54 protein-coding genes and 3 pseudogenes (2 of these 57 only partly in view) are annotated in these 55,213 nt (G+C 72.9%); 25 read left to right on the top strand and 32 right to left on the bottom strand.

The genetic code is table 11. The annotated features are described in order from the left end of the window. The 4 genes and pseudogenes from ACFYUS_RS25280 to ACFYUS_RS25265 all read right to left on the bottom strand — a co-directional run. Window positions 1–650, bottom strand: partial view of a hypothetical protein gene (locus ACFYUS_RS25280; RefSeq protein ID WP_388856287.1) — the 5' portion only. Its footprint begins 178 nt before the window's first position; the window shows 650 of its 828 coding nt (coding positions 1–650); the start codon lies at window positions 648–650; its stop codon lies beyond the left edge, outside the window. Continuing rightward, window positions 650–1,924 (bottom strand): VWA domain-containing protein, encoded by a 1,275-nt coding sequence (locus ACFYUS_RS25275; protein WP_388856283.1) that lies wholly within the window; start codon window positions 1,922–1,924, stop codon window positions 650–652. The genes ACFYUS_RS25280 and ACFYUS_RS25275 overlap by 1 nt, the downstream gene beginning before the upstream one ends. 37 nt (window positions 1,925–1,961) lie before the next feature. Further along, on the bottom strand, window positions 1,962–2,498 hold the full coding sequence (locus ACFYUS_RS25270; protein WP_388856280.1) for a hypothetical protein: 537 nt from the start codon (window positions 2,496–2,498) through the stop codon (window positions 1,962–1,964). Window positions 2,499–2,611: 113 nt separating this feature from the next. Further along, window positions 2,612–3,052: pseudogene (locus ACFYUS_RS25265) on the bottom strand (flavodoxin family protein); the annotation flags it as partial. 189 nt (window positions 3,053–3,241) lie between these two features. Here ACFYUS_RS25265 and ACFYUS_RS25260 point away from each other — a divergent pair. Beyond that, window positions 3,242–3,466 carry a hypothetical protein gene (locus tag ACFYUS_RS25260; protein ID WP_388856277.1) on the top strand — a complete coding sequence of 75 codons (225 nt, stop codon included), beginning with the start codon at window positions 3,242–3,244 and terminating at the stop codon, window positions 3,464–3,466. 349 nt (window positions 3,467–3,815) lie between these two features. Here ACFYUS_RS25260 and ACFYUS_RS25255 read toward each other — a convergent pair whose 3' ends face one another. Both ACFYUS_RS25255 and ACFYUS_RS25250 read right to left on the bottom strand, forming a co-directional pair. After that, window positions 3,816–4,145 (bottom strand): nucleotide pyrophosphohydrolase, encoded by a 330-nt coding sequence (locus ACFYUS_RS25255; protein ID WP_388856274.1) that lies wholly within the window; start codon window positions 4,143–4,145, stop codon window positions 3,816–3,818. A 166-nt stretch (window positions 4,146–4,311) separates the two neighbouring features. Then, window positions 4,312–4,629 carry a hypothetical protein gene (locus ACFYUS_RS25250; RefSeq protein ID WP_388856271.1) on the bottom strand — a complete coding sequence of 106 codons (318 nt, stop codon included), beginning with the start codon at window positions 4,627–4,629 and terminating at the stop codon, window positions 4,312–4,314. Window positions 4,630–5,376: 747 nt separating this feature from the next. Between ACFYUS_RS25250 and ACFYUS_RS25245 the strand changes: the two genes are divergently transcribed. From ACFYUS_RS25245 to ACFYUS_RS25230, 4 genes are all read left to right on the top strand, one after another. Beyond that, complete coding sequence (locus ACFYUS_RS25245; RefSeq protein ID WP_388856268.1) at window positions 5,377–5,811, top strand: hypothetical protein; 435 nt, start codon at window positions 5,377–5,379, stop codon at window positions 5,809–5,811. Beyond that, window positions 5,808–6,281, top strand: coding sequence for a hypothetical protein (locus ACFYUS_RS25240; protein WP_388856265.1), 474 nt, complete (start codon window positions 5,808–5,810; stop codon window positions 6,279–6,281). The genes ACFYUS_RS25245 and ACFYUS_RS25240 overlap by 4 nt, the downstream gene beginning before the upstream one ends. Before the next feature lie 476 nt (window positions 6,282–6,757). Beyond that, window positions 6,758–7,096, top strand: coding sequence for a hypothetical protein (locus ACFYUS_RS25235; protein ID WP_388856262.1), 339 nt, complete (start codon window positions 6,758–6,760; stop codon window positions 7,094–7,096). After that, complete coding sequence (locus ACFYUS_RS25230; RefSeq protein WP_388856259.1) at window positions 7,093–8,001, top strand: hypothetical protein; 909 nt, start codon at window positions 7,093–7,095, stop codon at window positions 7,999–8,001. Before ACFYUS_RS25235 ends, ACFYUS_RS25230 begins: the two co-directional genes overlap by 4 nt. A gap of 101 nt (window positions 8,002–8,102) precedes the next feature. On the opposite strand, the gene ACFYUS_RS25225 is transcribed toward ACFYUS_RS25230, so the two are convergent. From ACFYUS_RS25225 to ACFYUS_RS25200, 6 genes and pseudogenes are all read right to left on the bottom strand, one after another. Then, window positions 8,103–8,348: a DUF6461 domain-containing protein gene (locus ACFYUS_RS25225; RefSeq protein WP_388856256.1), complete on the bottom strand. Its 246-nt coding sequence runs from the start codon at window positions 8,346–8,348 to the stop codon at window positions 8,103–8,105. A gap of 303 nt (window positions 8,349–8,651) precedes the next feature. After that, window positions 8,652–8,738 (bottom strand): annotated as a pseudogene (locus tag ACFYUS_RS25220) (cold-shock protein); the annotation flags it as partial. 65 nt (window positions 8,739–8,803) lie between these two features. Beyond that, a complete protein-coding gene (locus ACFYUS_RS25215; RefSeq protein WP_388856253.1) occupies window positions 8,804–9,520 on the bottom strand; it encodes a flavodoxin family protein in 717 nt (238 codons plus the stop codon). 210 nt (window positions 9,521–9,730) lie between these two features. Further along, window positions 9,731–10,021 (bottom strand): annotated as a pseudogene (locus tag ACFYUS_RS25210) (NAD(P)H-dependent oxidoreductase); the annotation flags it as partial. Window positions 10,022–10,123: 102 nt separating this feature from the next. Further along, the gene (locus ACFYUS_RS25205) at window positions 10,124–10,372 is read right to left on the bottom strand and encodes a DUF6296 family protein (protein ID WP_388856250.1); all 249 of its coding nucleotides are present in this window, start codon (window positions 10,370–10,372) and stop codon (window positions 10,124–10,126) included. Window positions 10,373–10,382: 10 nt separating this feature from the next. Beyond that, window positions 10,383–11,204, bottom strand: coding sequence for an N-formylglutamate amidohydrolase (locus ACFYUS_RS25200; RefSeq protein ID WP_388856247.1), 822 nt, complete (start codon window positions 11,202–11,204; stop codon window positions 10,383–10,385). Between the two features lie 176 nt (window positions 11,205–11,380). Between ACFYUS_RS25200 and ACFYUS_RS25195 the strand changes: the two genes are divergently transcribed. Both ACFYUS_RS25195 and ACFYUS_RS25190 read left to right on the top strand, forming a co-directional pair. Further along, the gene (locus ACFYUS_RS25195) at window positions 11,381–11,929 is read left to right on the top strand and encodes an HPP family protein (protein ID WP_388856244.1); all 549 of its coding nucleotides are present in this window, start codon (window positions 11,381–11,383) and stop codon (window positions 11,927–11,929) included. A 233-nt stretch (window positions 11,930–12,162) separates the two neighbouring features. Next, entirely contained in the window at window positions 12,163–13,656 is a 1,494-nt protein-coding gene (locus ACFYUS_RS25190) for a SulP family inorganic anion transporter (protein ID WP_388856241.1), read from the top strand. A gap of 74 nt (window positions 13,657–13,730) precedes the next feature. Here the strand turns inward: ACFYUS_RS25190 and ACFYUS_RS25185 are convergent, their stop codons facing one another. Both ACFYUS_RS25185 and ACFYUS_RS25180 read right to left on the bottom strand, forming a co-directional pair. Next, entirely contained in the window at window positions 13,731–14,534 is an 804-nt protein-coding gene (locus ACFYUS_RS25185) for an endonuclease I family protein (protein ID WP_388856238.1), read from the bottom strand. A gap of 175 nt (window positions 14,535–14,709) precedes the next feature. Further along, on the bottom strand, window positions 14,710–15,174 hold the full coding sequence (locus ACFYUS_RS25180) for an Lrp/AsnC family transcriptional regulator (protein WP_041127603.1): 465 nt from the start codon (window positions 15,172–15,174) through the stop codon (window positions 14,710–14,712). Between the two features lie 118 nt (window positions 15,175–15,292). Between ACFYUS_RS25180 and ACFYUS_RS25175 the strand changes: the two genes are divergently transcribed. The 3 genes from ACFYUS_RS25175 (at window position 15,293) to ACFYUS_RS25165 (ending at window position 19,786) form a co-directional block, all read left to right on the top strand. Continuing rightward, the gene (locus ACFYUS_RS25175) at window positions 15,293–16,414 is read left to right on the top strand and encodes an asparaginase (RefSeq protein ID WP_388856235.1); all 1,122 of its coding nucleotides are present in this window, start codon (window positions 15,293–15,295) and stop codon (window positions 16,412–16,414) included. A gap of 173 nt (window positions 16,415–16,587) precedes the next feature. Beyond that, window positions 16,588–18,021 carry an aspartate ammonia-lyase gene (gene aspA / locus ACFYUS_RS25170; RefSeq protein ID WP_388856233.1) on the top strand — a complete coding sequence of 478 codons (1,434 nt, stop codon included), beginning with the start codon at window positions 16,588–16,590 and terminating at the stop codon, window positions 18,019–18,021. A 115-nt stretch (window positions 18,022–18,136) separates the two neighbouring features. Further along, window positions 18,137–19,786 carry a GMC oxidoreductase gene (locus ACFYUS_RS25165; protein WP_388856230.1) on the top strand — a complete coding sequence of 550 codons (1,650 nt, stop codon included), beginning with the start codon at window positions 18,137–18,139 and terminating at the stop codon, window positions 19,784–19,786. A 67-nt stretch (window positions 19,787–19,853) separates the two neighbouring features. Here the strand turns inward: ACFYUS_RS25165 and ACFYUS_RS25160 are convergent, their stop codons facing one another. From ACFYUS_RS25160 to ACFYUS_RS25150, 3 genes are all read right to left on the bottom strand, one after another. Further along, window positions 19,854–20,342, bottom strand: coding sequence for a carboxymuconolactone decarboxylase family protein (locus ACFYUS_RS25160; RefSeq protein ID WP_388856227.1), 489 nt, complete (start codon window positions 20,340–20,342; stop codon window positions 19,854–19,856). Beyond that, the gene (locus ACFYUS_RS25155; RefSeq protein WP_388856225.1) at window positions 20,339–21,418 is read right to left on the bottom strand and encodes a dihydrodipicolinate reductase; all 1,080 of its coding nucleotides are present in this window, start codon (window positions 21,416–21,418) and stop codon (window positions 20,339–20,341) included. The genes ACFYUS_RS25160 and ACFYUS_RS25155 overlap by 4 nt, the downstream gene beginning before the upstream one ends. An 81-nt stretch (window positions 21,419–21,499) precedes the next feature. After that, window positions 21,500–21,940, bottom strand: coding sequence for a GNAT family N-acetyltransferase (locus ACFYUS_RS25150; RefSeq protein ID WP_388856222.1), 441 nt, complete (start codon window positions 21,938–21,940; stop codon window positions 21,500–21,502). A 182-nt stretch (window positions 21,941–22,122) separates the two neighbouring features. Between ACFYUS_RS25150 and ACFYUS_RS25145 the strand changes: the two genes are divergently transcribed. Next, a complete protein-coding gene (locus tag ACFYUS_RS25145; protein ID WP_388856220.1) occupies window positions 22,123–22,917 on the top strand; it encodes a hypothetical protein in 795 nt (264 codons plus the stop codon). 42 nt (window positions 22,918–22,959) lie between these two features. On the opposite strand, the gene ACFYUS_RS25140 is transcribed toward ACFYUS_RS25145, so the two are convergent. Then, entirely contained in the window at window positions 22,960–24,342 is a 1,383-nt protein-coding gene (locus ACFYUS_RS25140; protein WP_388856218.1) for an NAD(P)/FAD-dependent oxidoreductase, read from the bottom strand. Window positions 24,343–24,465: 123 nt separating this feature from the next. Between ACFYUS_RS25140 and ACFYUS_RS25135 the strand changes: the two genes are divergently transcribed. Then, the gene (locus ACFYUS_RS25135; RefSeq protein WP_388856215.1) at window positions 24,466–25,038 is read left to right on the top strand and encodes an NADPH-dependent FMN reductase; all 573 of its coding nucleotides are present in this window, start codon (window positions 24,466–24,468) and stop codon (window positions 25,036–25,038) included. A 14-nt stretch (window positions 25,039–25,052) separates the two neighbouring features. Here ACFYUS_RS25135 and ACFYUS_RS25130 read toward each other — a convergent pair whose 3' ends face one another. From ACFYUS_RS25130 to ACFYUS_RS25120, 3 genes are all read right to left on the bottom strand, one after another. After that, on the bottom strand, window positions 25,053–26,231 hold the full coding sequence (locus ACFYUS_RS25130) for a hypothetical protein (protein WP_388856212.1): 1,179 nt from the start codon (window positions 26,229–26,231) through the stop codon (window positions 25,053–25,055). A 163-nt stretch (window positions 26,232–26,394) separates the two neighbouring features. Further along, window positions 26,395–26,976 carry a dienelactone hydrolase family protein gene (locus tag ACFYUS_RS25125; RefSeq protein WP_388856209.1) on the bottom strand — a complete coding sequence of 194 codons (582 nt, stop codon included), beginning with the start codon at window positions 26,974–26,976 and terminating at the stop codon, window positions 26,395–26,397. A gap of 81 nt (window positions 26,977–27,057) precedes the next feature. Then, a complete protein-coding gene (locus ACFYUS_RS25120; protein WP_388856206.1) occupies window positions 27,058–27,366 on the bottom strand; it encodes a hypothetical protein in 309 nt (102 codons plus the stop codon). Between the two features lie 192 nt (window positions 27,367–27,558). Here ACFYUS_RS25120 and ACFYUS_RS25115 point away from each other — a divergent pair, with 192 nt between their 5' ends. The 6 genes from ACFYUS_RS25115 (at window position 27,559) to ACFYUS_RS25090 (ending at window position 33,667) form a co-directional block, all read left to right on the top strand. Then, window positions 27,559–28,791, top strand: a complete 1,233-nt coding sequence (locus tag ACFYUS_RS25115) for an RNA ligase (protein ID WP_388856203.1) — start codon at window positions 27,559–27,561, stop codon at window positions 28,789–28,791. Further along, complete coding sequence (locus ACFYUS_RS25110; RefSeq protein WP_388856200.1) at window positions 28,770–29,687, top strand: AAA family ATPase; 918 nt, start codon at window positions 28,770–28,772, stop codon at window positions 29,685–29,687. The genes ACFYUS_RS25115 and ACFYUS_RS25110 overlap by 22 nt, the downstream gene beginning before the upstream one ends. A 67-nt stretch (window positions 29,688–29,754) precedes the next feature. After that, a complete protein-coding gene (locus ACFYUS_RS25105; protein ID WP_388856197.1) occupies window positions 29,755–30,456 on the top strand; it encodes a ribonuclease H in 702 nt (233 codons plus the stop codon). A 288-nt stretch (window positions 30,457–30,744) separates the two neighbouring features. Continuing rightward, window positions 30,745–31,428 carry a GNAT family N-acetyltransferase gene (locus tag ACFYUS_RS25100; protein ID WP_388856194.1) on the top strand — a complete coding sequence of 228 codons (684 nt, stop codon included), beginning with the start codon at window positions 30,745–30,747 and terminating at the stop codon, window positions 31,426–31,428. A gap of 254 nt (window positions 31,429–31,682) precedes the next feature. Continuing rightward, window positions 31,683–32,747, top strand: a complete 1,065-nt coding sequence (locus ACFYUS_RS25095) for an enoyl-CoA hydratase/isomerase family protein (protein WP_388856191.1) — start codon at window positions 31,683–31,685, stop codon at window positions 32,745–32,747. Continuing rightward, window positions 32,744–33,667, top strand: a complete 924-nt coding sequence (locus tag ACFYUS_RS25090; protein ID WP_388856188.1) for a glutaminase — start codon at window positions 32,744–32,746, stop codon at window positions 33,665–33,667. The genes ACFYUS_RS25095 and ACFYUS_RS25090 overlap by 4 nt, the downstream gene beginning before the upstream one ends. An 11-nt stretch (window positions 33,668–33,678) precedes the next feature. On the opposite strand, the gene ACFYUS_RS25085 is transcribed toward ACFYUS_RS25090, so the two are convergent. Beyond that, window positions 33,679–34,287 (bottom strand): TetR/AcrR family transcriptional regulator, encoded by a 609-nt coding sequence (locus ACFYUS_RS25085; RefSeq protein ID WP_388856185.1) that lies wholly within the window; start codon window positions 34,285–34,287, stop codon window positions 33,679–33,681. A 95-nt stretch (window positions 34,288–34,382) separates the two neighbouring features. Between ACFYUS_RS25085 and ACFYUS_RS25080 the strand changes: the two genes are divergently transcribed. Beyond that, window positions 34,383–34,778 carry a DUF4345 domain-containing protein gene (locus tag ACFYUS_RS25080; RefSeq protein ID WP_388856183.1) on the top strand — a complete coding sequence of 132 codons (396 nt, stop codon included), beginning with the start codon at window positions 34,383–34,385 and terminating at the stop codon, window positions 34,776–34,778. A 14-nt stretch (window positions 34,779–34,792) separates the two neighbouring features. On the opposite strand, the gene ACFYUS_RS25075 is transcribed toward ACFYUS_RS25080, so the two are convergent. After that, a complete protein-coding gene (locus ACFYUS_RS25075; protein ID WP_388856180.1) occupies window positions 34,793–35,473 on the bottom strand; it encodes a lysophospholipid acyltransferase family protein in 681 nt (226 codons plus the stop codon). A gap of 176 nt (window positions 35,474–35,649) precedes the next feature. On the opposite strand from ACFYUS_RS25075, the gene ACFYUS_RS25070 reads away from it, so the two are divergent. Both ACFYUS_RS25070 and secD read left to right on the top strand, forming a co-directional pair. Further along, window positions 35,650–36,063, top strand: a complete 414-nt coding sequence (locus ACFYUS_RS25070; protein WP_388856177.1) for a hypothetical protein — start codon at window positions 35,650–35,652, stop codon at window positions 36,061–36,063. Window positions 36,064–36,211: 148 nt separating this feature from the next. After that, window positions 36,212–38,500: a protein translocase subunit SecD gene (secD, locus tag ACFYUS_RS25065; RefSeq protein ID WP_388856174.1), complete on the top strand. Its 2,289-nt coding sequence runs from the start codon at window positions 36,212–36,214 to the stop codon at window positions 38,498–38,500. A 53-nt stretch (window positions 38,501–38,553) separates the two neighbouring features. Here secD and ACFYUS_RS25060 read toward each other — a convergent pair whose 3' ends face one another. Genes ACFYUS_RS25060 through ACFYUS_RS25050 form a run of 3 tightly spaced genes read right to left on the bottom strand, consistent with a single transcriptional unit; the run spans window position 38,554 to window position 41,398 of the window. After that, window positions 38,554–38,952, bottom strand: coding sequence for a DUF4440 domain-containing protein (locus ACFYUS_RS25060; RefSeq protein ID WP_388856171.1), 399 nt, complete (start codon window positions 38,950–38,952; stop codon window positions 38,554–38,556). After that, the gene (mgt, locus tag ACFYUS_RS25055) at window positions 38,933–40,192 is read right to left on the bottom strand and encodes a macrolide-inactivating glycosyltransferase (protein ID WP_388856168.1); all 1,260 of its coding nucleotides are present in this window, start codon (window positions 40,190–40,192) and stop codon (window positions 38,933–38,935) included. Before mgt ends, ACFYUS_RS25060 begins: the two co-directional genes overlap by 20 nt. A 33-nt stretch (window positions 40,193–40,225) precedes the next feature. Further along, window positions 40,226–41,398, bottom strand: coding sequence for an FAD-dependent monooxygenase (locus ACFYUS_RS25050; RefSeq protein WP_388856165.1), 1,173 nt, complete (start codon window positions 41,396–41,398; stop codon window positions 40,226–40,228). 77 nt (window positions 41,399–41,475) lie between these two features. Between ACFYUS_RS25050 and ACFYUS_RS25045 the strand changes: the two genes are divergently transcribed. The 4 genes from ACFYUS_RS25045 (at window position 41,476) to ACFYUS_RS25030 (ending at window position 46,251) form a co-directional block, all read left to right on the top strand. After that, window positions 41,476–42,045 carry a TetR/AcrR family transcriptional regulator gene (locus ACFYUS_RS25045; RefSeq protein WP_388856162.1) on the top strand — a complete coding sequence of 190 codons (570 nt, stop codon included), beginning with the start codon at window positions 41,476–41,478 and terminating at the stop codon, window positions 42,043–42,045. Window positions 42,046–42,128: 83 nt separating this feature from the next. Beyond that, entirely contained in the window at window positions 42,129–42,896 is a 768-nt protein-coding gene (locus ACFYUS_RS25040; protein WP_388856160.1) for an NPP1 family protein, read from the top strand. A gap of 161 nt (window positions 42,897–43,057) precedes the next feature. Next, complete coding sequence (locus ACFYUS_RS25035) at window positions 43,058–44,971, top strand: NAD-binding lipoprotein (RefSeq protein WP_388856481.1); 1,914 nt, start codon at window positions 43,058–43,060, stop codon at window positions 44,969–44,971. Between the two features lie 110 nt (window positions 44,972–45,081). Then, window positions 45,082–46,251, top strand: coding sequence for a lactate 2-monooxygenase (locus ACFYUS_RS25030; protein ID WP_388856157.1), 1,170 nt, complete (start codon window positions 45,082–45,084; stop codon window positions 46,249–46,251). A gap of 13 nt (window positions 46,252–46,264) precedes the next feature. Here ACFYUS_RS25030 and ACFYUS_RS25025 read toward each other — a convergent pair whose 3' ends face one another. From ACFYUS_RS25025 to ACFYUS_RS25000, 6 genes are all read right to left on the bottom strand, one after another. Then, complete coding sequence (locus ACFYUS_RS25025) at window positions 46,265–47,623, bottom strand: hypothetical protein (RefSeq protein ID WP_388856155.1); 1,359 nt, start codon at window positions 47,621–47,623, stop codon at window positions 46,265–46,267. A gap of 169 nt (window positions 47,624–47,792) precedes the next feature. Then, window positions 47,793–49,169: a sensor histidine kinase gene (locus ACFYUS_RS25020; RefSeq protein WP_388856153.1), complete on the bottom strand. Its 1,377-nt coding sequence runs from the start codon at window positions 49,167–49,169 to the stop codon at window positions 47,793–47,795. 6 nt (window positions 49,170–49,175) lie between these two features. Continuing rightward, window positions 49,176–49,853 carry a response regulator transcription factor gene (locus ACFYUS_RS25015; protein WP_388856150.1) on the bottom strand — a complete coding sequence of 226 codons (678 nt, stop codon included), beginning with the start codon at window positions 49,851–49,853 and terminating at the stop codon, window positions 49,176–49,178. A gap of 74 nt (window positions 49,854–49,927) precedes the next feature. Next, window positions 49,928–50,857, bottom strand: a complete 930-nt coding sequence (locus ACFYUS_RS25010; protein WP_388856148.1) for a hypothetical protein — start codon at window positions 50,855–50,857, stop codon at window positions 49,928–49,930. Window positions 50,858–50,925: 68 nt separating this feature from the next. Then, a complete protein-coding gene (locus ACFYUS_RS25005) occupies window positions 50,926–54,093 on the bottom strand; it encodes an efflux RND transporter permease subunit (RefSeq protein ID WP_388856145.1) in 3,168 nt (1,055 codons plus the stop codon). Continuing rightward, on the bottom strand, window positions 54,093–55,213 hold the end of the coding sequence (locus tag ACFYUS_RS25000) for an efflux RND transporter permease subunit (RefSeq protein ID WP_388856143.1). The gene runs 2,599 nt beyond the window's last position; 1,121 of the gene's 3,720 nt are visible here — the last part of the coding sequence; its start codon lies beyond the right edge, outside the window — the gene reads right to left on this strand; its stop codon occupies window positions 54,093–54,095. The genes ACFYUS_RS25005 and ACFYUS_RS25000 overlap by 1 nt, the downstream gene beginning before the upstream one ends.

Here is a 55,213-nt window from a genome sequence, read left to right as displayed (position 1 = left end):
GCGTCCTCGTCCGCCTTCGCCTGGTCGGCGGTGGTCGCCCCCGGGACGAGCGGCGCGGCGAGCGAGCCGTCGGTGGCGTAGGCGCCGCCCTCGTCGAGGACGTCTGCCCCGATCCGCGCGGTGAAGGGCTGGCCGAGGTCCTCGTCCGGACCGCCGGTGACGGTCAGCCGGACGTAGTAGCTGCCGGGCAGCGGGTCGTTGGCCCAGGCGTCGGCCGAGGCCCGGACCGGGCGCAGCACACAGGCCAGCTCCACGGTCGCGGCCTCCTTCGCCGCCGTACGGGACTGCATCCCGTACATGCACGGCTGACGCCGCCGCAGCCCGTCGTACACGTCGATCCGCCAGGTGGCGGGCCCGTGCCGCAGCGCCGCGTCGGGCAGCGTGACCGTGGCCTTCACGGTCGGCCGCTCCCCGGTGTCGGCCGGGAACACCCAGTACAGGTAGTCACCCGTGGCGGCCTGCGCCGTGGCCTGCTGCCCCGGCAGGAACCGGGCGGCCGTACGGAAGGTGGTGCCGGCCTCCGTGGGCCCGGCCTCCTCGGAGGGGGACGCCGAGGGGCTGGGCGAGTCGGCCAGGGCGGCCGGGGCCGCGAGACCGAGCAGGGCCGCGCCCGCGAGCGCGGCCGTGGCGAGCATGCGGACGGTACGCATCAGTTGGTCCTCCAGACAGCGACGCGCCAGCGGGACAGCCAGCCCCAGAGCAGACCGGCGAGGAAGCCGACGAGCACGAGGACGCCGAGCAGCCACCAGCCGCGGCCGAGACCGAACGAGGCGATGTCCGAGGCGGACGCGGGGCCGTCGACGACGTCCACCGTCAGCTCGACCGGCATGCCCGGCGTCGTCTTGACCGACGGGGGAGCGGAGAAGGAGTTGCTGACCTGGAGGCAGACCGTCTCGGCCGCCGGCTTCGCGTCCCCGGGGCCGTCGTCGGCCTCCGGCTTCGGGTAGCGCAGTCCGGTCGAGATCACGTCCGTGCGCCCGTCGCCCGCCTCGGAGCCGCGGACGATCTCCCGGCCGTGGAGCGTGACGGCGCGCAGCAGCACCCCGTAGTCGTTGTTGACGGCCCGGTCGGCCGACACGCTGACGGAGGCGCGCAGCTCCTGGCCGGGCAGCAGGTCCACCCGGTACCAGCGGTGCTCGCCGAAGGACTCGCGGTCCGTGTAGAGGCCGGGCTTCAGCTGCGGCGCCTTGTCGCACTTCGCCGCGCCCTCGGTGGCCACGGGGGTCACGACCGGGTCGGCCGCGCGGTCCACCAACTGCTTGACGCGGCGGGAGAGCTCCTCGGTGCGGTGGACCGAGGTGTACGTGCCTCCGGTGGCCTCCGCGATGCAGGTGAGCTGCTGCCGGGTCTTGGCGTCCGGCACGAGGCCCAGGGTGTCGATGACGAGGTGGATGCCCTTCGCCGCGATCTCCCGGGCCACCTGGCACGGGTCGAGCGGGGCGCAGGTGTCCTCGCCGTCCGTGATGAGCACGATCCGCTTGGTCGCTCCGTCCTCGCCGAGGTCGTCGGCCGCGCCGAGCAGCGCCGGGCCGATCGGCGTCCAGCCGGTCGGGGCGAGGGTGGCGACGGCGGTCTTGGCCTCGGTCCGGTCGAGCGGCCCGACCGGGTACAGCGAGCGGGTGTCCTTGCAGCCGCGCTTGCGGTCGTTGCCGGGGTAGTCGGCGCCGAGCGTGCGTATGCCGAGCCGGACCTCCTCCGGCACCGCGTCCAGGACCTCGTTGAAGGCCTGCTTGGCGGCGCTCATGCGGGACTTGCCGTCGATGTCCTTGGCCCGCATGGAGCCGCTGACGTCGAGGACCAGCTCGACCTTGGGGGATTCCTTCGCCACCGGCTCGTCGGCGGCCGCGCCCGTCGGCAGGAGCGCGACGCTCAGGGCGGCGAGCAGCGCGCAGGCCCCGGTCGCCAGCCGTTTTCTCGTGATCATCGCCGGATCGTATTGATGAACGTCCGACAAACCCAAATCAGGACTGACTGTTGAGGAAGCCGATGAGGCAGGCGCCCCACCAACCGGTCTGGCTGACGGCCGCGGCCAGGCCCGAGCGGACGAGCAGCCGGCGGGGGACGGCCGTCGAGCGGTGGGCCGCCAGGAGCTGGCCGAGCCGGTGCGCCCAGAGGCCGTTGAGGGTGACGGCGACGACGAGCCCCAGTTTGACCAGGGTCAGCGGGGAGTGGAGGTCGGGGCGGAGGAAGAGCCCGGAGACGACGAGCCCGCCGAGGCCGGCCCAGATCGGCGTCTGGAGGGCGACGGCCGTGTCGAGGACACCGGAGAGGGGCCGCTTCCCGGTCAGCCAGAGCACGGCGAACCAGTCGACGGCCAGGACCGCACCGAGTCCGACGACGAGGAAGGCGACGTGCAGGAACCGGGCCACGGTCAGCAGGGAGTCGTCCGGGTGGACGTGTCCGGCGGTCCAGCAGGCCGCCGCGATGCCGGCGGTGGCGACGAGCCCGAGGGCGGCGAGGAGCCAGGGCGGGGTGAGCTCCTGCGCGGTTCTGGACATGCGTTGATCTTCCGGACGTATGGACGAAATAAGTTAGGTAAGGCGAAGCTAAGTTCTCTCCCGTGTGCACGTCAAGCCGGTGTGGTGTGCGTCCCAGCCCTCGAAAGAGCCGCTCAGCGGTGCTCCGGGTGGGGGAACTCCGGCTTGCGCCCGGCGTCCCAGGCCGAACGCCGGTTGCCGTGGGCCGGGATGCCGCCCGCCCGCTTCAGGAGCCCGGCCGGATGCATCAGGTTCCAGGCCATGAAGCCGGTGTTCCGGTTGGTGAAGTCGTTCTCCGGCCCGCCCGAGCCCGGATCCAGGTACGAGGGCCCCGGACCGGCCTCCCCGATCCACCCCGCGTCCGCCTGCGGCGGCACCGCGTACCCCAGCTGCTGGAGGCCGTAGAGGACGTTCGTCGCGCAGTGCTTCCCCCCGTCCTTGTCGCCCGTGATCAGACAGCCCCCGGCCCGGCCGTAGTACGCGTACCGCCCGGCGTCGTTCAGCAGGCTGGGACAGGCGTAGAGCCGCTCGATCACCCGCTTCATCACGGAACTGTTGTCACCGGGCCGGATCGGCGGAACACTCTGGCACGCTATCCGGCCGGCAGTTCACCCATGAGATCGCCGACGCGACTTCCGCGTTGTGGTGGAACTTCGTGGGTCGCACGGACGAGGAGACCCTTAAGGCTCGCGAGACGGGACGGCAGGCAACCGCTTCGGCGAGGTGACGTGCTCCGACAGTGACCGCCTGGACGCCCGAAGGTCTTGGCGGCGCAGTTGAAGGCTCGGGGGGCGGGTGCGCTGTTCGGCTTCCTCGACACCATCCACAAGCGGGCCGCCGGCATTGTCGACACCCTCGCCCTGGGCACCCTGCATGAGGCGTGCGGGAGGGGCATCCCGACCGTGGTCCTGTCGTACGTGAGCGCCGCCATGACAGCCCACCCGGCGTACGGCCGAAGCCTGACCGGCTGCGGGCGATGGGCGCGCTGAGCGGGTCGTATGCGCCGCACCGGCCGAAGGCGGGGGAGCGAACCGCTCCCGGTGGGGCGAAGCGCCGGAGTCGATTGCGCAGTCGGTACGGCGCCGAGGTGTGCACCCTCAAAGGCCTTTTCCACCGGATGGTGCTCGCCGACGACGGATTTGTCGAGGCCGGCGGGGATGTGGAACATCCGGGGAACACGGTCGGGTGGAGGCGTCGGCCCATGAGTGACGGTTCGTCGCGGCGGACGAGTACGTGGACGTCGGCGCAGCGGGCGGCATGTGTCGCACCGGGCCGGGCGGCCTTCCGGGCACGGCGGTCAACCTGTCGCTGCGGTCGGTGTCACCAGGTGCCGGAGGATCATGTGCCGGGAGTATCACCCTGAGACAGCCGTGTATCGATCCTTTTGTCGAGTTCCGTCATGGTGCGGTGAAAGACGCGTTCGAGGTCCACGTTGTAGCGGTGAGTCGGAATGAGTACCGACCACAGGCAGTCGGCGAGCTCGTGTTCCAGCGCAGGCCGACCGCCCGGGTGCTCTCTCGCACCCTCCTCCGCGATGACGAGTGTGGCCAGGCCGCCGACGTCGCCCATGAAGCCGAGCACGAATTCGGTGCGTGTCCGGACCCGGCCGCGCTCACGACGGTTCAGCTCGTCGTAGCGGTCATGGATGCGTATCGCCTGCTGCTTCAATTCGTCGAAGTCCGCGGAGTCCGTCCCTTCGGGGTGAGTGGGCTGAGGAGCATGGTCCGTTTGCCGGTCCTTGCGTGACGAGGAGTCCTGGAGGCTAGCCCGTCGTGCCGAAACGAGCGGGAAGCATGTGACGACGGGGAAAGGAGCGCCGAACCAGGTGGCGGGTTCAGGTCGAGAAGTATCGGCCCAGGACCTGGTGCAGATAGTCCGTGCCCGGGCCGAGGCGGGCAGCCCGTTCGCCCGAGGGGACGAACGCGATCTCGTCGAGCACGGGTACCACCCCGCGCTCCGTCACCGACACCGCGAGCTCCGCACGTCGGCGCCGTACGAGTGCGCTGGGCACGGGCGGGGCGAGGAAGTGGAAGCCGAGGCTGCCGAATTGTGTTACCCGAGTGAGGCCCCACAGCCGCAACTCCTCGTCGGAGGCGGGTATGCCGAGCTCCTCGGCCAGTTCGCGGGCGGCATGCCGACGGAGTGACGCCATGTCCAGCGGGCGGGGCCTGCCGCAGGGGGTTCCGCCGAGCCGCCGGGGAAGCTCCAACGGCCGGGCGACGCGGTGGTGGGGGACCCGCGTCCGACCGCGAGTCCGGCCTCCGTCGGCAACAGGACGGTGAAGAAGACGGACCCGAGGACCTCTTCGGCCGGCCGCAGTTCCCGCAGGGCCCGCTGCCGGTACGTCATTCTTGCCCATCGCACAACCGACGGGCCGGGCCCGGGCAGGTCGATGCCCAGGCTCGCGACGAGCGGGCCGTCGAAGGCGGTGGGGTTGTGGGCCTTCGTCTCCGCCCGGAGACGGTCGACTTCGCCTCGTTCCTGTGGTGACAGGGCTGGTGGAGGGTGCTCGACGAAGTCGGTCTGCTGCGCGTCGAGGAACTCGACAGGGAGATGCCCGAGCTGCGTCGGAGGCCCTTCCTGCCCGCCGGGGCGCTCGGCTCGATCGAAAGCGGCGCGTACGGCCCCACACCGGCTGCTCTGGTTCGGAGACGCTGGATCGCTAGCGGTCGAGCATGAGGGGAACGGCCAGGTGGCCACGGAGAACCGATCGCCGCCCCGGCCGAGTCCGCAGCGCTCGGGCAGCACACGTCAGTCGGAGAAGCCCCTGGTCGCAGTACTCGGCCCGGTGGAGCGACGTTGGCGCGAAAGACGGGGGCACGCTCCCCGCGTACGCGCCCCCACGCGCCGCCAGCCGGGCGCGGCACCGGGCAGGTCTTCACTGAATCTCTTTCATCCTGTGCCGGAGGATGAAAACGGCTCACTGAATCTCCTGCAGCAGCTGCCGCCGCTTGTGCTCGGCATCCGTGTCCTCCCAGGAAGCGGCCACGATCCTGGCCGCTTCCGCGGGCAGTCGGCGTCGCCGGCCGCAGCGGTGCGGCTCGAGGGGGGTGGTCAGCCGGCCGAAGGAGCGGTGGACGCGGCGCTGGCGAAAGCGGGGGCGGCCTGGGGAGACGATGAGCCGGGACGGCAGTTCCACGACACGTACGGGCCGATCGTCGAACGGATCCAGCACTCCGCAGGCATCATCAAGGAGGGCTTGGCGAGCATCCACACGGCGATGGTCGACATGGCGGACGGGCACATAGAGAACGAAGCTCTGATCGAGGCGATGTTCCGGAAGGTGGTGCCCGCGGCCGATGAGGGACCCGACGGCCCGGGGCGCCAGGAGTGAGTGCCGGTGACGAAGTCCGGGAGATCGTCACTGACGTCACCGGAATCGAGTGGCCCGCGGGCAACGTCGGCAAACTGCGCGACATCGCGAACGCCCGGCGCGCTTTCGCTGACGACATGGCAGACATAGCGGTAGCTGCCGATAAGGCGGCGCAGACGCTGATTCACGACAACTCCGGCGAGGCGATCTCCGCCTTCGCGGACCCCTTCCGGGCTCGCTACTACAGCGACAAGAAGGGGTGGCCGCAGGACCTTGTCGATGGTCCCCGCTCGCTGGCGGACGGCATCGACAAGTACGCCGATGCCGTGGCCGACGCGAAGAAGAGGCTCGACCATGAGGTGGAGATCGCCGGAGCCGTCATCGTCGCCGGTACTGCCCTGGCGTTCTTCACCTCGGAGCCACTGAAGTCGGCGCGGCTGCAGCCACTGCCACCATCGTCGAGCTCGCCGCGACTGTGGGAGCAGCTCTGACGACAGAGGTCGCCACCATCGCCGGCACCGTCTTCGCGACCGCAGCCCTCGCGGGCATCGAATCCGTCACCGTCGACCTTGCTGTCGCCCAGCCGCTCAAAATCGCTGCGGGCGTTCAGACCGTGGCCTCAACCTGGACGAGGCCCGGGACGCCGGATTCTTGGAGCCCTTACCGGCGGAGCGCTCGGCGGCGCCGGAAGGACGTTTCAGCTTGCCCGGGAAGGCGGCGGACTCGCAGGGCTGTTTCCAGGGTCGGCGAGCGGTATCGGTGGACCCGACCCGCTTTCGCCGGGCTTCCCGACGGGATCCCGGCCGGCGACCCCTACACCTTTCGAACGGGGGCGCCCTCCGGGTCGGGCTCGGGACCTGGTCGAGGTCCCTGGCCGGCATCGAGCGAGCTGCAAGGGCCGGCTGCAGGCAAGGAGCTCAAACCGCCCCACGCGCGCCACACTGTTTCGGGGGCAGCCAGTGGCGAGGTGAAAGAGAGCAACAGTGTCATCCTGCGAGGCCGCCAGAGCGCTGTTGCCCAGGGCATAGCCGACATCGCCGGTGGTAAGGCGACCTACGTCAAGGAACTCGACCGCTACGAGGTGAACGGGCGGGTCTATGGTGTCGAAGACTCAGGAAGGGTCTATCCCGACTCCGGTCCAGGCATCGTGAAGCTCGACAGAAACGAGTACGCAGCCCTGCAGCAGGTAGCCAAGGCGAAGGGGGACGTCAGCGCCGCACCGCAGCTGACCAGGAACCCGCGTTTCACCAACAACCCAGGCATCGTCGAGAAAGCCCTGGCCATCTGCAACGGGACGTATCCGTGACGTACAACCTCCTTGCCGTCGGCGCCGTCAGCCCCGAGACCATGGGCGTCGCACTTGCCGGAAGCCTTGGTGTCGCGATCGGTGATGTGGACGTGGCCGATCCTGACGGCGACCCCGACCTCCGGAACTGGGATGCGCCCGTCTCGTGCGAACACCGCGCAGTCCACGGTGACATCGCGTGGTCGCTGGACATCTACGTCCAGGGTGAAGCGGCTGATCAGCCGCTCGAGTCCGAGATCGCCGAGGCGTTCGCGAAGGCGGCCACGACGACAGTCCTGTACCCCGCAGCCGAAGCACTTCCGAGCGCCTATTGGGCAGTGACACCGGACGGCCTTCTCACGCGTGCCCGGCTCGAACTCTCCGACGACGAGCCCCCTCTCTACGAGGTCACCGCCGTCGAGGCGCCGGTGGCGCAGCTGCCCCGGGCGATCGTGGTGAGGTTCGCCGAGATCGTGCGGGAACAGAAGCCGGACACTCCTGTGGCCGAGGCCTTCGCGGCATCGGTGGAGCAGGTGCGGCAAGCAGCCTCGGGCCTGGCGCGGCTTGCCTGGGACGACGACACGGGCAGCCCCATCTGGTCCGCCAGGGACAACCTGGTCGTATGGGAGCGAGTCATCAGGCAGCTGGAATCCGGGTGGGCGCCATCAGGGTGGTATCCGGCCGACCTCTATCGAGAACGGTTGGAAGCCCGCGACGAGCTCGCCGGCATCGGTGCCCGACTGCCTCGCGAGGTCACCGAGCTGCTTGACAAAGCTCTGGAGGAATTGGACAGCCGGTTTGCCGCTGCAACGGCTGAAGACCCGTCGGGAAGCCTTCGCAGGGAGCTGACCGGTGCGTCTGGACAGACCTCGGGCGGCTGGTGGTGGCATCGCCGCCCAGATCCCACACCGTGGGAACAGGCCTGACTTCGTGCAGACCGATCCGACCTTGCCTTCACGGCAACGGTGCAGGCCCGGTGCGCGACGGGAATCTCGTTCCGGGCCTGCCGCCACGGGCCGGGGATCGGTCAGCGAATCTTCACGGTGGCGCAGGTGAACGTCGTGCCCTGGAACAGCGCGGGAGTGACGGCGACGCCGGTCAGGTGCGCGGCCAGAGCGAACGCCGCCGTCGAGGACAGATCCGTCTCCGGATCGTCGCCGTCGAAGGGGGAGACCCAGCTCGCCCCCGCGGGGGCCGGCAGCGCTTGTTCCTCGGTGACCCCGAGGTAGCCGTTGGGTTCGATCAGCAGTGTCCAGGTGCCCACCGTCGTCATGGCGACCAGTTGTCGGTCCCCTTCTCCAGGTAGTACTGGGCGAAGGCGGCGTCGACGCCTTGCAAGGGTGCCTCCGGCCGTCCTTCGAGCCGGGACATCAGCTCAGCGGGCGACAGCCCTAGCGGCACCTACAGCACTCAAGCCGGCCGCCGAAACGCCCCGGCTCAAACACAGGGGCCTCGGACCCCATGCGCCATCGCGAGCCCCCTCTGCCGCCTTCGCCCATCGGCGACCGAACTGGTCGGTCTTGAGACGTTTCTGCCGGTCAGCAGCCGGTCGTCGCAGCGTGGCCTACTGCTCGAGGACCACTACATCCGGGCCGCCGTCGTCCTGGGCGATGAACCCGAATCCTTTGTCCGCGTTGAACCACTTCATGGTTCCGGTAGCCATCACATGTCCCTCGCACTCGGTGTCCACTGCTTGATCCCCGGCTTCTCTACGGCGCCCAGCCCGCCCTAACGGTGCTCGGGGTTCTCGAAGTCGAAGCGGCAGCCGGCGTCCCACTCGGAGCGCTGGTTCCCGTGCGCCGGGATGCCGCCGGCGTCCTTGAGCATCCGGGCGAGGTGGAGCTGGTTCCAGGTCATGAAGGTGGTGTTGCGGTTGGTGAAGTCGTTCTCCGGACCACCGGAGCCGGGATCGAGGTACGACGGTCCCGGGCCGGCCGGGCCGACCCAGCCCGCGTCGGCCTGCGGCGGGATGACGTATCCGAGGTGCTGGAGGCTGTAGAGGACGTTCATCGCGCAGTGCTTGGCGCCGTCCTCGTTGCCGGTGATCAGACAACCTCCGACCCGGCCGTAGTACGCGTACTGGCCGTGCTCGTTCAGGATCGACGAGCAGGCGTACAGGCGCTCGATCACCTTCTTCATGACCGAGGAGTTGTCTCCCAGCCATACAGGTCCAGCCAAGGTGAGGATGTCCGCGGCCATCACCTTCGAGTAGATGACGGGCCACTCGTCGGTCTCCCACCCGTGCTCGGTCATGTCCGGCCACACACCGGTCGCGAGGTCGAGATCCACCGCCCTCAGCACCTCGACCTCGACGCCCTGGCGCTCCATGATCCCGGTGCTGATGTCGATCAGCCCCTGAGTGTGGCTGCGCTCCGGCGACCGCTTGAGGGTGCAGTTGATCACCAGGGCGCGGAGATCACGGTAGGACGTGCCGGTTTCGGTCATCGATGCGTCCCCTTGCGGACGAGTGGGTGGTCGGGCGGCGCAACGTGCCCGGTTGCCGACGTCGATAGGGTCCCGGGTTGGTCCGGCCGAAAATCCCGTCCACTGTCTCGCCTCGTCGGGCGGAATGACCGAACGCCGCGCCAACGGTCACGGAGTCGGCCACCCGATCACCCGCGTGGCCCCGAACCGATGACATGTATCCCCGAATCAGATCGGCCCGCACAGCACCAGGATGTCGGCGGCCATCACCCGCTCGTACAGCTCGGGCCAGGCGTCCGGCGCCCACCCGTGTTCCGTCGTGTCGGGCCACACGCCGGTCGCGATGTCCAGGTCCACCGCCCGTACCGGCGAGGTCGTCACCCCCTGTGCCTCCATCACCGAGGGGATGCGTTCGATCAGCCCTTCGGTGTTGCTGGCCTCGGGGGAGCGCTTGAGCGTGCAGTTGAGGTACAGCGCGCTGAGGTCGTCGTACCGGTACGGGGGTGCTGGGGGCGCGGACATCGGCGGGGGCTCCTCGCTGCGGGGGCGGGCCCCGGGCCGGGGCCCACCCCCGCAGCCTGCGCGCCCCGGGTCGCTCCGGGGCGACCGGACGCATGAGGGCTTTCAGAGGGGGGAGCCGTCGGCATCGGGGAGCGGGCGGGCCCGGACGCTTCGGTCGTGCTCCTGATGGCCGCCCGAGGCGAGCATGCGGACCTCGGCCTGGTCGCTGATCTCGGCCCGGATGATGCCGGTGGCGTCGCTGTACACCGGATGGCCCCCGGACCCCGTGAGCTGGGTGCGTTTTACGATCACGACGTCCTGGGCCGAGCCTGTGCTGTCGGAGAACACCAGCTCGTAGCGGAGTGGGTTCATCTCCCCGATTTTACGCCGATCGGACAGGCTCACCTGCTGGGGCCACCGCGTCGACCAGGGCGGCCAGGGCCGCCCCGAGGGCCTCGGCGCCCGGGTTCGCGGGGCCGCCCGGCTCGCTCATGTACAGGTCGCGGCGGATCTCCACCATGAGGGCGCTCACCCGCGGATCCCGGCCGTGGAACTCCAGCGGCACGTACGTCCCGGCGAAGGGGCTGTCCGTCCCCACGCCGCCGAACCCGCCGAACGCCTGCCGCGCCGCGTCGAGCAGCGCGGGGGGCGTGTGGAAGGCGTCCGTGCCGAGGCAGACCGGTGGGCGCGGGCCGTCGCCGTGCAGCTCGTAGGGCAGCGGCCCGGTCGGGTACGAGTGGACGTCGATGACCACCACCCGCCCCGCGACGGCCAGCCGCTCGGCCACGGCCTCCGTCATGGCCCGGGCGTACGGGGCGAAGTACCGGTCGATCAGCGGCTCCGGGTCGAAGCCGGCCGGCCGCAGCGGCGCGCGGTGGGTGGTCCGGGTGTACACCGCGCCCATCCCCACGGACAGCATCTCCTCGCGCTCGTCGGGGAAGCGCTCCGGGTCGACGACGAGCCGTGAGAGCCCGTTGACGAACCGCCAGGGCGCCGTGCCGGCCGCCGCAGCGGCCACGGCGGCGATCCCGGCCGTGTGGGAGTCCGTGATGCGGTCCAGTTCGAGGGCGAGTTCCTCGTCGCCGAGCAGGATCCCCGCGCGCACGTCCGGAGGGATCTCGCGCGAGGAGTGCGGCACATGGAGGAGGACGGGGGAGTCCGGGGCGCCGGGGAGGAGGCGGAAGGAGGGCGTGGTGTCGGTCATGCGGCGATCCTGCCTCCGACCCCGCCCGCGCCGTGGCGAAACCGCTGGTTAGAGTGGGACGAGGTCGCGCCGCCGCACCAGGCCCAGGCGTGAGACCGGGCCGACTGTCGACCACAGGGACCCGTACGACCACCCCTTCCCGTCTGCCCGTCCCTGTCCCGGAAACCGCGCATCCCATGAGCATCGACGCCGCACCGCGTCCCGACACCGTCGCTTCCGCCCCACGGGCTTCCCGGCTGGCCGGGCGCGCCCCGGCCCGGCCCGCGCCCGCCGCCGCCTTTCACAGCGTCAGCGCCGCGACCGCCGCCCTCCTCGGGCTCGTCGCCCTCGGCGCCCTCATCCACGAACCGGTGCTCATACCCCCGCTGGCCGCCAGCGCCGCGCTCGTGCACTGTGCCCCCGCACTGCCCCTGGCCCAGCCGCGGAACGTCGTCCTCGGCCACCTCGTCGGCGCCGCCGCCGGATACGCCGTGGCGGCCGTCGCCTCCTCCGGCAGCGCCTGGGCGGCCGCCGTCGCCGCCGGGGTCGCCCTGGCGGTGAACACCCTGGCCCGCACCCCGCACTCGCCGGCCTGCGCGACCGCCGTCGTCATCGTGCTCCAGGCCCCCGCGCCCGGCCGGTTCGTCCCCCTGCTGTGCGGGTCCACGGTGCTGCTCGTGCTCACCGCGTTCGCCGCCTCCCGCGTCCGCCGCGCGGCACCGAGGTACCCCGCCTACTGGTGGTGAGCCACCGCGCCCCGCCCCCGCACCCGCCCCCCTGCGCCCCCGGCGTGGCGACCGTACGCCCTCCGCTCGGCCGCGTGTGCGGGCGCCTGCGGCCCGGTGCGCCCCGGTGACACGCACCTCCGGGCGCCTTCCTCCGGGGGGAACGCGTCACGTTCAGACCGGTTCCGGTCGGAAACCACCGGTGGGCGCCGAGTCGTCCGAAACGGCCCCGGCGAGGGCGTAAGACCCCTTGCATGGCTTCCTCCTTTCCGTACCTCCGGCAGGACTTCGCCGCCTCCCTCGTCGTCTTCCTCGTCGCGCTGCCGCTCTGCGTCGGCGTGGCCCTCGCCTCCGGCGTCCCCGCCGAACTCGGTCTCGTCACCGGCATCGTCGGCGGCGTCGTCACCGGCCTCATGCGGGGCAGCAGCATCCAGGTCTCCGGCCCCGCCGCCGGCCTCACCGTCCTCGTCCTCGACGCCGTCCGGACCCTGGGCCCGGCCGGGCTCGGCGTCGCCGTGCTCCTCGCGGGTCTGCTCCAGGTCGCCATGGGCCTGCTGCGCTGGGGCCGCTGGTTCCGGGCCATCTCCCTCTCCGTCGTCGAGGGGATGCTCGCCGGGATCGGCCTCGTCATCGTGGCCGGCCAGCTCTACGCCGCGGCCGGACTCGACGCCCCGGCCTCCGGCCCGGCCAGGCTCCTCGGACTGCCCGCCGCCCTCGGACGCGCGGTGACCGCCGGGGAGACGCTCGCCCCGCTCGCCGTGGCCGCCGCCACGATCCTCCTGATCGTCGGCTGGCGGCACCTGCCCCGCAGGGTGCGGGCCGTGCCCGGCGCGCTCGTCGCCGTCCTCCTCGCGGCGCTCGTCACCGCCGTGTTCGACCTGCCGGTGGCGACCGTGCGGGTGAGCGGGGTGCTGGACGCCGTGCGGCTGCCGGGAGCCGACGGGCTCTCCGCCCTGACCGACCTGGCCCTGATCGGCACCGTCCTGGCCTTCGCGCTGATCGCCTCCGCGGAGTCCCTGTTCAGCGCGGCGGCCGTGGACCGGCTGCACGACGGCCCGCCCACCGACTACGACAAGGAACTGCTGGCCCAGGGCTTCGGCAACACGCTGTGCGGCCTGCTGGGGGCGCTGCCCATGACCGCCGTGATCGTCCGCAGCTCGGCCAACCTCCAGGCGGGCGGCAGGACCAAGGCCTCCCGGGTGCTCCACGGGCTGTGGCTGCTGCTCTTCGCCGCCCTGCTGCCCGGCACCCTGGAGTACGTGCCGCTCGCGGCGCTCGCCGGCATCCTCGTCCACGCGGGCTGGAAGCTGATCCCCTTCCGGGGCCTCGTCGCCCTGTGGCGGGGCCACCGCGGCGAGGCGCTCGTCCTCGTGGTGACGGCCCTGGCGATCGTCACCATGAACATGCTCGAAGGCGTCCTGATCGGACTCGCCGTCTCGGTCGCCAAAGCGGCCTGGGACGCCTCGCACCTCCGCGTCGACCACACGGACGAGGGCGAGGGGCCGATACGCGTCGGCCTGTCGGGCACGGTGACCTTCCTGCGGCTGCCGAAGATCCTCGACACCCTCGAATCCCTGCCGCGTGACCGCCCGGTCGTGCTGGACCTCTCGGGACTCCACCACCTCGACCACGCCTGCCGGGCGGCGCTCGACTCCTGGGCCGACCGCCACCGCACGGCCGGCGGCCCCGCCGCCGTGCACCTCCACGGGCCGCCGGAGCGGCACCCGGCCCGCCCCGCGGACGCCTGAGCGCCGGGGCCGGACGGCCGGGCCGGGCCGGGTGGCGAACCCGGCCCGGCCCGGGCCCGTCCGTGGTGCGCGGACTACCAGATCGCCTCGATCCACTCCGGGTGGTCGATGAACGGGTTCCGGTTGTGCTGGTAGGTGTTGTAGATGACGTCGTTGCGGCGCTCCTCGAAGGCGCTCGGCGGGTCCTGCTCGTTCCACTGCTTCAGGACCGAGAGGCGGCCGTGGAAGGGCGTGCTGCCGTTGTTGGAGGACTCGTCGGGCTCCAGGTCGGGCCAGCCGTCGTCGCCCTCGTACCGCACGGCCATGTAGAGGATCATGCGGGCCACGTCGCCCTTGTCCGCGTCGCGCGGCTCGAAGGAGTCGCTGTCCGTGTAGGCGCCCGGCGCGCCGCTGACCGGGGAGCCGCCGTTGTCCCAGTCCTTGTTGCCGCGGGTGCTGTTGACCTGGACGTCGCAGGCGCGCAGGTGGTGCAGGTCGGTGCCGGGGCCGGCCGAGGTGCCGAAGTTGCCGTGGGACTGGGCCCAGGTGTGCTCGCGGTTCCAGTCGCCGACGGAACCCCCGTTGAGGGACTTGCTGCGCGAGACGCCGCTGTAGAGCAGGATCACGTTGTTGGTGTTGTTCGGGTCCTGGTCGGTGACCTTCAGCGCGTTCCAGACCGCGTCGTACGAGATCTTGCTCTGGCTGCTGATGATGGTGTGCAGCGCGGACTTGAGGCTCGTGCCGCTCTTGCCGATGGCGTCCTTGTAGTACGTGGAGTCGTACGCCGTGGTCGTGGCGCTCGCGGGAGTCGCGGCGACCGTGGGGAGCGTGACGCCGACGAGGGTGGCGGCGGCGGCCGCCGCCCACACCTTCCAACTGCGGGTCCGCACAACGGACATGGGGGGCCCTTTCCCGAGGACGGTACGCGCGGGACAACGGGCGCCGACTCGACGGGGCCGTTGTCTACGCGTGTTGACTGCCTGTCATCGGGAGAGTGGCACACGTCAGGTACCTGTCATGTAACGGGGAGGAGGCTGTTCCGTGACGTTCTCGCATACGGCGGAACCGGGACCCTCAGACGCCCCTGACGTCCACCGGCATCCCCTTCGGCTCCTTGATCCGCTTCATGATGATCTGCGAGTTCACCTCGGTGACCCCGGCCAGCGTCGTCAGCCGCTCGATCCACAGCCGCTCGTACGCCGCGAGGTCCGCCACCGCGATCCGCAGCAGGCAGCCGGGGCTCCCGAACAGCCGGTACGCCTCGATCACGTCCGGCACGTCCTGGAGCGCCTCCTCGAAGGCCTCCACCGTCTCCCGGTCCCGCCGCACCTCCACCGAGACGAGGACCTCGAAGCCGCGCCCCACCGCCTCCGGATCGATGATCGCCCGGTAGCCCCGGATCACCCCGTCCTGCTCCAGCTGGCGCACCCGGCGCAGACAGGGAGAGGGGCTGAGCCCGACCCGCTGGGCCAGCTCCTGGTTGCTCAACCGGCCGTCGTTCTGGAGCTCGCGCAAGATATGGAGATCGATTCGGTCCATGACGCAATTATCTACCACGCTGAAACAAAGGAGAGGCTGATTTCGCAATCGCCTTGCGCGCCTCCTGTCCTATCGTTGCGGCCGCAGGAGAAATGGGTACGGAGTGAGGACGGCAGGCATGAAGCGGACGAACGACGGGGGAGCGCGCCGGATCGTCGTCATCAGCACCGGCGGCACGATCGCCAGCCGCTGGCAGGGCACCGGCTACGCGGCCGACGCCTCCGGGAACGACGTCCTGGCCACCGCCCCCCTCCCCGAGGGCGTCACCGTCGAGGTCGTCGACCTGTTCAACGTGAACAGCTCCCGCATGACCTCGGCCCACCAGCTCGCCCTGCTGCGCACGGTCCACGAGACCTTCGCCGACCCCGGCGTCGACGGCATCGTCGTCACCCACGGCACCGACACCCTGGAGGAGACGGCCTTCCTCCTGGACCTCCACCACAGCGACCCCCGCCCGGTCGTCCTCACCGGCGCCCAGCGCCCCTTCGGCACCGGCGACGGCGACGGCCCCGGCAACCTCTACGACGCCCTCCAGGTCGCCTCCACCGTCCGCGACCTCGGCGTCCTCGTCGTCTTCGACGGGCGCGTCCACGCGGCGCGCGGCACCGTGAAGACCCAGACCCTCGCCGCCGACGCCTTCTCCGACCCCTCCATCGAGCGCCTCGGCCGCGTCGGGTTCTCCCGCGTCGACATCGAGCGGCAGCCGGAGCGCCCCGCCCCGCTGCCCCTGCCGGCCGCCGCGCGGACCGCGGACCCCGGAGCCACCGGCTCCGACGCCACCCCGCTGCCCCGCGTCGACATCATCACGCACCACTCCGACGGCGACCCGCTCCTGCTGAACGCCGCCGTCGCCGCCGGCGCCCGGGGCATCGTCCTGGTCGCCACCGGCGCCGGCAACGCGACCCCCGAGATCGCCGCCGCCGTGGCCGACGCGGTCGCCCAGGGCGTCCTCGTCGCCGTCACCACCCGTGTCCCCGCGGGGCCGCTGGCCGAGATATACACCGGCGGCGGCGCGGTCGACCTCGTCGCCGCCGGGGCCCTGCTCACCGGCACCCTCCGGGCCGGCCAGGCCCGCATCGCCCTCCTCTCCACGCTCCTCGCCGAAGGCGTCACCGGCGCGGGCGACCCCGCCCGCGGCACCACCCTCCTGCGCCGCCTCCTCGAAGGACCGGTCCGCGACGAGCCCGCCCTCGCCACCGGCCACTCCCGTTCGGCCTCGGCGGTCGCCGCCCGCGCCTGACCGGCCCCCAGTCCCCGGCTCGCGGGCGGAGCCCTCCCCCTCCGCCCGCCCGCGAGCCGGAATCAACCCGCTCCACCGGCGCCCCGCGCGCCGGGCAGCTCCGCCGTGCCCGGAACCGGTCGCCGTACCCCACCCTCCCCACCCTCCCGGCTCTCCCCAAGGACGGCTTCCCCATGGTTCCCGCACCGGCCCCGCACGACCTCCCCGTCCGCCGCGAGCACGATCTGCTCGGTGACCGGGACGTTCCCGCCGAGGCCTACTGGGGTGTCCACACCCTGCGCGCCACCGAGAACTTCGCCATCACGGGCACGCCCATCTCCGCCTACCCCCTCCTGATCGACGCGCTCGCCGCCGTCAAGGAGGCCGCCGCCCGCGCCAACGAGGAGCTCGGGCTGCTGCCCTCCGACAAGGCCGACGCCATCGTCGGCGCCTGCCGGGAGATCCGTACGGGACACCTCCACGACCAGTTCGTCGTGGACGTCGTCCAGGGCGGCGCGGGCACCTCCACCAACATGAACGCCAACGAGGTCGTCGCCAACAGGGCCCTGGAGCTCCTCGGCCACGCCAAGGGCGAGTACACCCACCTCCACCCCAACGAGGACGTCAACCTCGGCCAGTCCACCAACGACGTCTACCCGACCGCGATCCGCATCGCCGCGATCGGCGCCGCCCGCGAGCTCCTGAAGGCCATGGCCGTCCTGCAGGACGCCTTCGCCGCCAAGGCCCTGGAGTTCCGCGAGGTCGTGAAGATGGGCCGCACCCAGCTCCAGGACGCGGTGCCCATGACGCTGGGCCAGGAGTTCTCCACGTACGCCGTGATGCTGGAGGAGGACCGCGGCCGGCTCGCCGAGGCGATCGAGCTCATCCACGAGATCAACCTCGGGGCCACCGCCATCGGCACCGGCCTCAACGCCGCCCCGGGCTACACCGAGGCCGCGCGTCGCAACCTCGCCGAACTGACCGGCCTGCCGCTCGTGACCTCCGCCAACCTCATCGAGGCCACCCAGGACTGCGGTGCCTTCGTCCAGCTCTCCGGCGTCCTCAAGCGGATCGCGGTCAAGCTCTCCAAGACCTGCAACGACCTGCGCCTGCTCTCCTCGGGCCCGCGCGCGGGCCTCGGCGAGATCAACCTGCCGCCGGTGCAGGCCGGTTCCAGCATCATGCCGGGCAAGGTCAACCCGGTGATCCCCGAGGTCGTCAACCAGGTCGCCTTCGAGGTGATCGGCAACGACATCACCATCACCATGGCGGCGGAGGCGGGACAGCTCCAGCTCAACGCCTTCGAGCCGGTCATCTTCCACGCCCTCTCGAAGAGCCTGCTCTCCCTCCGCGCCGCCTGCCTCACCCTGGCCGAGCGCTGTGTCACCGGCATCACCGCCAACACCGAGGCGCTCCGCGCGGCCGTGGAGAACTCCATCGGTCTCGCGACCGCGCTCAATCCGCACCTCGGCTACACGGCCGCCACCGCCATCGCCCAGGAGGCGCTGGCCACCGGCCGGGGGGTCGTCGAACTCACGGTGGAGAAGGGCCTGTTGCCCGCCCATCGCCTCGCCGAACTCCTCACCCCCGAACGCCTCACCGGCGCCCCCGGTCCCGCCGTCCTCTGAGGCGGTGCGGTCAAGAGGGCCTCTCCGGACGTAAGTTACCCGTCGGTTTCTCGTGACTTCCTCGGCGGCCGGTCGTAGAACGTGTTCCCATTCACTTCCGAGTGAGGAAGATCGCATGAGTGAACACCCCCTGTCCGCCCGGGGAAGTCACGGGGTCAGCCGCCGCCGCTTTCTCTCGGGAACGGGTTCTGTTCTCGGCGCCGCCGCCCTCGCCGGAACGATCACGGCCCCCGCCCGCGCCGAGGTCCCCGGCCTGAACTGCACCCCCATCCCCGACGGCGCCCAGGTGCGCGCCCTCGTCATCGGCACCGGTTACGGAGGTTCCGTCGCGGCCCTCCGGCTCGCCCGCGCCGGCGTCGACGTCCACATGATCGAGATGGGCATGGCCTGGGACACCCCCGGGCCGGACGGCAAGATCTTCGCCAACACCACCAAGCCGGACTACCGGTCCTTCTGGCTGCGCACCCGCACCAAGCAGCCGCTGAGCCAGTTCCTCGGCTTCCCGCTCGACAAGGACGTGCCGATCCACACCGGCATCCTCGACGCCGAGGACTTCGCCGGCATCACCGTCTACCAGGGGCGCGGCGTCGGCGGCGGCTCCCTCGTCAACGGCGGCATGGCCGTCACGCCGCTCCGGGAGCGCTTCCCGGCGATCCTCCCGACCGTCGACCCGGCCGAGATGTACTCCACCTACTACCCGCGCGCCAACGCGGGCCTGGGCGTCACGCCGGTGGACGTGAACTGGTGGGAGAGCCAGGACTGCTACCAGTACGCGCGCGTGGGCCGCAAGCACGCCGAGCGCTCCGGCTTCCCCTTCGTCTTCGTGCCCAACGTCTACGACTGGGACTACATGAAGCAGGAGGCCGCCGGGCTCGTCCAGAAGTCCGCCCTGGAGGGCGAGGTCATCTACGGCAACAACGCCGGCAAGAAGAGCCTCCAGAAGACCTACCTCGCCCAGGCCGCCGCCACCGGCCGCGTGAACGTCTCCCCGCTCCACCGGGTGACCTCGGTCAGCCCCGCGGCCGCGGGCGGCTACACCGTCGTCATCGACCAGATCGACACCACCGGCGCCACCCTCGTCACCAAGACCGTCCGTGCCGACCGGGTCTTCTTCGCCGCGGGCAGCGTCGGCACCAGCAAACTCCTCACCCGCCTCAAGGCCACCGGCGCCCTGCCCCTGCTGAACGAGTACATCGGCAAGGGCTGGGGCGACAACGGCAACGTCATGTGCGGCCGCGCCAACCACATGTGGGACCCCACCGGGACGCTCCAGTCCGCCATGCCCACCGCGGGCATCGACAACTGGGACGCCGGCGGGGCCTTCTCCGAGGTCGCCCCGCTGCCCACCGGCATCGAGACCTACGCCTCCTTCTACCTCTCCATCACCCGCACCCCGCGCCGCGCCGAGTTCACCTGGAACCCGACCACCGGCAAGGTCGACCTGAGCTGGGACCGGGCCTGGAAGCAGACCTCCATCGACATGGCCAGGTCCATCTTCGACAAGATCAACAGCAAGGAGGGGACGATCTACCGGACCGACCTCTTCGGCGCCTACAAGATCTGGGGCGACCACCTCACCTACCACCCGCTCGGCGGCGCCGTCCTCGACCAGGCGACCGACAACCACGGACGCCTCCACGGCTACCAGGGCCTCTACGCCATCGACGGCTCGCTCATCCCCGGCAACACCAGCGTCAACCCGTTCGTCACCATCACGGCCCTCGCCGAACGCAACATCGAACGGATCATCGCCGAGGACTTCTGAACCGAGGACCTCGCCCCCACGCGAGAGAGGGGCCGGCCGGAACCCCGGCCGGCCCCTCCTCGCGCGCTCAGTGCGTCGGCAGCACGCACACCGTGTCGAGCCCGAGCACCCGGTTCAGCCGCCCGAACGCCAGCCACGACCCCAGGCTCATCGTCAGCTCCACGATCTCCGCCTGGCTGTACCGCGCCGTCATCCGCGCCCAGAACTCCTCGTCCAGGCCGTGGTGGTCGAGCGCGTACCGCTCCGCGTACTCGGCCGCGAGCCGCGTCCGCTCGTCGAAGGCCTCCGAGACCTCCGTCTCGCGCCACGCGGCGACGAGCGCGTCGAAGCCCTCCTCGACCTTCTCCCCGTCCCGGTCGGTGCGCCAGTCCAGACAGAAGCCGCAGCCGTTGATCTGAGCGATCCGCAGCCGCGCCGCCTCGAACTCGCGCAGCCCCAGGGTCGTGTGGGCGTACACCGACAGCGAGAAGTTCGCCGCCGCCGTCCCGATCTCCGGGACCATGTCGCCCCACACGTACCCGATCGGCTCCTGGCCCTCGGGAATGTCGATGATCATCGTGGTCTCCTCCCCAGTTTCCCGACCGCCGGCCGCAGCGGCACGTCCAGCGCGTCGTACAGTCCCGGCTCCGCCGCCACCAGCCACTCGATCGCCCCGACGAGGCGTCCCACGGCCGTGGCGTTCCCGCCCGCCGACCGGTTCTCGCCCTCGTCGGTCGCCGCCACCGTCACCTCGATCCGGGGACTGCCCTCGACGATCACCCGGTGCGCGCCCGCCCCGTCCGGCGGCACCGGCCAGTCCGGCGCGCACGAGGGATGGATGCGGGTGACGTGCTCGATCACGATGCGGGGCTCCCCGCCGACGATCCCCTGCACCTCGAAGCGGATCGCGCCCTGCGTCCCCGCCTCGAAGACGCCCATCGTCCGGGTCTTCACCGTGGACTCCAGCGGGCGCCGCTCCATCGTCTCGCGGATCTCGTCGAGTTCGGCCCCGAGCGCGCGGGCCATCAGCCGTATCTGACCGCCCCAGATCATGGTCGGCACCGAGGGCCACAGCATGGGCGGCTCGTACTCCATCGGCCGCCCCATCCCCACCAGTTCGCGGACCGACTCCTCCTGCTCGTACGTCGAGTAGTCGAAGATCTCCTGGCAGCGGATCACGTCCACCGTGGCGGCGAGCCCGCTCACCAGGAGCGGCAGCACGTCGTTGCCCCAGCCCGGGTCGACGCCCGACACGAACAGCGAACCGCCGCCCTCCGCGACCGCCGCGAGCACCGGATCCCGGAACTCGGGCGGCGCCTCGCGCTGGTCGTACAGCGGATACAGCGCGGGCGTCACCACCACCGCGCCCGCCGCCACCGCCCTCGCCACATCGGCGAGCGCCCCGTCGGGCCGGGTGTCGCCGGAGGCCGCGTACACCACCGCCCCCGGCCGTCCGTCGAGGACCGCGCCGACGTCGTCGCCGGCGACCACTCCGAGATCGCGCCCGAGCCCCGCGAGCCGGCCCGCGTCCCGCCCCACCTTGGCCGGGTCGGACACGAGCACGGCCGCGAGCTCCAGGCCAGGATGGGCGTCCACGGCGCGAATGGCCGCGCGCCCGACGTTTCCGGTACCCCACACCACCGTCCGAATCATGCGCGGAGGGTAGCGCCGGGCCCCGAAGGTTCCCAGACCCGCGACGCGACGATCTGACGGATCGTCAGTAAGGGGCTTCCGTCAGGCCAGCCGCAGCGCCACGAACGGAATCGTGTCCCCCGGCAGGACGTACCGCTCCACCTCCACGAAGCCGCGCGCCAGCGCGAACCGCAGCCCCTCCTCGTTCGAGGCGAGCACCACCGTCTCCACGCCCCCGTCGCTCAGCGTCCGCGCGTGCGCGAGCCCCCGCTCGTACAGCGCGGTCCCGAAGCCCCGCCCCCGGTACCCGGGCAGCGTCCGGGCGATCACGGTCGCCGCCGGGGTCTCCTCGTCGGGCGGGCGCACCGTCGAACACCCCACCGCCACCTCCCCGAGGTACGCGACGTCGAGCCGGTTCCGGCCCGCCCGCTCCCGCACCTCCTCGGGGGAGAGCACCGCCGTCGGGATGATCGTGTTGTGCACGGCCCGCCAGTCGGCGAGCTGCTCCTCGGTCCGCGCCTGTTCGATACGAAGATCATTCATCCCCGCAGGAAAGCGCGGCCGCCCCGCCCGGTCAACCTCTTTCCGGTCGGGCTCTTCCCGGTTCGGCTCTTCCCGGCCCCGGAGACGCGTCCGTACGGGTGAGGGCGCGGTTCCGGCGGCAGTGCCGCCCGCCGAACGGGTACGGATCGCTGCATTGCCCCCGGCCAGGAGGATGCCGTCCCATGCCCGTCCGCAAGGGCGCCCCCGCGCTGCTGAGCGCCGGCACACTGTGCGCGGCCCTGTTGCTCACCGGCTGCGCGAGCCCCGCCCCGCCCGCACCCGCCCCACCCGCCTCGACGACCGCGCCCGCCTCGGGCGACAGCCGCCCCGCCCAGGGCCCGCCGGGCGTGGCCGCCAACGACCTCGCGTCCGCCCCGGTCGCCACGCCCCGGATCCCCGGCATCGGCCCCGCCACCCAGGCCCTCGTGCCCGCCGCCACCACCCAGGCCCTCGTCGTCACCGGCGCCACCGCCGATTCCAACACGGCCCTCGTCAGCCTCTACTCCCGTGCCGCGACCGGCCGGTGGACCGAGATCGCCGGACCGTGGCCGGCCCACAACGCCCTCCGGGGCTGGACCGACGACCACACCGCCGGCGACCTGCGCAGCCCCATCGGGGTCTTCCGGATCGGTGACGCGGGCGGCCTGCTGCCCGACCCCGGCGCCCGGCTCCCGTACGACCAGGACGAGGAGTTCGAGATCAGCGGCACCGGCCTCTCCGGCGAACCCCTCGAAGGCTCCTTCGACCATGTGATCGCCATCGACTACAACCGGGTGCCCGGCCGCTCCCCGCTCGACAGGGAACGCCCCCTCGGCGAGGAGAAGGGCGGCGGGGTCTGGATCCACGTCGACCACGGCGGACCGACCCAGGCCTGCGTCGCCCTGGACCGCGAGGTGCTGCGCGAACTCCTGCGCGCCCTCGACCCGGCCGCCGAACCGGTCGTGGTCATGGGCCCGGCACCGGAGCTCGCCCGCTGACGGCCCGCGCGGCGCCGGGACCGGTCCCGGCGCCGCGCGGCGTCAGTTCCCGCCGCCGGACCCGACCGCCCCGCGGAACGAGGCCGTGTGCTCGCGGACCTGCTCCGGCGTCAGATACGCGTCCGTGTACTCGAAGTCCCGCAGCGTCCCCGCCTTCGAGGCCAGGAACCCGGTCCGCACGTAGTCGTCGCCCGCGACGGCGTTGAGCAGCCAGTTCGTCATCACCCGGGTCTTGGCCACGTTCGTCCGCAGCGCCGCCCAGTGGTAGCCGCGGGCCACGGCCTGCGCGGGTGCCCCGTGCAGCTCCACGCCGAGCGGCTTCGACACCCCGTCCATGCCGCCCAGGTCCACCACGAGACCCAGGTCCTTGTGCGTGTACGGGCGGGTCCGCTCGTTCCGCAGCGTCGCGACCAGGTTGTCGGCGAGGGCCTTGCCCTGCCGCATCGCGTGCTGCGCGGTCGGCGGGCAGATCGCGCCCTCCTCGCCCTTGGCGAGATCGGGGACCGCCGCCGCGTCGCCGAGCGCCCACACCCCGTCGAGCCCGGGTACGGCCATCTCGGCCGAGACGGCGAGCCGGCCCCGGACGGTCTCCGCGCCGAGCGTGCCGATCAGCGGGCTCGCGGCCACGCCGGCCGTCCAGATCAGCGTCCGGCTCGGCAGCACCCGCCCGTCCGTGAGCGTCACCGTCTCCTCGTCCACCGAGGCCACGGAGACGCCGAGGGACACCTCGATGCCGCGCTTCGTCAGGATGTCCATGGCGGCGGAGCCCAGCTTCTCGCCCAGCTCGGGCATCAGCTTCGGCGCGATGTCCACCAGGTGCCACTTGATGAGGTCGGGGTCGAGCCGCGGGTACCGCTTGACGGCGTTCGCGGTGAGCAGCTGGAGGCAGGCCGCCGTCTCCGTCCCCGCGTATCCGCCGCCGACCACCACGAACCGCAGCCGCGCGGCCCGCTCCTCCTCGTCGTCGCTCGCGTCCGCCAGGTCCAGCTGGGCGATGACGTGGTCGCGGATGTAGACGGCCTCCGCGAGCGTCTTCATCCCGCGCGCGTGGTCGGCGAGCCCCGGGATGTCGAAGGTGCGGGTGACGCTGCCGGGCGCCAGGACGAGATGGTCGTACGGCTCCGTCACGTACTCCCCGGAGATCGTCCGCACCACGCAGACCTTCGACGCCGTGTCGATGCCGACCACGCCGCCCGGGACGATCCGGGTCCGGTGCCGCTGGCTGCGCCGCAGGGAGAGCGCGACCGACTGCGGGGTCAGCACGCCCGCGGCCACCTGGGGGAGCAGCGGCAGGTACAGCTGGTACGAGAACGGCGAGAGGAGCGTGATCAGTGCCTCCCGCTCCGCGAGGCGCCGTTCGAGCCGCCGTACGCAGCCCACTCCGGCGAAACCGGCGCCCACCACGAGAATCCTCGGTCGCGTCACGCTGTCCGCCCTTCCGTATGAGCGTCGTTTCACCCTTTTTATCGTGATTGGTGAGGTATCGCTCCTCGGGTTACGTTGCGGAAGGAGTTCCCACGGCCCCCCACGGAAGGCGGAACAGCGCGCATGACCACGTACAAGGTCGGCTACTTCGTCGGCAGTCTGTCGGTCACGTCCATCAACAGGATCCTGTCCCGTGCGCTCCTCCGCGTGGCGCCGCCGGGCATGGAGTTCCAGGAGATCCCCATCAAGGACCTCCCGCTCTACAACCACGACTTCGACGCCGACTACCCGCCGGAGGGCAGGGCGCTCAAGGACGCCATCGCGTCCGTCGACGCCGTCCTCTTCATCACCCCCGAGTACAACCGGTCCATCCCCGGCGCCCTCAAGAACGCCATCGACTGGGCCAGCCGTCCCTGGGGCACGAACTCCTTCACCCACAAGCCGTCCGCCGTCATCGGCACCTCGCCGGGCAAGATCGGCACCGCCGTCGCCCAGCAGAGCCTCCGCTCGGTGCTCTCCTTCTGCAACTCCCCGCAGATGAACGCCCCGGAGGCGTACATCCAGTTCACCCCGGGGCTGTTCGGCGAGGACGGCGAGGTCACCGACCCGACGACCCAGCAGTTCCTGAGCGACTTCATGGCCGACTTCAAGGCCTTCGTGGAGCGGGTCCTCACCGTCCTGCCGCCCCAGCGCTGAGTCCCGTACGGGCGTCAGAGGACCGCGATCCCGAGCGGCCGCGAGCCCGCCGGGAGCCGGCGGGTGTCGCCCGTGCCGAGGTCGACGACGGTCAGACCGTCCCAGTACCCGTCCCGGGTGAAGCCGCCCGTCACATAGGCGGTGCGGCCGTCCCGGGACACGGCCACGCTCTCGTGCGGGCCCTCCAGCGGATAGACCCGCTCGGCCCCGCCGGGCGTGCGCACCGTCAGGGAGGGCCCCTCGTCCACGTCCGGATCGATCGGCCCCGTGCCCACCGTCAGGAGCGTGCCGTCGGCGGTGACGGTCGTGCCGTGCTGATGGGTGTTCGCCGTCATCGGCTCGATCGTCGTCCGCCCGGTCCGGGGGTCCACCACCGCGAGCCGCTCGCCCTCGAAGGGCAGCAGCAGCTTCCCGTCCGAGGGCCGTACGGCCGTGTAGTGCGGCTTGAGCCAGGAACCGAGCCCGCCCTCCGTGCCGTACGGGGCGACCTCGATCCGGCGCGGCTCCAGCGTCCCCGCCGCGACGACCGTCACGTCGAAGGAGTCGTGGTCCGTCGCGTACACCTCGCCGCCGTCCCGCGACACGTCCACGTCGAACGGGCGCCGGCCGACCGGGACGACGTCCGTGACCTTCAGCGCCGCCGTGTCGACGACCTCCAGGGCGCCGTTCCCGCCGGGCACGTTGACCCCCACGTACACCCGCCGCCCGTCGGGCGCGAGCGCGATGCCCATGCCGCCGCCCCGGTACTCGCCCGTGGTCACCGGCCCGGTGTCCGTGCGGTACGGGATCAGCGCCAGGCGCTTCCGGCCCGCCGTGTCCACGACGGCCACGCCCTCGGCGGTCGCCACCCAGGCCCGCCCGTCCCCGCCGACGGCCAGACCGTACGGCGCGGTGCCGACCTCCACGGAGCCGGTGGCGCCCCGCGCGGGGTCGACGAACGTGACCGTGTCGGAGCCGAAGTCGGTGACGAGCAGGGTGCCCGGGGCGACGGTGCCGTCCGGGTCGGGCGTCACGGTGACGGGGGAGCCGGGGGTGGGCGATCCGGCCGCCGGGGAGGTCCCGGCGGGTGCCGCCGGGCCGGTCGCCGAGGCCGCCCCTCCGGAGCCCTGGGCGCAGCCCGCGAGCAGGGCCACGGCCACGGCGCCGGGCACGAGCACCCGGGCGGCACGGGACGAACGGCGGAACTTCGGCATGACGGACTCCTCGGTACGGCGACCGCGCGGACGGCCCCGCCGGGGGTCCGCGCCCTGCCCCGATCCTCCACCCGCGCCCACCGCCGCCCGGTCCGCCGCCCGGCCCCTCCTGGTGGGCGGGACGGCCGACACCGGGGTCCACCGATCGGTCGATCCCCGGGGCTCACCCCTTGAGGGCCTCCAGGAAGCACAGCACCCGCTCGGCGCACAGCCCGGCCGCCTCCGGCACGTGGTCCGGCGTGCCGCGCTCCGTGAACAGGTGGGCCGTCCCCGGGTACAGGAACAGCTCCCGGTCCCCGGCACCCGCCACCAGCCCGCGCGCCGCCGCCAGGTCCCCGTCGCCGACGAAGTACGGATCGGCGTCCATGCCGTGCACCTGTACGGGCACGCCCTCCGGCCACTCCGCGCCGAAGGCGGCCACCGGCACGCAGGCGGCGAACAGCAGGGCGCCGGCGGCCCCGGGCCGGGTCTGCGCCAGCTTCTGCGCGGGCAGCACGCCGAGCGAGAACCCGGCGTACACGATCTCCCCGGGCAGCTCCTCGGCCGCCCGCTCGCCCCGCGCCACGAGCGCGTCGAAGCCGACCTCCTGGGCGTACCCGACGCCGGCCTCCAGGTCCTCGAACGTACGCCCCTCGTACAGATCGGGCACGTGCACCGTGTGCCCGGCCCGCCGCAGTCCGTCGGCGAACGCCTCGACGCCCGCCGTCAGCCCGAGCGCGTGGTGGAAGAGCAGTACCTCGGCCATGTCGTCATCCCCTGTGTCACCGTACGGTCACGTCGCGGGGCAGCATGACGTACGCCACTGACAACGGTGCGGCGGACGAGGTCAGCGCATCGGCCGGTGCGGGACGACGGCGCCCGCCTGGCCCACCATGCCCGCCGGACCGCCGACGCCCATGGGACCGACGGAACCCATCGGTCCGGTGACGCCCATCGGAGCGCCGGCACCGGGGTGCGGAGCACCGACGTGCGCGACGGCGCCCTGAGGGCCGGGGACCCCCTGCGGAGGCATCTGGATGTAACGGCTCAGATCCCGCAGAACCTCCTCGGCGACCTGGCGGACGTCACCGGGAACGTCCCCCCGCTCCCGTATGAGCTCGGCATAGATCGGTGCCGTGCCGTCCGCGTGGTTCATGGGGCTCGCTTCCTCGTTCCTGCGCCGGCTTCCGTCACCGACGGGCAGACGGCGAGTCTACGGGGCACCACCGACACGCCCGGGCTCGGGAGCCCGGTCGGCACCCCACGGGCCGCCGCGGTTCGAAATTCGTTGTCCTTCCCGGCCCGCCCCGCCCGAGAATGGATCACCGAACACACGGGAGGGACCCCCATGAGCCAGGCGACCCTGACTCTGCACGACCTGATGCCGCCCGACGAACTCGCCGCCGCCCTCGCGGACGGCCACGTCACGCGCAAGCACCACCCCGAGCTGCCGCTGTCGATCTACACGTACACGCGCGCGTGCCAGTACGCCCAGCACTGGAACCGGGCCACCACACGGTGTCGCGGGCTCGTCGCCGACGACACCACCGGGCGGATCGTCGCGCTCCCCCTCCCCAAGTTCTTCAACCTGTCCGAGCACGCCGCCGGCCGCCCGTACGCGCCCCCGCTGCCCGACGAACCCTTCGAGGTGTACGACAAGGTCGACGGCAGCCTCGCGGTCGTCTTCCACTACGCCGACCGCTGGCACGTCGCCTCCAAGGGCTCCTTCACCAGCGGCCAGGCCGCCTGGGCGCAGCGCCGCCTCGACGCCGCGGACACCACCGGTCTGACCCCCGGCGTCACCTACCTCGCCGAGATGCTCTACCCGGGCAACCGCATCGTCGTGAACTACGGCGAGCGCCGCGACCTCGTGCTGCTCGCGGCCTTCGGCCCGGACGGCACCGAGATACCCCTCGCCGAGGCCGCCGAGGGGTGGCGGCCCCTCGGCTCCGTCGTCCGCGTCTGGCCCGCCATGCGCGTCGACGAGCTCGTCGCCCTGACCGAGTCCAGCACCCTGCCCGGCGGCCGCCCGGCCACCGGCACCGACGCCGAGGGCTTCGTCCTGCGCTTCGCCTCCGGCCTGCGCGCCAAGGCCAAGCTCAGCGAGTACGTACGCCTCCACAAGGTGCTCACCGGCGTCACCGAGCGGGACGTCTGGCGCGGCCACGGCATCCAGCGCTTCGCCGACGTCCCGGCCGGCGAGCTGGCCAAGGGCCTCGGCTGCGCCGTCGCCGAGGTCGAGGCCGACGGAGGGAAGCCCCTCGACGCCCTCCTCGAACAGGTCCCGGACGAGTTCGACGCCTGGGTCCGCGAGGTGATCGACCGGCTCGAAACGGCCGCCGCCGACCGCGAGCGGGCCGTCGACGAGGCCTACGCCCGCCTCGCCCACCTCGCCGACGACCGGGCGGCCTTCGCCCGCGCCGCCGCCGGCGTCACCGACCGGGCCCTGCGCGCCCTGCTGTTCCTGCGCCTCGACGGGCGCCGCACCGACCTGCTCGTCTGGCGGCAGCTGCGCCCCGAGGCCACCGACCCCTTCGCCCACGACGAGGAGAACCGACCGTGCCTGTCGTCCACCTCATGACCGGTCTCCCGGCCTCCGGGAAGACGACGGCCGCCCGCGCCCTCCAGGCCGCCGCCGAGGGCCGGGTGCGCCGCGTCAACCTCGACGACCTCCGCGCCATGCTCGACCTTCCCGCCCCGGAGCGGGGCCGCTCCCACAGCCATGAGCAGACCGTGCTCGGCATCCAGGACGCCGCCGTCCGCGCGGCCGTCGACGGCGGCTTCGACGTCGTCGTCGACAACACACACCTGACCCCGCACATCCCCAAGCGGCTCAAGGCGGCCGTCGGCGGCCTGGCCACCTTCGTCGTCCACGACTTCACCGGCGTGCCCGTCGACGAGTGCGTCCGCCGCGACGCCGCCCGCGAGCGGCCCGTCGGCGAGGAGATCATCCGCATCCTCGCCGAGAAGCACGCCAAGGCCACCCGGGGCGGCTGGCGCCTCACCGCGGACTGGCTCAACGACCGTCCCGCCGTCGGAGAGCCCTACGTCCCCGACCCGGCGCTGCCCACCGCCGTCATGTGCGACATCGACGGCACCCTCGCGCTGCGCGTCGACCGGGGCCCGTACGACTTCAGCCGCTGCGACCGCGACCTGGTCAACCCCTCCGTGCGCGACGCCCTGCGGGCCTTCCGGCACACCGAGCGGGACCGGATCGTGCTGCTCTCCGGGCGCAGCGAGGACCACCGGGCCCTCACCGAGAGCTGGCTCGCCCGCCACGAGGTGCCGTACGACGAGCTGTGGATGCGGGCCTCCGGCGACGGCCGCGGCGACGACCTGGTGAAGGCGGAGCTCTTCGACGCCCACGTCCGCCACCGGTACGCGGTCCGGGTCTCCCTGGACGACCGCGATCGCGTGGTCGCCCTCTGGCGCCGGATGGGCCTGCCCACCTGGCAGGTCAACTACGGCGCCTTCTGACCGGGCCCCGGCCGCACGGGGACGGGGGTGGGACCGCCCGCCCCCGCCGCCGTGTCAGGATCGTGGGATGGTGGAGAAGATCATCGCGGCGTGCGACGGCGCGTCCAAGGGAAACCCCGGCCCCGCGGCCTGGGCATGGGTCATCGGCCGCGCCGACGGGGCGATCGACCGCTGGGAGGCGGGCCCCCTCGGCCGGGCGACCAACAACGTGGCGGAACTCACGGCCCTGGAGCGCCTCCTGGAGGCCCTCGACCCGGCCGTGCCCGCCGAGGTCCGCATGGACTCGCAGTACGCCATGAAGGCCGTCACGACCTGGCTCCCCGGCTGGCGCCGCAAGGGCTGGAAGACCGCCGCGGGCACCCCCGTCGCCAACAAGGACCTGGTCGTCCGGATCGACGCGCTGCTCACCGGCCGGGACGTCGACTTCGTCTACGTCCCCGCGCACCAGGTCGACGGCGACCCCCTCAACGACGCCGCCGACCGCGCGGCCAGCCACTCCGCCCGTACGCAGGAGCCCCTGGTCTCCGGCGCCGGGGTCGAGCTGCCCCCGGCGGAGCCCGCCGCACGCGCCTCCACGCCCCGGGCGCGCTCCTCTGCGCCCCGTAAGGGGCCCGCGAGCGCCGGCGGGGGGTCCGCCCGCAGGAGTCGCCCGTCCGGCGGCACCCTGAACGCGAAATTCCCGGGCCGCTGCCGCTGTGGTCGTGCCTACGACAAGGGCGAGACCATCGCGAAGAACTCCGACGGCTGGGGCCATCCCACCTGCGTCTGAACCGGCGGGCCGTCCGACTGGCGGGCGGCCCCGTCCGGCCCGTGAGACCGGCCGGACCGGTCGCACGGCAGGCTTCACCCCCTCGTGGACGCCGGTTCTCCCAGGGTTCTGTTCTCGGAGCGGTTGTGGCTGCATACTGTTCCTCCTCGCACCTGGTGACGAACCGTTTTACCTGCTCATTTGTCGTTCTCCCGACACCTCCGGAACCAGGCGAGACCCTCCCTCCTGCTGCCGCCGCGGCCTCCCCGCGGCGGGAGTCGTCCCTGCCCGTGAAAGACCCGAGGTTCCGTGCCAGTACCTGTTCTCCTGACCGGGCGCTCCGTGCGCCTGGAGCCGCTGGCGATGCGGCACGCCGAAGCCCTCGCGCGGGCCGGCGGGGCGGACCGATCGGCCTACGCCTTCACCCCCGTACCCGACGGCCTCGAATCGGCCCTCGACTACATCGCCCGCGCCCTCGCCGACCAGGCGGCAGGCCGTTGCCTGCCCTTCGCCCTGGTCAGTACGGCCGACGAACGAGTCATCGGCTCGACCCGCTTCCTCGAACTCGACTACTGGCGGGGCCCGCTCATCTGGCCGCCCGTCCCCGGCATGCCCCACGGCGATCCGCTGACCGCCGTCCCGGACGCCGCCGAGATCGGGAACACCTGGATCGCGGGCGACGCCCGGGGCACCGGCATCAACACCGAGGCCAAGTACCTCATGCTCCGGCACGCCTTCGAGGTCTGGGGCGTCCGCCGCATCAGCATGCGCGCCGACGCCCGCAACACCCGCTCCAGAATCGCCATCGAGCGCCTCGGGGCGACCTGCGAGGGCATCCGCCGCGCCCACTCCCGCGGCCTCGACGGAGCCGTCCGGGACACGGCCTTCTACTCGATCCTCGACGAGGAATGGCCCACCGTCCGGGACATCATCGAACTGCGCCTCTCCACCCCCCGGCAGGTGCGCATCCCGCAGGACCTGCTGCCGGCCTGAGGCCGGGACGGGACGTGGTCACCCCGTGACCACGTCCCGTGCACACCGGCGCTCGCGCCCCCGTCCCACCGGTGTTTCCATGGAGGTGACGGGAAGGACTCGGCGTGAGGACGCGGAGTAGCGGCCGTCACCGGACCGCGCACCGTGCAATCAGGATCCGCGAGAAGCGGATGAGTCCTTCCCGCCCTTCGGCACGCGCGGAGCCTCCCGGTACCGTGGCCCGGACAGCGAGCCGTGCCACCCGAAGGGACCGAGTGATCGTGCCGACCGGAACTCCCGACGTACTCCTCCGGACGGAGGGCCGTGCCGGGTTCATCACCCTGAACCGGCCCCGCGCCATCAACGCGCTCACCCACCCCATGGTCCTCGCCGTCGACGGCGCGCTCACCGCCTGGGAGCACGATCCGGCCGTCACCACCGTCGTCGTCGAAGGCGCGGGCGAGCGAGGCCTCTGCGCCGGCGGCGACATCCGCGCCATCCACGACGACGCGCGCGCCGGGGGCTCCGCCTCCGCGGCCTTCTGGCGGGACGAGTACCGGCTCAACGCCCGCATCGCCCGCTACCCGAAGCCCTACGTCGCCCTCATGGACGGCATCGTCATGGGCGGCGGCGTCGGCGTCTCCGCGCACGGCTCCGTCCGCGTCGTCACCGAACGCTCCCGGGTCGCCATGCCCGAGACCGGCATCGGCTTCGTCCCCGACGTCGGCGGCACGTACCTCCTCGGCCGCGCCCCCGGCGAGCTCGGCACCCACCTCGCCCTCACCGGCAGCCCCGTCGGCGCCGCCGACGCGATCCTCACGGGCCTCGCCGACGCCTTCGTACCCTCCGCCGGACTCCCCGCCCTGGCCCGTGATCTGGCGGAGCTGCCGGCCGCCGAGGCCCTCGCCCGCCACGCCGCCGCACCGCCGGACGGCGTCCTCGCCGAGCAGCGGGAGTGGATCGACGCCTGCTACACCGCCCCGACCGTCGAGGAGATCGTCGAGCGGCTCTTCGGCACCGGCGTGCCCGCCGCCAAGGAGACGGCCGAGACCCTCCTCGGGCGCTCCCCGGCCGCCCTCAAGGCGACCCTGGCCACCCTCCGCCGGTCCCGCGCCCTCCCCGGCCTGGAGGAGGTCCTCGACCTGGAGTACCGCGTCTCCTGCGCCGCCCTGACCACCCCCGACCTCGTCGAGGGCATCCGCGCCCAGGTCGTCGACAAGGACCGCAACCCCCGCTGGACCCCGGCCACCCTCCCCGAGGTCACGGACGCCGACGTCGCCCGCTACTTCGCCGTGCCGGACGGCGGCGACCTCGGCCTGGCGCGACGGGGCGGCGCGTGACCGCGAGCGCCTCCTTCCAGCCCGTCCTCGACCGCATCGCCGAGGAGCTCGCGGAACTCACCGACCGGGGCGCCCCGGCCGACTACATCCCCGCCCTCGCGGCGGGCGACCCGCGCGACTTCGGCATGGCCGTGGCGGAACTCGACGGCACGGTCTACGGAGTGGGGGACTGGCGGCGCCCGTTCTCCACGCAGTCCGTCACCAAGGTCTTCACCCTCGCGCTCGCCCTCGCCGGGGAGGGCGACGCGCTCTGGGCGCACGTCGGCCGGGAACCCTCCGGCGACCCGTTCAACTCCCTCGTGCAGCTGGAGTACGAGCACGGCATCCCGCGCAACCCGTTCATCAACGCGGGCGCCCTCGTGGTCACCGACCGGCTGCACCGCCTGACCGGCGACGCCTCCGGAACCCTGCTCGCGTTCCTGCGGGCCGAGAGCGGCAACCCGGACCTCGCCTTCGACGCCGGCGTCGCCGCCTCCGAAGCGTCCCACGGCGACCGCAACGCGGCCCTCGCCCACTTCATGGCCTCCTACGGCAACATCACGGGCCCCGTCCCCGATCTGCTGCGCGAGTACTTCCGCCAGTGCTCCCTGGAGGCCTCCTGCGCCGACCTGGCCCTCGCCACCGGCTTCCTGGCCCGGCACGGGCTCCGCGCCGACGGCAGCCGCCTGCTGACCCGCAGCCAGGCCAAGCAGGTCAACGCCGTCATGCTCACCTGCGGCACCTACGACGCGGCCGGGGACTTCGCCTACCGCGTCGGGCTCCCCGGCAAGAGCGGCGTCGGAGGGGCGGTCGTCGCCGTCGTCCCGGGCCGCTGCACCCTGTGCGTGTGGAGCCCGGGCCTGGACAGCCGGGGCAACTCGGTGGCGGGCGTGACGGCACTCGACCGCTTCACGACCATCACGGGCCTGTCGGTGTTCTGAGAGGCGCCCGGTCAGCGGGGCCGGTCGGGCGCCGGGTCCTCGTCGAGGAGGGGGCGGAGGGCGCCCACGACCGCGCCGACGCACACATCGCGCAGCTCGGTGCGCGTACAGGTCTCATGGGTCAGCCAGTCCACGCACAGCACCTGCACGAAGACCAGCCAGCTCTTCAGGACCCCCGAAACGGCCGCCCGGGTCCGGTCGTCGGCGAGCGGCAGCACGCCGAGCAGGCGCTCGCGCAGGGCGTCGAGTTCACCGGTGACGATCGTCTGGACGAGCCGGTCGCCGGCCAGGACGCGGTTCGCCGCGAGGACGGTGTTGCGGTTCTCGGCGAAGTACTCGATGTGCGTGTCGAGGCCCTGCGTCAGCTGTTCGACCAGGGTGGCGGCGGGGTCGAGCCGCGTCTTCGCGAGCAGCTGCTCGGAGGCCTCCTGGTAGAGCGCGGCGAAGAGGTCCCGCTTGCCGGGGAAGTACTGGTAGAGCAGCGCGCGGGAGACCCCTGCCCGCTCGGCCACCTCCTCCATCAGCACCTCGTCGTACGGCAGCGCCGCGAAGAGCCGCGCGGCGACGTCCAGGAGCTGGGCGCGGCGTTCGGAGGGGCTGAGGCGTCTGCGGGGAGGCACCCGGCCATGCTACTTGACATGTGTCCAGTAAGCGGCCGTACGCTGGCACACGCACCACTGCTGGACGAGTGTCTACCGGATGGGGGTCGCGGACGATGAACGGAGCCAGGGCACTTCGGGGGCTCGCCCTCGCCATGGGATACGCCTGCGTGGCCATCGGACTCCTCCACGTCCTGCTCGGCAACGCCGCGATCCCGGGTGCCGCGTCGGCCGGTGCGACCGTCGACAGCCTCGGCCGGTTCTTCGGCGCGATCTTCGCGGGCTACGGTCTCGCCTGGCTCTGGGCGGCGCGGCGGTCGCCGATCCCCGCCGCGGCCGTACGCGGGCTCACCGCCGTGTTCCTGCTGGGAGCGCTCGGGAGGCTGCTGTCCCTCGCCGTCGAGGGACGGCCGCACTGGTTCCAGCTGGCGCTGGCCGCCCTCGAACTCGCCCTGTCCCCCCTGCTGTTCTGGGTGGCGGACGCGGACGCCGAGGCGCGGGACGCCTCCTGACGCAGGCCCCGGAGTCAGCCGGCCGTTCCCCGGCCACCGAGGGCCGCCGGTTCGCCCAAGGCCCCGGCCGCCGTCCGCCAGGCCTCGGTCACGGCCCCGTGCGCCAGCCGCGTCGCGGCGGCCACGTCGTCCGGCAGGCGCAGCGGCGCACCGATGTGGACGTGCAGACCCGGCCTGCGGACCGGCGCGGTGAGCACCCCGGCGAGCTGCTTCGCCCGCCCGCCCGAGGTGATCCGCCGGGCCCCGGCCTGACCGATCGGCACGACCGGTGCCCCCGTCGCCCGTGCCAGCCGCGCGAGTCCGGTGCGGAACATCTCCGGCGGGTTCTCGGCGGCGTCCCGGCGCGGCGGGATGCGCCCCTCCGCGTACAGCATCACGTGCCGCCCCGACGCGAGCGCGACCGCCGCATGGTCCAGGGCCGCCGCGGCACGCGCCGAGTTCCGGTGGACGGGAACATGCCCCTCGCGGGTCAGGGCCCGGCCCAGGACCGGGATCCGCCACAGCCCGGCGGTCGCGAGCAGGACCGGCTCGACCCCCAGCCGCCTGCGGAGCGCGGCGAGCACGAGCGCGGGATCGGCCAGCGAAGTGTGGTTCACGACGAGGATGCTGCCCGGCTCGACCCGGGCCCCGGGGTCCGAAGTGACGGTCAGCCGCCCGAAGAACGGGACGACACGGGCGGCGATACGACTGAGCACGAGAGGCCCCTCCTGGAGCCGAGGCGGAACGGTGACGGAGCCATCGTCCGGCGCCTCCACGGCCCGGACCTGAGCATCCGTACTCAACCGCCGTACGTACCCCGTACCCCCTTCGCCATGAGCCCCGTCTACGCTGAGGCCCTACAGGACGACAACTCGGGGCGGAGGAGGGCACGGTGGGGAGTCCGGCACGGCACCGCCTCGCGACCCTCGTACCCGCGATCCTCTGCGTCCTCTGGTCCCTCCTGCTGGTCCCGACATCAACGGCACCGACGCGGGACGCCCCGACGACGACCGCCGCGCCGCAGGGCCTCCCGGCCCCCGCCGCGGGCGCTGCCCGGCAGGCCCCGTCGACCGAGGCCTCGGGTGAGCCGCGTCTCGCGCCCGCCGCCGTCGTGGGCCTTCCGGCCGCCGTCGAGAACCTGGTGCGGTTCCCGGCGGCGCCCGCGGCCCCGGCCGCGGCGCCCGCCGATCTCTCCGTACCCGCGCGCGGTCTCCTCGTGGGAGACCCGCGCCGCGAACGGGCGCCGCCCGGCGGCCCTCACGGCCCGCGCGAGTCGCGCGGCCCACCCTCCACCCGGCACAGCTGACGTTCCTCCGCGTCGCCGTCCGGGCCCTCGGCATGTCCATGGACCGGTCGGTCTCCGACGCGCATCCGACCGTACGTCCGCCACGGACGGCGGGAGCGGCCTTTCCGGGGCGGCGCCCGCCGGGCCGTGCGCTGCCCGTGGAGACCTCATGTCCTCTCGTGCATCGTTCCGGCGCGCGCTCCTCGCGCTCGCCGTCGTCGCGCTCTCCCTCTGGATCACCCTGACCACCCCGCCCCGCCTCGGACTCGACCTCCGCGGCGGGACACGCATCGTCCTGCAGACCGAGGACGGCCCCACCACCCGTGCCGACGCCGCGGCCACCGACCGCGCTCTGGAGGTGCTCCGCAAGCGCGTGGACGGACTCGGCGTCGCGGAACCCTCCCTGGCCCGCTCCGGCGAGCGGCGCATCGTCGTCGAACTGCCGGGTCTGCGCGACCCGCGCCAGGCGGCCGAGACCATCGGCCGTACGGCGCAGCTCACCTTCCACGCCGTCACCGGCCCGGCCCGGGGACCGGCCGGGCCGGCCGCCGCCGACGGGACACGGGTCCTGGCGGACCCCGACGCCCCCGGCGGCTTCCTCGCCCTCGCCGCCCCCGGCCTCACCGGCGACGGCGTGAAGAGCGCCGAGGCCGTCCTCGACACGGCGACCGGCCGCGGCTGGACGGTCGACCTCGTCTTCCGCGACCGAGCGGCCGACGGCTGGGCGAAGCTGACCGGCGAGGCCGCCTGCGCCGCCCCGGCGGACCCGGCCCGCCGGGTCGCGATCGTCCTCGACGACCGGATCGTCTCCGCGCCCGGCATGCAGGCCGGGGTGCCCTGCGGGGCGGGCATCGGCGGCGGCTCCGCGCAGATCACCGGCGGGTTCTCCGCGCAGGAGGCCCGCGACCTCGCGGCGCTCGTCCAGGGCGGCGCGCTGCCCGTGCCGGTGACGACGGTCGAGCAGAGCACCGTGGGCCCGACGCTCGGCGCCGAGGCGATCCGCGCCAGTGCCCTGGCCGCCGTCATCGGCCTGGCCTGCACGGGACTCTTCGTGATCGTGGTCTACCGGCTCCTCGGCGTCCTCGCCACCATCGCGCTCCTGCTGTACGGGCTGATCTCGTACGCCGCCGTCGTCGCCCTGGGCGCCACCCTCACCCTGCCGGGCCTCGCCGGTTTCGTCCTGGCCATCGGCATCGCCGTCGACGCGAACGTCCTGGTCTTCGAACGGGCCAGGGAGGAGTACGCGCTGCTCGGCCGGTCCGCCGGGCGGGATCTGCGGCGGCCGGTCGCGACGGCGTTCGGCAAGGTGTGGAGCGCCGTCGCCGACTCCCACGTCACCACGCTGCTCGCGGCCGGTCTGCTGTTCGTCCTCGCGACGGGACCCGTCAAGGGCTTCGGCGTGACGCTCGCGATCGGCGTCCTCACCTCCCTGATCACGGCGATGGTGATCACCCGGCTCCTCGCCGACCTGACCCTGAGCCTGCCGGCCGTCCGCAGGCGGCCGGCCGTGACCGGCATGGCCTCGCTCGGCCGGCTGCGGACCCGGCTCACCCGCCGGGTGCCCCGTCTGATGGCGCACCGGCGCCGCTGGCTGACCGGCTGCGCCGGACTGCTGCTCGTGGCCCTCGCCGGAATCGGTGTGCGGGGTCTGGAGTTCGGCGTCGAGTTCACCGGCGGCCGGGTCGTCCAGTACACCGCCGAACGGCCGGTGGACGCCGACACGGCCCGTACCGCCGTCGCGGCCGCAGGCTTCCCCGACGCCGTCGTGCAGACCACCGGCGACGGCGACGTCTCGGTACGCCTCCGGGAGACCGGCGACGGCGAGCAGCGGGAGATCCGGGAGGCGCTCACCCGGGTCGCGGGCCCGGTGGAGGTCGAGCGCGACGACCTGATCGGCCCGAGCCTGGGCGGAGAACTGCGCACCCACGCCCTCCTCGCGCTCGGCCTGGCGGTGGCGGCGCAACTCCTGTATCTGACGGTGCGGTTCCGTTGGACGTACGCGACGGCGGCCGTGGCGGCGATGGCACAGGACGTGCTGCTCGTGGTCGGCCTGTTCGCGTGGTTGGGCAAGCCGGTGGACAGCGTCTTCCTGGCCGCGCTGCTCACCGTCGTCGGATATTCGGTCAACGACTCCGTGGTCGTCCTCGACCGGCTGCGGGAACTGCGGCGCCGGGGCGGTGGCGTGCCGCTCGGGGAACTCGCCGACCGGGCCGTCGCCCAGACCCTGCCCCGTACGGTCAACACCGGCATGGGGGCGCTCTTCGTCCTGGTGGCGCTCGCGGTCCTGGGCGGGGACTCGCTCACGGACTTCTCCGTCGCGCTGCTCGCGGGCGTCGTCCTGGGCATGGCGTCCACGGTCTTCACGGCGATGCCGCTGGCCGTCGCCCTGGAGACCCGTCACCCGGCGCCGAAACCGGCCGCCGCCGCGTCGCGCCGGCGGACGGGCGCCGTGGTCTGACGGAGCGGCCCGCCGCCCTCCTCGCGGGGGAGGGCGACGGGCCGCCGTCCCGGTCAGGGCTTGTCGAACCAGGAGAAGGCCGTGATGCGCCAGCCGTCCGGCGTCCGGACGAACTGGATCGTCTTGGTGCCCTCGCCCTCGTACGGCTTCCCGTCGAGCACCCCGGACTTGCGGTAGGTGCTGAACCGGGAGGCGATGTCGCCCTCGATCCGGGTCTCCTCGGCCGTCTCCCACTCGGAGAAGCCGACGAGCCGTCCGTCGGAGAGCAGTCGCTCGCGCGGCACGACGAACTCCTCCACGGAGTACGCGGTGAAGGTGGGCGCGGTGCAGACGATGACGCCCTGGGGCAGGAGGAGCCGCCGGATCCGGTCCACGTCGGCGGTCCTGCCGTCCCGGTTGTCGAACGCGCCGTAGAACTCGCCGGTCACCTGATCAATCTCGGTCTTGGACATGACGCGACCCTACGCCCGGGGGCCGTCCGCCGGATCGTGCCGGGCGCGCGGGGAGCTCCGCCTCGATCAGGTCGGCGGCGCGGAGCGTGCCGCCCTCGTGGGCCATCGACTCCTGGATCTCCCGTGCGCGGCGGGCCACTTCGGGATCGTCGACGAGTGCGAGGGCGGCCTCCCGCAGCCGCTCGGGGGTGACCTCCTCCATGGGCAGATGCCGTGCCACGCCCAGGGACCGGAGCATGTCGGCGTTCCCGAACTGGTCGGCGGCCTGCGGCACGGCGACCATGGGCGTGGCGGTGGCGAGGCCTTCCTGGCTGCCGCCCGCGCCCGCGTGGGTGACGAACGCGTCGGCCTGCCGAAGGATCGCCAACTGGGGTACCCAGGAGTGCACTTCGACGTTCGACGGCAGCTCGCCGAGCTCGGCCGGGTCGACGAACCTGCCGATCTGCAGGACGACGTGCCAGCCCGGGAGGCCGGCGAAGGCCTCGACGCAGTCCCGGTAGAAACCGGGCTGCTTGGTGAAGGAGGAGCCGAGCGAGACCAGGACCACCTTCTCCGCCCCCGCAGGCCGCCGCCAGTCGCCCTGCTCGGCGCGGGTGCCCTGGCAGGCGCCGACGAAGGTGTGGACGGACTCGTCCACCCGGTCGGCGTGCGGCTGGAGGGCCCGGGGGATGAGGACGATCGCGCGGCGCGGGCGGGCGACGAACCGGTCGGGGTGGGTGTCGATGCCGTGCCCGCCGAGCCACTCCTCGAAGCGCGCGTAGTAGGCCTTGCCGCGCGGCGAGGCCTTGAGCCCGGCGTACATCGGCTCGGCGACCTCCTCCTCGTACCCCTCCCACGGGACCAGGTTCGGCCACAGCGAGACGGCGGGGACGCCCCAGGTGTGGGCGAGGGCGGGGGCCGGATAGGCGGTGATGTCGTGGAGCACGAGGTCCGGCCGGTCCGCGTCGAAGGCCTCGGCGAGTTGCGGCAGGGCCTGCATCGCGTCGGCGAGGAACGGTTCGACGTGGTCGATCAGTTCGGTGCCCCAGGCGTCCGGGTCGTCGTCGGTCGGCAGCGTGGAGGTGTACACGACGGGCGTCGCCCCGGTCTCCGCGACCTTCCCGGCGAAGGACGCGGGGACGGCGTAGCTGACGCGGTGGCCCCGGGCGACGAGCTCGCGGATGACCTCCAGGCTCGGGTTCACGTGGCCGTGGGCGGCGATGGAGAACATGGCGATGTGCGCGGGGGAGGCGGTGGTCATGACGACCACTCTAAGCGAGACGATACGTATCGTCTAGCTGCTTTGCGGGTCCAGGCGCGGCGGCGTCCAGTCGGCGTGCCGCAGGACGGCCCGGAGGGTCGCGCGGTCCGGCGCCGCCCGCAGGGCCGTGTTGCGCACGGCGACGGCGACGGGATGCGCGAGCCGCTGGCCCATCCGGCCGGCCTGGCGGGCCGCGCGGGCGACGGACTGGCTGCGCGGGCGCCGCTCGGCGTCGTAGCGGGCCAGGGCCGCGCGGACGTCCGGCGCGGCGGCGAGCGCGGCGGCCAGCGACACCGCGTCCTCGAGGGCCTGGCAGGCGCCCTGGCCGAGGTTCGGGGTCATGGCGTGGGCCGCGTCGCCGAGCAGGGCGACCCGGCCGACGGCGAAGGTGGGCAGGGGAGTGGCCAGTTCGTGGATGTCGTGGTGCAGCACGGCCTCGGGGCGGGTCGCCGCGAGGAGGGCCGGGATCGGCTCGTGCCAGTCCCGGAACCGGCGGCGCAGCACCGCCAGCGGATCCGGATGGCGCACGCCCGGCGGGGAGTTGAGCACCGCGTGCCACTCGGCCCGCCCGTCGGCGAGGGCGATGTGCCCGAACTCGGCGCCCCGCCCCCAGGTCAGCTCGAAGTCGGACGCCGGCGCCACGGGGGAGTCGGTGAGGGCGCGCAGGACGGTGGATCCGCTGTACGCCGGACCCGGGTGGCCGGGGAACAGCAGCGCCCGGAGCGCGCTGTTCACGCCGTCGGCGGCCACCACCAGATCCGCTCCCCGCACCCCGTCCCCGGTGACCACGCCCGCCCGGTCCGGCGCGGTCAGGTCCAGGGACGTCGCCTCCGCCCCGACGACCAGGCGCTCGGCGGGCAGGGCCGCGCGCAGCAGCCGGTGCAGGGCGGCGCGCGGAATCCCGACGATCGGGGTGCCGAGCGCCCGCTCCAGGGCGGTCCCGTCCATCCGGGCCAGCCAGCCGCCGCCCGGGACGCGGGTGCCGCCGGTGTACTGGGGCCGGGCCGCCTCGCGCACCGCCTCGCCGACGCCCAGGGCGTCCAGGGCGCGGATGCCGTTGGCGTGGAGGGAGATGCCCGCACCGGCGTCGCCGAGCACGGCGGCGCGTTCGAGGACGGTCACCTCCCAGCCGACCCGCCGCAGCCCGATCGCCGCCGCGAGACCGCCGATCCCGCCACCGACCACCACCGCGTTCCCGCCGTCCATGCCGGACCCCCTCCATCGGTTCTTCTACAGGTGTAGAAGAACCGTACCCCTCCCCTCTACAGGTGTAGAAAGGGGGGATGTCCGCCGCCTCCGCCGCCACCCGCCGCACCCTCCTCGCCGACACCGCCATCGACGTCCTCGCCGAGCACGGCATGCGCGGGCTCACCCACCGCGCCGTCGACCGGGCCGCCGGCCTCCCGCCCGGCACCACGTCCGCGTACCACCGCACCCGCCGGTCGCTCCTGACCGCGCTCGTGCTCCGCCTCGTCGAGCTCGACCAGCGGGAGATCCAGGAGGCCGGGCGGCGGGCCGGCGCGCCGCGCGACGCCGGGGAACTCGTCGCCGGACTCACCGCGTTCACCGCGCTCCGGCTCACCGGGGAGGGCCGCCGCCGCTCCCTCGCGCGCTACGCGTGCGCCCTGGAGAGCGTGCACCACCCCGAGCTCCGGGAGGTCCTCGTACCGCGCGACAACGCGGCCCGCCGCTCCGTCGAGGGCCTCCTCGCCGCCCAGGGCCTCGCGGACGCCCGCGAGCGCACGGTCACCCTGCTCACCTGCGTGGACGGCCTGGTCTTCGACCGCCTGGTCAACGGTGGAACCGTGTCGGCCGAGGAGATCCGCCGGCTGGTGGGGGCGGCGCTGCGGTGAGCGCGTGCGCGGACCCCCTCGCGTACATGGAGTGAGCATGTCAAGATGCGGTCGGTCCATGCCAACCGACCCGGGGGGACACCGTGAAGACACAGGCGTACGCCACCAGGGGCGCGCTCGCCCTCGCCGGCGCCCTCGCGCTGCTCATCGCCCTGCCGGGCAGCGCGCTCGCCGCGCCGCCCACCGCCCTGCCCGCCAACGCCGACGGCCTGGAACAGACCTTCCAGCCGGCCTACGACTACGACACGGACGGCTGCTACCCCACCCCCGCGATCGGCCCCGACGGGACGCTCAACGGCGGCCTCAACCCGTCCGGCGCCCTCAACGGCCAGTGCCACGACGCCTCGGACCTCACCAACACCAACGGGTACGCGCGCGCCAAGTGCAACAACGGCTGGTGCGCGATCATCTACGGCCTCTACTTCGAGAAGGACCAGGCGGTGATCGGCAGCAGCCTCGGCGGACACCGCCACGACTGGGAACACGTCGTGGTCTGGGTGCAGAACGACCAGGCCCAGTACGTCTCCACCTCCGCCCACGGCAACTTCAACGTCTACGGCCGCGACAAGATCCGCTGGGACGGCACCCACCCGAAGGTCGTCTACCACAAGGACGGCATCGGCACCCACTGCTTCCGTCCGGCGAACTCCAACGACGAGCCGCCCGAGAACCACCAGCACACCTGGCAGTTCCCCGCCCTGGTCGGCTGGAACGGCTATCCCGCGGGCATCCGCGACAAGCTCAGCCAGGCCGACTTCGGCAGCGCGGTCTTCGGCCTCAAGGACGGCAACTTCGCCGCGCACCTGGCCAAGGCGAAGCCGGCCGGCATCCCCTTCGATCCGTACGCCTGATCACGAAGGGATGAATATGCCCGGATGCCGCCCCGCCGTCGACGGAGGGGCGGCACCCTGCTGACGTGCGAAAAGAAGACAGAAAGGTCGTTCCCGGGCAGCGGGGCGCCGCACAGCGTTCCGGTCCCGGCCGGACCGAGGAGCCCCCGGCCACCGACCACCTGCCCGGGCCCGCCCACCGGACCCCTTCCGCCGAGGAACGCTTCCACTACTGGTTCGACAGCACCCTCACCCGCGGCACCGCCGCCCTCTGCGGCTGGCTGGCCCTCGTCTGTCTGGCGCTGGTCGTCCCCGTCAGCACCGTCCTCGCCTGGACCGACCAGCGCACCCCCGCCTCCCTCGGCGCCAGGATCGCGGCGGTGTGGCGCAACACCGGACAGACCATGCGCCTGGGCGGCGAGGTCGGCCCACCGCTGCGCGTCGCCCTGTCCGTACTCCTCGCCCTCATCGCGCTCTTCTACGTCTCCACCCTCGTCAGCCTCATCACCACCGGGCTCACCGACCGCCTCATCGCCCTCAACCGGGGCCACGCCACGATCCTGGAGCGCGGACACACCGTCGTCCTCGGCTGGTCCGAGCAGATCCCCACCGTCGCCGCCGAACTCGTCGCCGCCCGCACCGACCGCCGCCGCCGGATCGTCGCCGTCCTCGCCGACCGCGACAAACCCGCCATGGAGGAGGACCTCCACACCACCGTCGGCGCCACGGGCCGCACCAGGATCGTCTGCCGCAGCGGCCGCCCCACCGACCCGGCCGCCCTCGCGCGCGTGAGCCCCGCCACCGCGGACTGCGTCCTCGTCCTGCCCCGCGACCACCCCCGCGACGACGCCGAGGTCGTCAAGACCCTGCTGTCCCTCTCGGCGGCCGTGACGGAGGCGGATCCCGTACGCGTCGTCGCCGCCGTGCGCGACGACCGCTACCTCGGCGCCGCCCGGCTCGCCGGCGGGCCCCGGGCCACCGTCCTCGACATGGACGACATCGCGGCACGGCTCCTCGTCGACTGCGTACGACAGCCCGGACTCTCCCTCGTCCACCAGGAACTCCTCGACTTCGCCGGGCACGAGTTCCACACCGTCCGGGACCCGGGACCACCGGGCCGCACCTTCGACGAGGCCGCCCGTGCCTGCCCGGTGTCGACCGTCGTCGGCATCGTCCACGGCGACGGCACCCTCGCCCTCAACCCGCCCCGCTCCACCCGGATCCTCACCGACGACACCCTCCTCGTGATCGCCGAGGACGAACGCTCGACCCACTTCTCCGCCACCCCCGCGCCCTACGACCCGACGGCGCTCACGCACGCACCGACCGGGGCTCCCGGGCGCCCCGAACGCGTCCTCCTCCTCGGCTGGAACCGCCGGGCACCCCGGATCGCCGCCCAGCTGGCGCTCCGCACCCCGCCCGGCTCGGTCCTCGACGTCGTGGCCGAGGCGCGCACCGCCACCGTCACCGCCGTCCGGGCCGCCGCCGAAGCCGCCGGCGCGCGTCTCACGGTCCTCCACCGGCCCGGCGACCCCACGCTGCGCGCGACCACGGACGCGCTGGACCCCGCCGGATACGACGCCGTGATCGTGCTCGGACCCGACCCCCGGCCGGGCCGCGCCGACCCGGACGACCGGACGCTCGTCACCCTCCTCCACCTGTGGGCCGGAGCACAGGAGAGCGGCCGGCGCGTGCCCGTCGTCACCGAGCTGACCGACGACCGCAACCGGCTCATCGCACCGCCGGCCCCCGGCGCCGACTTCGTCGTCAGCGGCAGGCTCATCGGACTCCTGATGACCCAGATCTCCCAGAACCCCCACCTCACCGCCGTGTTCGAGGAACTCCTCGCCCCGGACGGCAACACCCTCCACCTCCGCCCGGCGGGCCACTACGTCAGGACCGGACGCACCGCCTCCTTCGCCGCCGTCGCCGCCTCGGCGGCCCACCAGGGCGCCTGCGCCATCGGCTACCGCTCCCACGCCCCGACCGCCCCCGACGACGGCCTGCGCATCAACCCGCCCAAGGCCCACGTCCGTCACTGGCACCCGGAGGACCAGGTCGTGGTCATCGCCCGGGAGGCGCCCCCGGCACCGTGAGCGGAACGGGAGGAGGACACCGCTCGCGGAACTTCCTTACGAGCGGGGCGAATCGGCAGGGGTGTGCGGAGCCCGGGCCCCGCGTTCGAGCATGAGGTAGGTTGCCCGCCATGACCCCGAAGTACGGCGACTACCAGAACGAGATCTATCTCAACGGGCTCTTCGGCGTCGTGCCCGCCCTGCCGATGACCTTCGACGACCTGGAGGCGGGGGCACGGGCGGCACTGTCGCCCTCGCTCTGGTCGTACGTGGCCGGCGGCGCGGGCGACGAGCACACCCAGGAGGCCAATGTCACGGCCTTCCGGCGATGGGGACTCGTCCCGCGCATGATGGTCGGCGCCGCCGAACGCGACCTGTCCGTCGACCTGTTCGGCATGAAGCTGCCGTCCCCGCTGTTCATGGCGCCCGTCGGAGTGATCGGGCTCTGCGCCCAGGACGGACACGGCGACCTCGCGACGGCCCGGGCCGCCGCCCGTACCGGCGTACCGATGATCGCCTCCACGCTCACCGCCGACCCCATGGAACAGGTCGCCGCCGCGTACGGGGACACCCCCGGCCTCTTCCAGCTCTACACCCCCACCGACCGCGCCCTCGCGGAGAGCCTGGTGCACCGCGCCGAGGCCGCCGGCTTCCGGGGCATCGTCGTCACCCTCGACACCTGGGTCACCGGCTGGCGCCCCCGCGACCTCGCCACCGGCAACTTCCCGCAGCTGCGCGGGCACTGCCTGGCCAACTACACCTCCGACCCCGTCTTCCGCGCCCGCCTCGCGAAGACCCCCGAGGAGGACCCGCGCGCCGCCGTCGCGGAATGGGCGGGGATCTTCGGCAAGCCGCTCGTCTGGGACGACCTCGCCTGGCTGCGCTCCCTCACCGACCTGCCGATCCTCCTCAAGGGCATCTGCCACCCCGAGGACGTCCGCCGCGCCAGGGACGGCGGCGTCGACGGCGTCTACTGCTCGAACCACGGCGGCCGCCAGGCCAACGGCGGCCTGCCCGCCCTCGACGCCCTCCCCGAGGTGGTCGCCGCCGCCGAGGGCCTGCCCGTGCTCTTCGACTCCGGCGTCCGCACCGGCGCCGACATCGTGAAGGCCCTCGCCCTCGGCGCCACGGCGGTCGGCATCGGCCGCCCGTACGCCTACGGCCTCGCCCTCGGCGGCGAGGACGGCGTCGTCCACGTCCTGCGCTCCCTCCTCGCCGAGACCGACCTCATCATGGCCGTCGACGGCTACCCGACCCCGGACGCCCTCCGCGCCGAGGGAGCCCTGCGCCGCGTCGCATGACGCGACCGCCCGATCAACCGGACAGGGCCGAGGTGAGCAGGGCCGTCGCCCGCTGGGCGGCCGCCGTGTCCTGGTGGTCGGCCGCGTCGCGCAGGGCGCGCAGTGAGGCGGCGACGCGGTCCGCGCGCGCGGGGTCCGCGTCGTGGCGGACGCGGTCCCAGGTGAGTTCGAGGCTGGTCGCGTCACCGGCGACGGCGCCCGCGTCCCGGGCGGCGCTGTCCAGCGCCGACTGGCGCGCCCACAGCCCCAGCCGGGCGGCCTCGACCTTCGTGAGCGGTTCGTGGCGCAGGTGCAGGTCGAGGTCGTTCTGGGCGACCCGGAGGACCGCACCGCGGACGAGCGCGTCATCGTGCGCCGTGACGGCCGCGGTGAGCGCGTCGAGGTCCCGGTCCATCTGCCGGACGAGCAGCCGGGGCACGCGGTCGGCCGCCCGGTACGCGTCCCAGGCGGCGCGCACCTTCGCCACGGTGGCGTCGGTCGCCCCGGCGTGGGCCGCGCGGACCGCCGCGGAGAGGGCGGTGAGCTCGGCGGGCACGGGACCGGGGGCGACGTCCGTCGGCACGGCCAGCTCGACCTGCTCCAGGTCGCCGCCGGGCTCGTCGATGACGAGCTCGCCGTACCCGGGGGCGATGATCTTGTCCTCGCGGGTGCCGTCCGCGTGGAGCTCGGCCTGCGTCATCGCGCCCTTGACGGGTCCGTACGGCCCGGGGACCGTCTGCCCGACGGCCTTGACGGTGACCTGCTCGAAGACCAGTCCCGGGATGTTCTCCGGCCGGTAGACGTCACCGACCTTCGGATCGCTGGGCATAATCATCGCGGCCGGTCCGGCCTTCCCGGCCATCCAGGTGCCGCTGGTGTCCGCGACGACCCCGTTCTCGTAGTTGAAGACGTCCTCGCCCAGGTACCAGACCGATCCGTCGTCGGCCTGCGCGAACCAGTCGTCCGCGACCTCGCTCACCCGCCCGTCCGAGAAGGACACGAACTGGAGCGTGCGCGCCCGGACCTGCTCGCCGTTCACGGTGACGGTCTTGATGTCGGGCAGCAGCGTGAGCTCGGTGCGGAAGGGCTTCCCGTCGACCTGGCCGCCGTAGATCACCTGCTGGAGCTCCGAACTGGCGTGGAGCGGGTTGGTGATGTCGGTCGGCCGGCTGAACACGGGCGTGCCCCGGTCGACCCGGGCCGATTCCGGGGCGAGCGGCAGGCACGTGTCGCTCTGCCTGCCCGTCTCGCCGTCCATCATCCGCACACAGCCGGTGCCCGCCGAGCCGCTCCCGCCCGGGGCTCCGCCGACCGCTCCGGCGGCACAGGCGCCGGTCGTGAGGGTCGCCGCCAGGGCCGCGCTCACCGCGGCCGCCGGATACCTGTTCCGCATGGCTGCCTCCTCTGCCGTGCCACCGACGCTGCCACCCGGGTGCTGAAGGGACCCTGAACGGAGCTGAACCGGCGTTCAGGAGGGGTGGCCGGGCCTCAGGCGGGCGGGTCGGCCGGGAGCGGTGGCCGGGCCTCAGGCGGGCGCGTCGGCCGGGAGCGGTGGCCGGGCCTCAGGCAGGCGGGTCCGGCGGGAGCACCACCTCGAAGCGGGCCCCGCCGAGGCGGCCGTCGGTCACCGTCGCCGTACCGCCGTGCGCCGCGACCAGTTCGGCGACGATGGCGAGCCCGAGACCGCTGCCGGCGCCGATGCCCAGGTCGTCCCCGTCGGCCGTCGAGCGGGACCGCGCCTCGTCGAGGCGCACGAACCGTTCGAAGACCCGCTCGCGGTCCGCCGACGGCACGCCCGGACCGTCGTCCTCCACGCCGAGCACCACCCGGCCGTCCGGCCGCTCGGCGAGGTCGAAGGCGACCTCGGAGCGCGCGTGCCGGGCCGCGTTGTCGCCCAGGTTGCGCACCACCCTGCCCAGGCCCTGCGGGTCCGCCCGCCGCCGCGCCGCCGACACCCCGGCCGTACCGATCCGCAGCCCGGGCGCCGCCCCGCGCAGCCGGCGCGCCTCGTCCAGGACCAGGTCGTCGAGGTCCACCGGCCGCAGCCGGGGGCGCAGCGCGTCCTCGTCGGCGCGGGCGAGCAGCAGCAGGTCGTCGACCAGCCGCTGGATCCGCAGGTCCTCGGCGAGGACCGTCCTGGCCAGCCGCTCGCCCGCGGTCCGGTCCGTCAGCCGGTCGGGGTGGGCGAGCGCGACCTCGGCGTGCTGGCGGATGGACGCCACCGGGGAGCGCAGCTCGTGCGAGGCGTCGGAGATGAAGCGGCGCTGGGCCCTCTGTGCCCGTTCGAGCCGGTCCAGCATGCGATTCATCGTGGCGGCGAGGCCCGTGATCTCGTCGTGCCCCGGCGGAAGCGGCACTCTGCGGTGCAGCTCCGCCGCCGAGATGGCCTCCACCTCGGACCGGATGGCCGCCACGGGCGCCAGCGCCCGGCCGACCGCCATCCAGGTCGCGCCGGCCACCACGAGCATCAGCAGCGGCAGCCCCACGAACAGCAGCCGGGTGACGATCCGGGTCGACTCGGCGACCGCGACGACCGTCCGCCCCACCAGCACGGTCCGGTGCCCGCCCGGCCCGTCGGCGGGCACCGCCACCACCAGGAACCGGTCCTCGTCGAGGGGGGTGGTCAGGGTGGACTCGGGGCCCCGGCGCGGGTCGGCCAGGGCCGGCAGGTTCCTGACGTTCGGGCTGCCCGCGACCACGTCCCCCCGGGCGTCCAGGACCTGGACGAACTCCTCGTCCGGCTCGCTCACGGTCAGCGCCGGCACCCCGCGCCCCGCCTCGATGACGGCCGCCACCTGCTCGGCCCGGGCCCGTGCGGCCTGCCGTACGTCGTCGGTCAGTTCGGCCTTCATGAACGCGACCAGGGCCACCGCCCCCGCGACCACGCTCACCGCCACGACGAGGACGGCCGCCACGGTCGACCGGACCCGCACGCTCATGGCCGCCTACCCTCCGTCGGGGGCCAGACGGTAGCCGCAGCCCCGTACGGTCTCGATGGACGCCCGGCCGAAGGGCCGGTCCAGCTTGTTCCGGAGGTGCCGGACGTACACCTCGACGATGTTCGGGTCGCCCTCGAAGGCGTCGTCCCAGACGTGCGCGAGGATCTCGCGCTTGGACAGGGTCTCTCCCCGCCGGCGCAGGAGGAACTCGAGCAGGGCCAGCTCGCGGGCGGTCAGCTCGACCCGCACCCCGCCCCGCGACACCTCCTTGGCCGCGGGGTCGAGGCGCAGGTCACCGGCGGTGAGGGCGGCGGGCCGCTCGCGCGGCTCGCGGCGCAGCAGCGCCCGCAGCCGGGCGAGCAGCACGGCGTACGAGAACGGTTTCGTCAGGTAGTCGTCGGCGCCGGTGTCGAGCCCCTCCACCTCGTCCCACTCGCCCTCCTTGGCGGTGAGCATGAGGATCGGGGTCCAGTTCCCCTCGGCCCGCAGGGCGGCGCAGACGCGGAAGCCGTTCAGGCCGGGGAGCATGATGTCCAGGACGATCGCGTCGTACGCGTGCTCGCGCGCCCGCCACAGGCCGTCCGTGCCGTCCCGGGCGACGTCGACGGCGAAGCCCTCCGCCTCCAGGCCGTTGCGCAGACCCTCGGCGAAGCGTTCCTCGTCGTCCACGATCAGAACCCGCATGTCCTGATTGTGACCCGCGTCACCTGAACCGGAGCTGAAGGGCGCGCGGTGCCGCGCCCTCCGTCCTGCCGGTACTACAGCGCGGGCACGAGTCCCTTCACGAGGGCGGGCTCCGCGGGCGGGGTGGTGCCGTACACGTCGGGGCTGATCTTGTAGCCGCGCTTGTCCTGCTTCAGGACCTCCTTGTCGACGGCCGCGAGCTCCTTGGCGCTGAGTCGGGTGAACTCGGTCAGGGCCAGGGTCTCCGGGTTGGCCTCGCCCACGGGCACCACCTTGATGTTGCCGACGTGGGGCGCGTACGACTTCCGCTGGTGGCCGCCCTCGGGGTCGAGCGGCGCGAACTCGTCCGTCACGAGGACGTCGTCGAAGCAGCTGACCGGAACGCAGACGCTCTGGCCGGTCTGGAACACCGTGGCGCAGTCGAGGAAGTCGATCTCGGGGGCCAGGCCCTCGGTGTAGGTGGGGGAGCCCACGCGCGGCCGGGCGAGCATCGCGATGCCGGCCTTGGCGTCCTGCACGCCGGAGATCCAGGTGTCGGGTGCGCCGATGAGCTTGCCGTTCTCGTAGATCTCCGGGTACTCCCCGAGGCGCCAGACCGTTCCGAGCCAGTCCTGGGCGAAGAACGCCAGTTCCGACTCCTGGACCTTCTTGCCGTTGAGGTCCTGGTCGAACACCACCACGGTGCGGACGCCGTCGATGACCTTGGTCAGGTCGGTCACCGTCGTCACCACGGTGTGGTCCTCACCGGCGACGTCGCCCTTGAGGACCAGCCGGGTCCCGGGCTTCAGCGGAAGGAACCTGTTGGTCACCCTCGGAGCGGAGGGGAAGGTGTACGGGCGCAGGGCGGGAGGGTTTCCGCAGCCGTTCTGCGCGCGCGCACCGCTTTTCGCCGTGGCGGGAGAGGGGGCCTCGGGGGCGGCGGCGGTCGCCGTGCCGGGGGCGAGGAGCAGTGCGGTGACGATCGGGCTCAGCAGGGCGGCGGACGCGCGCAGGCGACGGGGCATTCGGCTTGGTCCTCTCGGTGGAGCCAGGGTGGGGCTCCACCGGGAGGCGGCCCCGTCCGCCGCCTGCCTCAGTGCGCGGCGACCGCCTCATGCTGCGGCCGGCGACGTCTGAAGCCCTTGCCGAAACGCAGGTACAGGGAGGGTACGACCAGCAAATTCAGCAGGGTGGACGTAACCAGACCGCCCACGATGACCACGGCGAGCGGGTACTCGATCTCGTGGCCCGGCCGGTTGCCGAGGAAGACCAGGGGCAGGACCGCGAGTCCGGTGGCCAGGGAGGTCATCAGGATGGGGGACAGCCGTTCGCGCGCACCGCGCAGCACCAGGGCGGGCCCGAAGGCCATGCCCTCGTGCTCCTCCAGGTGCTGGAAGTGGTTGATCATCAGGATGCCGTTGCGCGCGGCGATGCCGAGCACGGTGAAGAAGCCGACCAGGGAACCCAGCGTGATGTTCCCGCCGGCGATCCAGACCGCGAGGACGCCGCCGACCAGGGCCATGGGCAGGGTGAGGAAGGACAGCAGCGCGAGCCGCCAGCTGCGGAAGGAGACCTGGAGCAGGACGAAGATCGCCAGGGCCGCGAAGATCGCGCTGTAGAACAGGACCCGCTGGGCGGCCTGCCGCTCCTCGTGCTCGCCGAGGAGCTCGGTGTGGTAGCCGCGGGGGAAGTCCGTGGAGGCGATCGCCTTCCTGACGTCCGAGACGACGGCGCTGAGGCCGCGTCCGGAGACGGAGGCGTTCACGTCGAGGTGGCGCGAACCGTTCTCGCGGGCGATCACGTTCGGCTGGGGCTCGATGACCACCTGGGCGACGTCACCGAGCGGGACCGTGGTGCCGGCGGGCGTGTCGATCGGGAGCCGGCTGATGGCCGCCACGTTGCCGCGCGTCTCGGGGGTGCTCCACACCACCGTGTCGTAGGCCCTGCCGCCGCGGAAGATGTCCCCGACCTCCTCGCCGGCCACGAGGGTGGACGCGGCGCGGCGCACGTCGCCGGGCTTCAGCTCGTACTTCGCCGCCTTGTCGACGTCGACCCTCACCTGGACCTGCGGGACCTCGACCTGGAGGTCGGCGTGGACGTCGCCGGTGCCGCCGATCTTGGCGATCTTCTCCTGGAGCTCCAGGCCCTTCTCGCGCAGGACCTTCTGGTCCTGGCCGTAGAGACGGACGACGATCGGGTACTTGGAGCCGGTGAGGACCTCGTCGACGCGCTCGTTGAGGTACGTCTGGACGTCCTGTTCCATGCCGGCGTACCGCGCCACGGTCTCCTTGATCCGCGTGAGGGTCTTGTCGTAGTCGGCCTTGGGCTCGATGCCGATCCAGCCCTCGCCGAAGTTGACCCCGGCGATCTCGTCGCCCAGGAACGCCTGCCCGATGTGGGCCCCGAAGACGTCGCGCACCCCGGGGATGGCCCGTACCTCACGGCTCAGCCGGGAGACCATGCGCTGCTCTTCCTGCACGGACGTGCCGGGCGTGGTGATGAAGTGCACCAGGAAGTCCCGCTCCTTGAAGGAGGGCAGCAGGGACTGGCTGAGCTGGGGCACGAGGAGCGCCGCGACGACCACGAGCACGCCGGACACCAGGTAGGCGTGGATCGGCCGCTTGACGATGCGCCGCAGTCCCGCCGTGTAGCCGGTCTGCAGCCGGCGGAGCAGCGGGGACTGCCGGCGTTCGACCTTGGCCCTGCGCAGCATGATCAGGCACAGGGCGGGGGTCACCGTCAGGGCCACGACCATGGAGGCGAGGATGGCGAGCGTGTACGAGACGGCCAGCGTCCGGAAGAAGGAGCCGGCCACTCCCTGGAGCAGGAACACCGGCACCGTGGCCACGACGATGATCATCGTGGCGTAGACGATCGGGCTCCGGACCTCCAGCGAGGCGTTCAGGATGATCTTCGCGACCGATGTGTCGCCGCCGGCCCTCCGGTGCTCGCGGAGCCGTCTGAGGATGTTCTCGACGTCGATGATGGCGTCGTCCACGACGGCGCCCAGCGCGATCACGAGTCCGGCGAGGGCCATCGTGTTGATGGTGTCCCCGCGCCAGTGGAGCACGAGCACGGCCGCCATGAGGGACAGCGGGATCGTCAGCAGGCTGATCAGCGCGACGCGCCACTCGTAGAGGAACGCCGCGAGGACCACGACGACGAGCAGGAAGCCGAGCACCAGGGCCTGGGTCAGATTGTCGATCGCGGTGTGGATGAAGTCCTGCTGCTGGAAGACGGTCGTGTCGAAGTGGATGCCGGGCAGGCCGGGTTCGAGGGTGGCGATCGCCTTCTCGACGTTCTTGGTGATCTCCGGGGTGTCGCCCCAGGGCAGCTTCTCGACGATCAGCAGCAGACCGGGGTCGCCGCCGACGATGGCGCTGCCGCCCAGCGGCTGGTGGGCCTCCTCCACCCGGGCCACGTCCCCGAGCCGGACGGTGCCGCCGCCCGCCGTGGAAACCGGCACCTGGGAGAGGTCGGCGGGCGACACGACCGGCAGGACGTGCCGGATGCCGAGGCGCTGCGTGGGGGTCTCGATCCAGCCGCCGGTGCCGATGACCGAACCGGTGGTGAACTTCAGCAGACCGGAGTCGACCGACTCGCCGGTGGCCTCCATGACGTCGTCGAGAGCGACCTTGTGGGCCTGCATCCTGAGCGGGTCCACCTGCACGGTCATCATCTTCAGCCGCTCGCCGAAGATGCTCACGTTGGCGACGCCGGGCACCCGCAGCAGCCGGGCCCTGACCTCCCAGTACGCCGTCATGGACATCGACATCAGGGCCTTGTCGGAGTGGTCGTCCGAGGACATCCCGATCTTCATGACGCGGCTGGTCGCGGCGACGGGCGGCATGATCACCGGTGGCGACGCCCAGGTCGGCAGGGAGTGGGACACCTGCTGCACCCGTTCCTGGACCTCCTGCCGTGCCTTGAAGATGTCGGTCCCCTCGTGGAAGATCAGCTGGATCGACGAGAGCTGCGCGATGGACTCGGAGCGCAGGTCGTCGAGGCCGCCGAGGCCGTTGAGGGACTGTTCGAGCGGAACGGTGACGAGGGACTCGACGTCGCCCGTGGACAGGCCGAGGCAGGTCGTCTGGATCTCGACCCGCGGCGGTGCGAACTCGGGGAAGACGTCCACCCGCTGCTGGGGCAGCGACGTGATGCCCACGACCATCATCACCGCGGCCGCGGCGACCACGAGGTAGCGGAAGCGCAGGCTGGACCGGACGATCCAGCGCATCAGGGTGCCGCGTTCCCCGGACATCAGTGCTCGCCGTCCGTCTCGTACTCGATGCCGAGGAGTTCGGCGGCCCCGACCGTCACGACGGGGGTGCCCTTCGGGAGGCCGGACTTCACGACCGCGTAGTCCTTACCGAACGTCCCCAGTTCGACGGGGGTCCGGATGTAGACGAAGGGCTTCGGGTTGGTGAAGGCGAAGGTCCTGCCCTCCGGGTCGTAGACCACCGCTTTCAGCGGGATGAGGGTCTGCGGCGGTCCGGTGCCGTCCAGCGGCGCCTGGCGCAGCGGCTCCGTCGTGATGTGGATCCGCGCCGCCGTGTCCTCGGCCAGGGTCAGATGGGGGATCTTCCCCTCCGGGACCTGCTCGATCTCGGCGGGCGGCTGTTCGGACTCCTCGGCCGCCGAGGCCGAGGAGGAGTGCGAGTCGGCGCAGGCCGTCAGGCCCGCTCCGCCGGCGAGCAGCAGCCCCGCGGCCGACAGGCCCACGGCCCACCGGCGCCCGGTGCGACGCCGGCGCCCGCCGCGGGGCGCCTCCCGCCGTTCCGTCCTGCGGTCGTCCGCGGCCGTCACGTCCGGGGCCGGTCCCGCCGTCGAAAGGTCGGGTTCCGGGCCGGCACGGCGCTGTCCGCGGCCGCCGGGGGAGGAGAAGAAGCGGATGTAGAGGGCGGGCACGATGAACAGCGTGACGAGGGTCGAGGTGACCAGGCCGCCGAGCACGACGACGGCCAGCGGGTGCAGCACCTCCATGCCCTCGACGGTTCCGAGGAAGACCGCGGGAAGCACCGCGACCGCCGTGGCCAGCGCGGTCAGCAGGACCGGGCCGACCCGGTCGCGCGTGGCGTCGACGATGCGTCGCGGGTCGGCGGTCCCGTCCTCGTGCGGCTCGGTCTCCTGGTAGCCGCGGATGAGCAGCACCAGGTTGCGTACGGCGATGCCCACCACGACCAGGAAGCCGCCGAGCGCGCCGATCGACGTGACGCCGTCGACGGCGAACGCGGTCAGCACGCCGCCGACACCGGCCAGCGGCAGGGCGAGCAGGACGAGCGTCGCGGCCCGCCAGCTGCCGAAGACCGCCTGCAGGAGGAGGAAGGTGCCGAGCAGAGCGGCGGCCACCAGACCCGCGATGCGCAGATCATGGCTCTGCT

It is taken from the genome of Streptomyces sp. NPDC004284 (assembly GCF_042874035.1).
Lineage (GTDB): Bacteria > Actinomycetota > Actinomycetes > Streptomycetales > Streptomycetaceae > Streptomyces.
The sequence above is the reverse complement of the archived record's forward strand: the minus strand, read 5'-3'. Positions and strand labels throughout refer to the sequence as shown.

Bases quoted from the DNA above. Each gene is read 5' to 3' on its own strand.
- ACFYUS_RS25130 (WP_388856212.1), bottom strand. From the start codon at position 26,231: ATGCCGAAGTTCCGCCGTTCGTCCCGTGCCGCCCGGGTGCTCGTGCCC.
- ACFYUS_RS25160 (WP_388856227.1), bottom strand. From the start codon at position 20,342: ATGATCATCGACATTCCCGAGGGCCAGGAGCCGATCGGGTACGTGTGG.
- ACFYUS_RS25150 (WP_388856222.1), bottom strand. From the start codon at position 21,940: ATGAATGATCTTCGTATCGAACAGGCGCGGACCGAGGAGCAGCTCGCC.
- ACFYUS_RS25025 (WP_388856155.1), bottom strand. From the start codon at position 47,623: ATGCGGAACAGGTATCCGGCGGCCGCGGTGAGCGCGGCCCTGGCGGCG.
- ACFYUS_RS25045 (WP_388856162.1), top strand. From the start codon at position 41,476: ATGTCCGCCGCCTCCGCCGCCACCCGCCGCACCCTCCTCGCCGACACC.
- ACFYUS_RS25015 (WP_388856150.1), bottom strand. From the start codon at position 49,853: ATGCGGGTTCTGATCGTGGACGACGAGGAACGCTTCGCCGAGGGTCTG.
- ACFYUS_RS25145 (WP_388856220.1), top strand. From the start codon at position 22,123: ATGCCCGTCCGCAAGGGCGCCCCCGCGCTGCTGAGCGCCGGCACACTG.
- aspA (WP_388856233.1), top strand. From the start codon at position 16,588: ATGGTTCCCGCACCGGCCCCGCACGACCTCCCCGTCCGCCGCGAGCAC.
- ACFYUS_RS25190 (WP_388856241.1), top strand. From the start codon at position 12,163: ATGGCTTCCTCCTTTCCGTACCTCCGGCAGGACTTCGCCGCCTCCCTC.
- ACFYUS_RS25080 (WP_388856183.1), top strand. From the start codon at position 34,383: ATGAACGGAGCCAGGGCACTTCGGGGGCTCGCCCTCGCCATGGGATAC.
- secD (WP_388856174.1), top strand. From the start codon at position 36,212: ATGTCCTCTCGTGCATCGTTCCGGCGCGCGCTCCTCGCGCTCGCCGTC.
- ACFYUS_RS25180 (WP_041127603.1), bottom strand. From the start codon at position 15,174: ATGGACCGAATCGATCTCCATATCTTGCGCGAGCTCCAGAACGACGGC.
- ACFYUS_RS25020 (WP_388856153.1), bottom strand. From the start codon at position 49,169: ATGAGCGTGCGGGTCCGGTCGACCGTGGCGGCCGTCCTCGTCGTGGCG.
- ACFYUS_RS25005 (WP_388856145.1), bottom strand. From the start codon at position 54,093: ATGTCCGGGGAACGCGGCACCCTGATGCGCTGGATCGTCCGGTCCAGC.
- ACFYUS_RS25050 (WP_388856165.1), bottom strand. From the start codon at position 41,398: ATGGACGGCGGGAACGCGGTGGTGGTCGGTGGCGGGATCGGCGGTCTC.
- ACFYUS_RS25120 (WP_388856206.1), bottom strand. From the start codon at position 27,366: ATGAACCACGCGGACGGCACGGCACCGATCTATGCCGAGCTCATACGG.
- ACFYUS_RS25155 (WP_388856225.1), bottom strand. From the start codon at position 21,418: ATGATTCGGACGGTGGTGTGGGGTACCGGAAACGTCGGGCGCGCGGCC.
- ACFYUS_RS25115 (WP_388856203.1), top strand. From the start codon at position 27,559: ATGAGCCAGGCGACCCTGACTCTGCACGACCTGATGCCGCCCGACGAA.
- ACFYUS_RS25165 (WP_388856230.1), top strand. From the start codon at position 18,137: ATGAGTGAACACCCCCTGTCCGCCCGGGGAAGTCACGGGGTCAGCCGC.
- ACFYUS_RS25200 (WP_388856247.1), bottom strand. From the start codon at position 11,204: ATGACCGACACCACGCCCTCCTTCCGCCTCCTCCCCGGCGCCCCGGAC.
- ACFYUS_RS25275 (WP_388856283.1), bottom strand. From the start codon at position 1,924: ATGATCACGAGAAAACGGCTGGCGACCGGGGCCTGCGCGCTGCTCGCC.
- ACFYUS_RS25105 (WP_388856197.1), top strand. From the start codon at position 29,755: ATGGTGGAGAAGATCATCGCGGCGTGCGACGGCGCGTCCAAGGGAAAC.
- ACFYUS_RS25225 (WP_388856256.1), bottom strand. From the start codon at position 8,348: ATGACGACGGTGGGCACCTGGACACTGCTGATCGAACCCAACGGCTAC.
- ACFYUS_RS25250 (WP_388856271.1), bottom strand. From the start codon at position 4,629: ATGGCGTCACTCCGTCGGCATGCCGCCCGCGAACTGGCCGAGGAGCTC.
- ACFYUS_RS25010 (WP_388856148.1), bottom strand. From the start codon at position 50,857: ATGCCCCGTCGCCTGCGCGCGTCCGCCGCCCTGCTGAGCCCGATCGTC.
- ACFYUS_RS25030 (WP_388856157.1), top strand. From the start codon at position 45,082: ATGACCCCGAAGTACGGCGACTACCAGAACGAGATCTATCTCAACGGG.
- ACFYUS_RS25175 (WP_388856235.1), top strand. From the start codon at position 15,293: ATGAAGCGGACGAACGACGGGGGAGCGCGCCGGATCGTCGTCATCAGC.
- ACFYUS_RS25185 (WP_388856238.1), bottom strand. From the start codon at position 14,534: ATGTCCGTTGTGCGGACCCGCAGTTGGAAGGTGTGGGCGGCGGCCGCC.
- ACFYUS_RS25125 (WP_388856209.1), bottom strand. From the start codon at position 26,976: ATGGCCGAGGTACTGCTCTTCCACCACGCGCTCGGGCTGACGGCGGGC.
- ACFYUS_RS25215 (WP_388856253.1), bottom strand. From the start codon at position 9,520: ATGACCGAAACCGGCACGTCCTACCGTGATCTCCGCGCCCTGGTGATC.
- ACFYUS_RS25270 (WP_388856280.1), bottom strand. From the start codon at position 2,498: ATGTCCAGAACCGCGCAGGAGCTCACCCCGCCCTGGCTCCTCGCCGCC.
- mgt (WP_388856168.1), bottom strand. From the start codon at position 40,192: ATGACCACCGCCTCCCCCGCGCACATCGCCATGTTCTCCATCGCCGCC.
- ACFYUS_RS25205 (WP_388856250.1), bottom strand. From the start codon at position 10,372: ATGAACCCACTCCGCTACGAGCTGGTGTTCTCCGACAGCACAGGCTCG.
- ACFYUS_RS25060 (WP_388856171.1), bottom strand. From the start codon at position 38,952: ATGTCCAAGACCGAGATTGATCAGGTGACCGGCGAGTTCTACGGCGCG.
- ACFYUS_RS25135 (WP_388856215.1), top strand. From the start codon at position 24,466: ATGACCACGTACAAGGTCGGCTACTTCGTCGGCAGTCTGTCGGTCACG.
- ACFYUS_RS25195 (WP_388856244.1), top strand. From the start codon at position 11,381: ATGAGCATCGACGCCGCACCGCGTCCCGACACCGTCGCTTCCGCCCCA.